The organism is Nocardia sp. NPDC006630 (assembly GCF_040611495.1).
In the GTDB taxonomy this organism is placed as follows: Bacteria; Actinomycetota; Actinomycetes; order Mycobacteriales; family Mycobacteriaceae; genus Nocardia.
Genome location: NZ_JBEXOK010000010.1, coordinates 396,830 through 454,019, shown reverse-complemented (window position 1 = coordinate 454,019; position 57,190 = coordinate 396,830). Strand labels below are relative to the sequence as shown.

At 66.1% G+C, this 57,190-nt stretch carries 54 protein-coding genes (2 of these 54 cut by a window edge); 33 read left to right on the top strand and 21 right to left on the bottom strand.

Features of this window, described 5'->3' with window-relative positions:
- The 11 genes from ABZX86_RS30515 to ABZX86_RS30465 form a co-directional block, all read left to right on the top strand.
- Positions 1-240, top strand: the 3' portion of a protein-coding gene (locus tag ABZX86_RS30515) for a nuclear transport factor 2 family protein (RefSeq protein ID WP_355128277.1). The gene continues 48 nt to the left of window position 1, outside the view; only the last 240 of its 288 coding nucleotides appear in the window; its start codon lies beyond the left edge, outside the window; its stop codon occupies positions 238-240.
- Between the two features lie 265 nt (positions 241-505).
- The gene (locus ABZX86_RS30510) at positions 506-1,381 is read left to right on the top strand and encodes an ABC transporter permease (protein WP_355128320.1); all 876 of its coding nucleotides are present in this window, start codon (positions 506-508) and stop codon (positions 1,379-1,381) included.
- The gene (locus tag ABZX86_RS30505) at positions 1,381-2,235 is read left to right on the top strand and encodes an ABC transporter permease (RefSeq protein ID WP_355128275.1); all 855 of its coding nucleotides are present in this window, start codon (positions 1,381-1,383) and stop codon (positions 2,233-2,235) included. Before ABZX86_RS30510 ends, ABZX86_RS30505 begins: the two co-directional genes overlap by 1 nt.
- Before the next feature lie 3 nt (positions 2,236-2,238).
- Complete coding sequence (locus ABZX86_RS30500) at positions 2,239-3,555, top strand: MCE family protein (RefSeq protein WP_355128273.1); 1,317 nt, start codon at positions 2,239-2,241, stop codon at positions 3,553-3,555.
- On the top strand, positions 3,552-4,589 hold the full coding sequence (locus tag ABZX86_RS30495) for an MCE family protein (RefSeq protein WP_355128271.1): 1,038 nt from the start codon (positions 3,552-3,554) through the stop codon (positions 4,587-4,589). The genes ABZX86_RS30500 and ABZX86_RS30495 overlap by 4 nt, the downstream gene beginning before the upstream one ends.
- A gap of 7 nt (positions 4,590-4,596) precedes the next feature.
- A complete protein-coding gene (locus tag ABZX86_RS30490) occupies positions 4,597-5,649 on the top strand; it encodes an MCE family protein (protein WP_355128268.1) in 1,053 nt (350 codons plus the stop codon).
- The gene (locus tag ABZX86_RS30485) at positions 5,586-6,761 is read left to right on the top strand and encodes an MlaD family protein (RefSeq protein ID WP_355128266.1); all 1,176 of its coding nucleotides are present in this window, start codon (positions 5,586-5,588) and stop codon (positions 6,759-6,761) included. Before ABZX86_RS30490 ends, ABZX86_RS30485 begins: the two co-directional genes overlap by 64 nt.
- Positions 6,762-6,773: 12 nt before the next feature.
- Positions 6,774-7,892: an MlaD family protein gene (locus tag ABZX86_RS30480; protein WP_355128264.1), complete on the top strand. Its 1,119-nt coding sequence runs from the start codon at positions 6,774-6,776 to the stop codon at positions 7,890-7,892.
- Entirely contained in the window at positions 7,889-9,163 is a 1,275-nt protein-coding gene (locus ABZX86_RS30475) for an MlaD family protein (RefSeq protein ID WP_355128262.1), read from the top strand. Before ABZX86_RS30480 ends, ABZX86_RS30475 begins: the two co-directional genes overlap by 4 nt.
- Before the next feature lie 46 nt (positions 9,164-9,209).
- Positions 9,210-9,914: a hypothetical protein gene (locus ABZX86_RS30470; RefSeq protein WP_355128260.1), complete on the top strand. Its 705-nt coding sequence runs from the start codon at positions 9,210-9,212 to the stop codon at positions 9,912-9,914.
- Between the two features lie 67 nt (positions 9,915-9,981).
- Positions 9,982-11,184 carry a cytochrome P450 gene (locus ABZX86_RS30465; protein ID WP_355128258.1) on the top strand — a complete coding sequence of 401 codons (1,203 nt, stop codon included), beginning with the start codon at positions 9,982-9,984 and terminating at the stop codon, positions 11,182-11,184.
- A gap of 230 nt (positions 11,185-11,414) precedes the next feature.
- On the opposite strand, the gene ABZX86_RS30460 is transcribed toward ABZX86_RS30465, so the two are convergent.
- The gene (locus ABZX86_RS30460) at positions 11,415-12,290 is read right to left on the bottom strand and encodes a xanthine dehydrogenase family protein subunit M (RefSeq protein ID WP_355128256.1); all 876 of its coding nucleotides are present in this window, start codon (positions 12,288-12,290) and stop codon (positions 11,415-11,417) included.
- 280 nt (positions 12,291-12,570) lie between these two features.
- Between ABZX86_RS30460 and ABZX86_RS30455 the strand changes: the two genes are divergently transcribed.
- Both ABZX86_RS30455 and ABZX86_RS30450 read left to right on the top strand, forming a co-directional pair.
- The gene (locus ABZX86_RS30455) at positions 12,571-13,407 is read left to right on the top strand and encodes a mycofactocin-coupled SDR family oxidoreductase (protein WP_355128254.1); all 837 of its coding nucleotides are present in this window, start codon (positions 12,571-12,573) and stop codon (positions 13,405-13,407) included.
- A gap of 9 nt (positions 13,408-13,416) precedes the next feature.
- A complete protein-coding gene (locus tag ABZX86_RS30450) occupies positions 13,417-14,397 on the top strand; it encodes an NAD-dependent epimerase/dehydratase family protein (protein WP_355128252.1) in 981 nt (326 codons plus the stop codon).
- A 174-nt stretch (positions 14,398-14,571) separates the two neighbouring features.
- On the opposite strand, the gene ABZX86_RS30445 is transcribed toward ABZX86_RS30450, so the two are convergent.
- Together ABZX86_RS30445 and ABZX86_RS30440 are read right to left on the bottom strand one after the other, a co-directional pair.
- Positions 14,572-16,188 (bottom strand): MFS transporter, encoded by a 1,617-nt coding sequence (locus tag ABZX86_RS30445; protein ID WP_355128250.1) that lies wholly within the window; start codon positions 16,186-16,188, stop codon positions 14,572-14,574.
- Between the two features lie 136 nt (positions 16,189-16,324).
- Positions 16,325-16,504 carry a hypothetical protein gene (locus ABZX86_RS30440; protein WP_355128248.1) on the bottom strand — a complete coding sequence of 60 codons (180 nt, stop codon included), beginning with the start codon at positions 16,502-16,504 and terminating at the stop codon, positions 16,325-16,327.
- Here ABZX86_RS30440 and ABZX86_RS30435 point away from each other — a divergent pair.
- From ABZX86_RS30435 to ABZX86_RS30405, 7 genes are all read left to right on the top strand, one after another.
- Complete coding sequence (locus tag ABZX86_RS30435; RefSeq protein ID WP_355128246.1) at positions 16,491-16,826, top strand: hypothetical protein; 336 nt, start codon at positions 16,491-16,493, stop codon at positions 16,824-16,826. The two genes, ABZX86_RS30440 and ABZX86_RS30435, sit on opposite strands and share 14 nt — an antisense overlap.
- A 135-nt stretch (positions 16,827-16,961) precedes the next feature.
- Positions 16,962-17,156: a ferredoxin gene (locus ABZX86_RS30430; protein ID WP_355128318.1), complete on the top strand. Its 195-nt coding sequence runs from the start codon at positions 16,962-16,964 to the stop codon at positions 17,154-17,156.
- Positions 17,157-17,168: 12 nt separating this feature from the next.
- Positions 17,169-18,125, top strand: coding sequence for an enoyl-CoA hydratase/isomerase family protein (locus ABZX86_RS30425; RefSeq protein WP_355128244.1), 957 nt, complete (start codon positions 17,169-17,171; stop codon positions 18,123-18,125).
- A 3-nt stretch (positions 18,126-18,128) separates the two neighbouring features.
- On the top strand, positions 18,129-20,570 hold the full coding sequence (locus tag ABZX86_RS30420) for a CoA transferase (protein WP_355128242.1): 2,442 nt from the start codon (positions 18,129-18,131) through the stop codon (positions 20,568-20,570).
- Positions 20,570-22,231 carry an FAD-binding protein gene (locus ABZX86_RS30415; protein WP_355128316.1) on the top strand — a complete coding sequence of 554 codons (1,662 nt, stop codon included), beginning with the start codon at positions 20,570-20,572 and terminating at the stop codon, positions 22,229-22,231. Before ABZX86_RS30420 ends, ABZX86_RS30415 begins: the two co-directional genes overlap by 1 nt.
- 21 nt (positions 22,232-22,252) lie before the next feature.
- Positions 22,253-24,061 carry an AMP-binding protein gene (locus ABZX86_RS30410; protein WP_355128240.1) on the top strand — a complete coding sequence of 603 codons (1,809 nt, stop codon included), beginning with the start codon at positions 22,253-22,255 and terminating at the stop codon, positions 24,059-24,061.
- Between the two features lie 21 nt (positions 24,062-24,082).
- Positions 24,083-25,330 (top strand): FAD/NAD(P)-binding oxidoreductase, encoded by a 1,248-nt coding sequence (locus tag ABZX86_RS30405; RefSeq protein ID WP_355128238.1) that lies wholly within the window; start codon positions 24,083-24,085, stop codon positions 25,328-25,330.
- A 240-nt stretch (positions 25,331-25,570) separates the two neighbouring features.
- Here the strand turns inward: ABZX86_RS30405 and ABZX86_RS30400 are convergent, their stop codons facing one another.
- Positions 25,571-25,948, bottom strand: a complete 378-nt coding sequence (locus ABZX86_RS30400) for a hypothetical protein (RefSeq protein ID WP_355128236.1) — start codon at positions 25,946-25,948, stop codon at positions 25,571-25,573.
- A 17-nt stretch (positions 25,949-25,965) separates the two neighbouring features.
- On the bottom strand, positions 25,966-27,576 hold the full coding sequence (locus tag ABZX86_RS30395) for an FAD-binding protein (protein ID WP_355128234.1): 1,611 nt from the start codon (positions 27,574-27,576) through the stop codon (positions 25,966-25,968).
- Positions 27,577-27,801: 225 nt separating this feature from the next.
- Between ABZX86_RS30395 and ABZX86_RS30390 the strand changes: the two genes are divergently transcribed.
- Genes ABZX86_RS30390 through ABZX86_RS30375 form a run of 4 tightly spaced genes read left to right on the top strand, consistent with a single transcriptional unit; the run spans position 27,802 to position 31,643 of the window.
- A complete protein-coding gene (locus tag ABZX86_RS30390; protein ID WP_355128232.1) occupies positions 27,802-28,797 on the top strand; it encodes a VOC family protein in 996 nt (331 codons plus the stop codon).
- A 2-nt stretch (positions 28,798-28,799) separates the two neighbouring features.
- A complete protein-coding gene (locus ABZX86_RS30385) occupies positions 28,800-29,699 on the top strand; it encodes an alpha/beta fold hydrolase (protein WP_355128230.1) in 900 nt (299 codons plus the stop codon).
- Positions 29,696-30,877, top strand: a complete 1,182-nt coding sequence (locus ABZX86_RS30380) for a hydroxylase (protein WP_355128228.1) — start codon at positions 29,696-29,698, stop codon at positions 30,875-30,877. The genes ABZX86_RS30385 and ABZX86_RS30380 overlap by 4 nt, the downstream gene beginning before the upstream one ends.
- 28 nt (positions 30,878-30,905) lie before the next feature.
- On the top strand, positions 30,906-31,643 hold the full coding sequence (locus ABZX86_RS30375) for a hypothetical protein (RefSeq protein ID WP_355128226.1): 738 nt from the start codon (positions 30,906-30,908) through the stop codon (positions 31,641-31,643).
- A gap of 84 nt (positions 31,644-31,727) precedes the next feature.
- Here the strand turns inward: ABZX86_RS30375 and ABZX86_RS30370 are convergent, their stop codons facing one another.
- From ABZX86_RS30370 to ABZX86_RS30355, 4 genes are read right to left on the bottom strand one after another with little or no spacing between them, the layout of a single operon-like run.
- The gene (locus tag ABZX86_RS30370; RefSeq protein ID WP_355128224.1) at positions 31,728-32,495 is read right to left on the bottom strand and encodes an SDR family NAD(P)-dependent oxidoreductase; all 768 of its coding nucleotides are present in this window, start codon (positions 32,493-32,495) and stop codon (positions 31,728-31,730) included.
- Positions 32,496-32,536: 41 nt separating this feature from the next.
- Complete coding sequence (locus ABZX86_RS30365) at positions 32,537-34,012, bottom strand: aldehyde dehydrogenase family protein (RefSeq protein WP_355128222.1); 1,476 nt, start codon at positions 34,010-34,012, stop codon at positions 32,537-32,539.
- Positions 34,009-35,070: an LLM class flavin-dependent oxidoreductase gene (locus ABZX86_RS30360; RefSeq protein WP_355128220.1), complete on the bottom strand. Its 1,062-nt coding sequence runs from the start codon at positions 35,068-35,070 to the stop codon at positions 34,009-34,011. Before ABZX86_RS30360 ends, ABZX86_RS30365 begins: the two co-directional genes overlap by 4 nt.
- 60 nt (positions 35,071-35,130) lie before the next feature.
- On the bottom strand, positions 35,131-35,904 hold the full coding sequence (locus ABZX86_RS30355) for an enoyl-CoA hydratase/isomerase family protein (RefSeq protein WP_355128218.1): 774 nt from the start codon (positions 35,902-35,904) through the stop codon (positions 35,131-35,133).
- 182 nt (positions 35,905-36,086) lie between these two features.
- On the opposite strand from ABZX86_RS30355, the gene ABZX86_RS30350 reads away from it, so the two are divergent.
- The 5 genes from ABZX86_RS30350 to ABZX86_RS30330 are packed head-to-tail and all read left to right on the top strand — an operon-like array spanning position 36,087 to position 42,463.
- Positions 36,087-37,319 carry a CoA transferase gene (locus tag ABZX86_RS30350; protein ID WP_355128216.1) on the top strand — a complete coding sequence of 411 codons (1,233 nt, stop codon included), beginning with the start codon at positions 36,087-36,089 and terminating at the stop codon, positions 37,317-37,319.
- Between the two features lie 13 nt (positions 37,320-37,332).
- Positions 37,333-38,532 (top strand): cytochrome P450, encoded by a 1,200-nt coding sequence (locus ABZX86_RS30345; protein ID WP_355128214.1) that lies wholly within the window; start codon positions 37,333-37,335, stop codon positions 38,530-38,532.
- Positions 38,533-38,539: 7 nt separating this feature from the next.
- A complete protein-coding gene (locus ABZX86_RS30340; protein WP_355128212.1) occupies positions 38,540-39,652 on the top strand; it encodes an acyl-CoA dehydrogenase family protein in 1,113 nt (370 codons plus the stop codon).
- Positions 39,649-41,163 (top strand): class I adenylate-forming enzyme family protein, encoded by a 1,515-nt coding sequence (locus ABZX86_RS30335; RefSeq protein WP_355128210.1) that lies wholly within the window; start codon positions 39,649-39,651, stop codon positions 41,161-41,163. The genes ABZX86_RS30340 and ABZX86_RS30335 overlap by 4 nt, the downstream gene beginning before the upstream one ends.
- A 49-nt stretch (positions 41,164-41,212) precedes the next feature.
- Complete coding sequence (locus tag ABZX86_RS30330; protein ID WP_355128208.1) at positions 41,213-42,463, top strand: MaoC family dehydratase N-terminal domain-containing protein; 1,251 nt, start codon at positions 41,213-41,215, stop codon at positions 42,461-42,463.
- Positions 42,464-42,477: 14 nt separating this feature from the next.
- Here the strand turns inward: ABZX86_RS30330 and ABZX86_RS30325 are convergent, their stop codons facing one another.
- Together ABZX86_RS30325 and ABZX86_RS30320 are read right to left on the bottom strand one after the other, a co-directional pair.
- Complete coding sequence (locus ABZX86_RS30325; protein WP_355128314.1) at positions 42,478-43,893, bottom strand: FCD domain-containing protein; 1,416 nt, start codon at positions 43,891-43,893, stop codon at positions 42,478-42,480.
- A 253-nt stretch (positions 43,894-44,146) separates the two neighbouring features.
- On the bottom strand, positions 44,147-45,817 hold the full coding sequence (locus ABZX86_RS30320; RefSeq protein ID WP_355128206.1) for an OB-fold domain-containing protein: 1,671 nt from the start codon (positions 45,815-45,817) through the stop codon (positions 44,147-44,149).
- 289 nt (positions 45,818-46,106) lie between these two features.
- Here ABZX86_RS30320 and ABZX86_RS30315 point away from each other — a divergent pair, with 289 nt between their 5' ends.
- Positions 46,107-46,946 carry an NAD(P)-binding domain-containing protein gene (locus tag ABZX86_RS30315; RefSeq protein WP_355128203.1) on the top strand — a complete coding sequence of 280 codons (840 nt, stop codon included), beginning with the start codon at positions 46,107-46,109 and terminating at the stop codon, positions 46,944-46,946.
- Positions 46,943-47,131 carry a ferredoxin gene (locus tag ABZX86_RS30310; RefSeq protein ID WP_355128201.1) on the top strand — a complete coding sequence of 63 codons (189 nt, stop codon included), beginning with the start codon at positions 46,943-46,945 and terminating at the stop codon, positions 47,129-47,131. Before ABZX86_RS30315 ends, ABZX86_RS30310 begins: the two co-directional genes overlap by 4 nt.
- 68 nt (positions 47,132-47,199) lie before the next feature.
- On the opposite strand, the gene ABZX86_RS30305 is transcribed toward ABZX86_RS30310, so the two are convergent.
- Genes ABZX86_RS30305 through mftA form a run of 8 tightly spaced genes read right to left on the bottom strand, consistent with a single transcriptional unit; the run spans position 47,200 to position 53,367 of the window.
- Entirely contained in the window at positions 47,200-47,700 is a 501-nt protein-coding gene (locus tag ABZX86_RS30305) for a DoxX family protein (RefSeq protein ID WP_355128199.1), read from the bottom strand.
- Positions 47,676-48,365 carry a mycofactocin biosynthesis peptidyl-dipeptidase MftE gene (gene mftE / locus ABZX86_RS30300; RefSeq protein ID WP_355128197.1) on the bottom strand — a complete coding sequence of 230 codons (690 nt, stop codon included), beginning with the start codon at positions 48,363-48,365 and terminating at the stop codon, positions 47,676-47,678. Before mftE ends, ABZX86_RS30305 begins: the two co-directional genes overlap by 25 nt.
- Positions 48,362-49,765: a mycofactocin biosynthesis glycosyltransferase MftF gene (gene mftF / locus ABZX86_RS30295; protein ID WP_355128195.1), complete on the bottom strand. Its 1,404-nt coding sequence runs from the start codon at positions 49,763-49,765 to the stop codon at positions 48,362-48,364. The genes mftE and mftF overlap by 4 nt, the downstream gene beginning before the upstream one ends.
- A complete protein-coding gene (locus ABZX86_RS30290) occupies positions 49,762-50,553 on the bottom strand; it encodes a mycofactocin-coupled SDR family oxidoreductase (protein WP_355128193.1) in 792 nt (263 codons plus the stop codon). The genes mftF and ABZX86_RS30290 overlap by 4 nt, the downstream gene beginning before the upstream one ends.
- Complete coding sequence (gene mftD / locus ABZX86_RS30285) at positions 50,553-51,725, bottom strand: pre-mycofactocin synthase MftD (RefSeq protein ID WP_355128191.1); 1,173 nt, start codon at positions 51,723-51,725, stop codon at positions 50,553-50,555. Before mftD ends, ABZX86_RS30290 begins: the two co-directional genes overlap by 1 nt.
- A gap of 28 nt (positions 51,726-51,753) precedes the next feature.
- The gene (gene mftC / locus ABZX86_RS30280) at positions 51,754-52,935 is read right to left on the bottom strand and encodes a mycofactocin radical SAM maturase (RefSeq protein ID WP_355128189.1); all 1,182 of its coding nucleotides are present in this window, start codon (positions 52,933-52,935) and stop codon (positions 51,754-51,756) included.
- Positions 52,936-52,937: 2 nt separating this feature from the next.
- Positions 52,938-53,270 (bottom strand): mycofactocin biosynthesis chaperone MftB, encoded by a 333-nt coding sequence (gene mftB / locus ABZX86_RS30275; RefSeq protein ID WP_355128187.1) that lies wholly within the window; start codon positions 53,268-53,270, stop codon positions 52,938-52,940.
- The gene (gene mftA / locus ABZX86_RS30270; RefSeq protein ID WP_355128185.1) at positions 53,260-53,367 is read right to left on the bottom strand and encodes a mycofactocin precursor MftA; all 108 of its coding nucleotides are present in this window, start codon (positions 53,365-53,367) and stop codon (positions 53,260-53,262) included. Before mftA ends, mftB begins: the two co-directional genes overlap by 11 nt.
- A gap of 191 nt (positions 53,368-53,558) precedes the next feature.
- Between mftA and ABZX86_RS30265 the strand changes: the two genes are divergently transcribed.
- Positions 53,559-54,461, top strand: coding sequence for an IclR family transcriptional regulator (locus tag ABZX86_RS30265; protein ID WP_355128183.1), 903 nt, complete (start codon positions 53,559-53,561; stop codon positions 54,459-54,461).
- Positions 54,462-54,738: 277 nt separating this feature from the next.
- Positions 54,739-55,278, top strand: a complete 540-nt coding sequence (locus tag ABZX86_RS30260; RefSeq protein ID WP_355128181.1) for a flavin reductase family protein — start codon at positions 54,739-54,741, stop codon at positions 55,276-55,278.
- 16 nt (positions 55,279-55,294) lie between these two features.
- On the opposite strand, the gene hsaA is transcribed toward ABZX86_RS30260, so the two are convergent.
- Positions 55,295-56,455 carry a 3-hydroxy-9,10-secoandrosta-1,3,5(10)-triene-9,17-dione monooxygenase oxygenase subunit gene (hsaA, locus tag ABZX86_RS30255; protein WP_355128178.1) on the bottom strand — a complete coding sequence of 387 codons (1,161 nt, stop codon included), beginning with the start codon at positions 56,453-56,455 and terminating at the stop codon, positions 55,295-55,297.
- A 415-nt stretch (positions 56,456-56,870) separates the two neighbouring features.
- A protein-coding gene (locus tag ABZX86_RS30250; RefSeq protein WP_355128176.1) for an acyl-CoA dehydrogenase family protein crosses the window boundary here: on the bottom strand, positions 56,871-57,190 show its end. 1,501 nt of this gene lie beyond the right edge of the window; 320 of the gene's 1,821 nt are visible here — the last part of the coding sequence; its start codon lies off the right edge, out of view — the gene reads right to left on this strand; its stop codon occupies positions 56,871-56,873.

Genomic DNA, 57,190 nt, shown 5'->3' with positions numbered 1-57,190 from the left:
AAGGCCCGCTACTGCCTGGCCATCGACACGAAGGACTGGGAAGCTCTCGCCGGGCTGATGGCGCCGGACATCGTTATGGATGTCGGTGACGGCAACGCGGGCATACCCGTCCTCACCGGGCGGGACAACGTCGTCGGTGCGATTCGCACCTGGCTGACCGGTGCGACCACCGCCCATCAGGTCCACACCCCGCTGGTCGATCTCGACGGCGACGAGGCCCGCGTCGTCTGGGCCATGTAGGACCGGGTCGAGTGGGGAAACGGCTCGTCACTGACCGGATACGGGCACTACCGCGAACGCTGGGTGCATGGCGGCGGCTCGTGGAAACTCGCCTCACTGAAGCTGACCCGGCTGATTACCGAGCAGTCCGGAACCGGACGGTGATCGAGGCGCACACACAGCGACCGCCGCTCTTTCCGCTGAGTGGGAGAGCGGGCATCGGGTGCGTACTCAGCGGCTGTGATGTTGGCATGCACCGAGCGGCACAGGAGAGGACGACGTGACAGTGGAGGTCCACACCCACCCCGGTGTATCCGCGGACGAGATCGCCGACCCGTCCGCGGTCCGTGAGATCCAGCTGTGGCTGCGCGGGTATCTGCGGCGTCATCCGGTCGCCTCCCTGTCGACACTCGGCGCGCAGGTGGTGCTGGGCATCCGGGCCATCCAGTACCTGTTCGTCGATATCGTCAAGGGCCAGTTCCCTTTTCGGGAATTCGTGCAGCAGGCCGTCTTCATGGCGAAGACCGCCTATGTACCCACAATCGCCGTGGCGATCCCGATCAGCGCGACGATGTCGATCCAATTCGGGCTGATCGCAGGGCAGGTCGGAGCGACCTCGCTGGCCGGCGCCGCGGGAGGACTGGCGGTGATCCGGCAGGCCGCGCCGATGGTGACCGCCATTCTGCTCGCCGCGGCCGTCGGATCCGCCATCTGCTCGGACCTGGGCGCGCGGACTATTCGCGAAGAGATCGATGCGATGGAGGTCATGGGCGTTTCGCCGTTGCGAGCGCTGGTGGTGCCCCGATTGGTCGCGGCCATCGTGGTCGCGCTCGGGCTGACCGGGCTGAGCTCGTTCGTGGGCTTCGTCGCGGGCTACCTGTTCAACGTTTATGTCCAAGGCGGCACTCCCGGAAGCTATTTGGCGACCTTCTCCTCCTTCGCCAGGGTCGGCGACCTCTTCCTCGCCATGGTGAAGGCGGTCGTATTCGCCGTCATCGTCGCCGTTGTCGCGTGCGAGAAGGGCTTGAGCACCAAGGGCGGCCCGGGTGGTGTGGCGAACTCCGTCAATGCCGCGGTCGTCTCCTCCATCATCATGCTCATGCTGGTGAATGCGGGATTCACCGAGCTGTACACGATTCTCTTCCCGAGGACGACCCTCTGATGGCGTCGCGCTACCTCCCCCCGGGAGTCCGCCCCGTCATGGTTGCCGGGACCGCAGTGCTGGTTCCCGTCATGCGGCTGGGGCATATGGCCACCTTCTTCGCACGGGTCCTGAGCGGTATTCCGGTGGTGCTGCGGCACTATCGTGCCGAGTTCCTGAAGATCCTGTCGAATGTGACGTGGGGCAACGGATCCATCGTTGTCGGTGGCGGGACGGGGCAGGTAGTTCTCGTGCTCGGCGGTGCCGCGGGAGCCATTGTCGGCATCGAGGCGTTCAGCGCGCTGAAACTCTTGGGAATGGCGCCGGCCACCGGAATCATCGCCTCGACGGCCGTGACCCGTGAACTGGCTCCCATTATGGCGTCCATTGCCTTTGCTGCACAGGCGGGTTGCCGCTTCACCGCGCAATTGGGATCCATGCGGATCGCGGAGGAGATCGACGCTCTCGACGCGATCGCGATTCGGCCCATACCGTATCTGGTCACGACGAGGATGCTGGCCTCGATCGTGGCAATGGTTCCGCTGTACCTGGCCTGTCTGGCGATCAGCTACCTGACTGTCGAAGTCATCGTCGGTGTGTCCGGCGGGCAATCGCCGGGCACCTACGAACACTATTTCCGCCTGGTGCTCAGCGGCACCGACATCGTTTATTCGTTGTTGAAAGCGGTCATCTTCGTGGTGCTCACCACGACGATCCAGACCTACTTCGGTTTCTACGCCTCGGGCGGCCCGCAGGGTGTCGGGGTGGCGGCGGGGCGTGCGATGCGCGCGAGCATCACCGCAATGATCTTCGTGAATCTGCTGATGACGATGGCTCTGTGGGGCTTCGACGCCGGCGCGAGAATCAGTGGGTAGCGCATGACGATTTCATTCGAATCCGACGGCAAGGTCCTGTCCAACCGATGGCTGCTGCTACGGGGATTCGCCTTCCTGCTGGTCCTCGGGGTGGCCGCAGGCTTGATGATCGCCAAATCACAGGGCGTGTTCCGGGACGCGGTCCGGGTCACGGCCGTTCTCGCCGATGTCGGTGATGGTCTGCCGGCAAAATCGGATGTGAAGTATCAGGGCATTCTGGTCGGTCAGGTCGAGGGCGTGACGCCGGCGACCGACGGCGGCTCGAACGAGGTGCAGATCGACCTGAAACCCGAATACATCCGGCAGATTCCGGCGACGGTGACCGCGCGTGTAGTGCCCAGCAATGTGTTCGCGGTGCCCTCGGTCCAATTGGTCTACCACCAGGGCCCGGCCGCGCCGCTGGCCGCAGGTGCGCACATTCCGCAGGATCGCAGCCTGGAGACGGTCCGCTTGCAGACTTCCTTGACCGCGTTGAGCCGAATCGCCGCTGCCGCAGGGCGTTCCGGATCGGATCCGACGGTCGGGATCCTGGCCGCTGTCGAACGCGCCACCAGTGGTCACGGTGACGAGGCGGTGCGTGCAGGTGCGGAATTGACCCGGATCTCCCAAGCACTGAATGCGGAAATGGCTCCCGACGGGACTGCTTCCACAATCGACGCACTGTCGGATGCGCTTGCCGGACTACGGTCTTCGGCGCCTGATCTGCTGAGTGCGGTGCACAACGCGGTGGGCCCGCTGCGCGCGGTGGCAGCGGGTAAGGACCAGTTGGCCGCCTTGCTGGCGGGCAGTCTGGGAACCTCGGGAACGGTCGCGACGGCGCTGGAGAACAAGACCACGACGATCACCGACATGACCGCCAAACTGTCCCCGGCGCTCGGCACGATCGCCGAGGGGAGTCGCAACTTCGTCCAGATGACCACCTCGCAGACCCGGTTGGCCTGGTCATTCGTCAGATTGTGGAATGTCCAGGACCAGAACATCACCGCCAAGGTGGTCATGGAGCTGACACCGCATCGGCAATACACCCGCGCCGATTGTCCGCGATACGGCAACCTGGAAGGCCCGAGCTGTCAAACGGCTCCGGTCGGCGGACCCGCCATAGTCGGGCCGAATGCTGTGGCGCCGGTGAGTGATACCACTCCGATCGGCGGCAATGTCGGCTCGGTCGGCAGCCCGCAGGAGCAGCAGCAGATCGCCTCGATCCTGGGTGGGACGCCCAGCGCCGCGACCGACCTCCTTTTCGGTCCGCTGCTGCGGGGTAATGATGTGCGGCTCGACCCGGCTCCGGATATCCCCGTATCGACAGGAGAACCACGATGAGCTATCGCAAGCCGTTGCTGGGCCTGATCTTGTTCCTGGTGGTCTCGATCGCGCTGACCTGGACCATGTTTGTCACCCTGTCCCACAGCATCAGCGGGGAAACCGACACGTACTCAGCGGTTTTCACCGATGCGTCCGGACTGCATGCCCGTGACGACGTGCGCATGGCCGGAGTGCGAGTCGGCCGGGTGCAGGCCGTCGAACTCGACGGTGTCCATGCCAAGGTGACCTTCGAGATCCAGCGCGGGCAGGTGCTGTACGGCAATACCGCGGCATCGGTGACCTATCAGAACCTCATCGGGCAGCGCTATCTCGGACTGTCGCTGCGGGACTTCGGCGATCCGAAGGCTTTGCCACCGGGCGGTCAGATTCCGCTCGAGCACACCGAGCCGTCGTTCGATATCTCCAAGCTGCTCAATGGATTCGAGCCGCTCTTCAGCATGCTCGACCCGAAGCAGATCGACAATATCAGCGCGGCGGTGGTTCGGGCGCTCCAGGGCGACGACGGTGCGATTACTACGCTGATCTCTGAAACATCTTCGCTCGCACAGGCATTCGCGGGGCCGGATCAGATCCTGGGCCAGGTGATCGACAATCTCGGTGCGGTGCTGACCGATCTGTCGAAGCAGAGCGGCAACCTGCAAACGGTGCTACAGCAGACACGCAGGATCTTCGATGCGCTGGCCGAACACCGGGACACGCTGTTTCAGCAGGTCGATTCGATCTCCACCGTGCTGGGGCGGGCCGCCGAGGTGGTGCGTGGCGCGAGCCCATCGATCACCGCGTTCGTCAATCGCCAGCCGGGGTTCGCCCAGCACTTCATCGACAACCGGGGAAAGTTCGAATACATCGGCTTCAACCTTCCCTACCTGCTGAAGGGATTGTCCCGCGTGACCGACAACGGCGCCTACGTCGACGCGTATGCCTGCAATGTGCAGGTGAGCATGATCCCCGGACTCGATCCGGCGATGGCCGCGATTCTGGGGCTGAGCACGCCCGGCGGCAAAGCCGAGAACTCGGCGATCTGCAGGTGAGGCGGCGATGATGAGACGACTGAACAGGGCGTGGCAGCGGCTGCACGAGCGTCGGCTCGAAGAACGCAGCAGATTGCGCATCGGGGTGAGTGCGGTTGTTGTGCTCACGGTTGCGGTCACAGTGACGGTATTCATTCACTCTCTGCATCTGGGCACGGAGACCTATCGAGCGGAGTTCGCGCAGGCGGCGGGGGTCGGCGCGGGCGACGCCGTTACCCTTGCCGGCATCGAGGTCGGTACCGTGACCGGGACCCGGCTGGCCGGGGACCGCGTGGTGGTGACCATGAAACTGCGGCACGGCCTGCCATTGGGAGCGGACACCGGGGCCGCGATCAAACTGACCACCCTGCTGGGGTCGCGGTATATCGAACTCCGGCCCGCCGGATCGGGACACCTGCACGACGATTCGATCGCGTTGTCGCACACCGAAGTTCCGTACGATTTGCAGGCCGCGCTGCAGGGGGCGACAACGACCTTCGGCAGCATCGATGCCGATCGCATTGCGCAGACGATGGGCTCGCTGTCCGAGCAACTGCGGGGTACGCCGGCTCTGATGCCCGATGTACTGCGCAATATCCAGACTCTCGCGACGGTGATCGCCGACCGGCGCAGCCAGATCGGCTCGCTGTTGACAAGTACAGACCAGGTGACCACGGTATTGCGAAATCAGCAGTCGGATTTGGGGGCAATGGTCGCCCAGGGCCGGAACGTCCTGCAGCAGATCATCTCTCGGCAGCAGGCGATCGAAGGACTGGTGACAGCCGCGACCACGCTGATCCAAAACCTGAAACCGATTGTGGTGGACGACCAGCCGGAAATTCAGGACCTGCTCAGCAATCTGACCCAGATGACTCAGATGATGGCCGGACATGACGACCTGCTGCGCAATATCCTGCAGATTCTGCCGGTGCCGTGGCGATTGTTCGCGAATGCCAGTGGAACCGGACAGGATGTGGCGGCCAACGCGCCCGATGGCGCCTTCATAGATTCCTTCATGTGCGCGCTGAGCGGATACGCGAAACAAGTGAATGCGCAACCGTACCTTCAGGACTGCAAATGAGTAGCGCGGTCCGGCGAGTGAAACTGATGGCGATCGTCGTTCTCGGCTTCGTCGTCGCGGGATGTTCCGGTGGGCCGATCGGCGGGCTGACAGATGCCACGATCACGATTACCGGACAGTTCGCGAATGCGAACGGTCTGTACGTCGGCAATGCCGTGTCGGTCCTGGGCATGCGCGTCGGCAAGGTCGTGGATATCCAGGCGCGGGCGACCCATGTCGACGTAACGATGAAGATCGACAAATCGATCAAGATCCCGGCCGACGCCCTGGCAGTGACGGTGACCGATTCCATGCTGACCGACCGGCATGTGGAACTCACCCCGGTGTATCGCGGTGGTTCGATTCTCGCCGACCACACAACCCTGACCACTGATCGCACCCGAACGCCGGTGGAGTTCGACAGCCTGCTGGCGATGGCCGACAAGCTGTCCACCTCATTGGGTGGAAACGGTCAAGGGCAGGGGCCGGTCGCGGGTCTGCTCGATATCGGATCGCAGATTGTCACAGGAAACGGCAATAGTCTCCGCGATGCGATGACCGCCCTTTCGCGGGCGCTGCAACTCGGACCGGACAATGGGGCGGCGACTCGGGCGGCCGTGACGACCGTCGTCCAGAATCTCGACGCGCTGGCCTCGGCAGCCGCTCGAAATGACCAGGCCCTGCGTGAATTCGGCTCCGGCATAAGGATGTTGAGCGATATACTCGCCAACTTGAATCTGGGAACAGGAGATACCGGCGCAAAACTCAATCAGATCACGATCCAGATGACCGATCTGCTGGAGCGAAATCAAGACAAGCTGCGGGCGCTGTCCACGAATGCCGGAACCATCACCAAATCCATGGCCGATTACAACGGCAATCTGGCGGAGTTCCTCGATGTGTTCCCGTTGGTGACGGACAACGCATACAACGCCATCGACCAGAACATCGGCGCGCTGCGCGCCGGCATCGATCTGAACAAGTTTCTCCTGGACGGTCAGATGGTGAAAGAGGTATGCAATCTGCTCGGCGCGCAGGATCTCGGCTGCGCGACCGGAACGCTGCAGGACAAGGCGCCCGACTTCGGTCTGCGCCAGATGCTCGAACTCATTGCGAAAGCCCAACCCAAGTAGCGGGGTGAAGATATGACGAAATCCGGCCCGAACCGACTCCTCCGTGTGATCGCCGCGGTGACGGTGTCGACCGCTGCCTGCACGGCTACCGCGTGTTCGGTGAGCCTGGACAAACTGCCCTTGCCTGCGCCGGGTGTCGGCGGTGACAGCTATTCGCTGACGGCGACATTCACCAACGCACTGAACCTGCCGGCCAAGGCGAAGGTCCGGCTCGATGGCGCCGACGTCGGCGAGGTCGAATCGATGCGGGCGCAGAGCTATACCGCGGTCGTGGTTATGCGGATCGAATCCGGTGTTCGCCTCGCTGCGGGGACCACCGCGGAATTACGTTCGGCCACACCGCTGGGCGATGTCTTCGTCTCGCTCAACCCGCCTGCCCATCCCGATCCCACCGCCCCGGCATTGGGCGCCGGTGCGCAGCTACCGGTGCAGTCGACGTCCGCCGCGGCGACGATCGAGGAAATGCTCACCAGGGCTGCGCTTCTCGTTAATGGCGGGGCCGTCGGCAACCTCACGAAACTGGCCAACAGCCTCGGTGTTGCGGTCGGCGGGCGCGGTGATCGGCTGGGCGAAATGATCGAGCAGACAACACAATTGGTGAACAACCTGACGGCGCGCTCGGACCGGATCCGGACTGTGCTGGCCGCGACCGGTGACCTGAGTGCGACGCTGGCGGCGCAGCGGACGGACGTCAGCGATGCGGTGTCCGCGGCCGGTCCGGCGTTGCAGGTCATCGGCGAGAACACCCAGGGCATTATCGACCTGGTCGGGCAGCTCAATCGCATCACCGAGCAGATCGCCCGATATCCGTCGGTGCAGGGCACCAATGATCGCAGTCTGATCGCATCGGTCAATTTGCTGGCCGACGGCCTGAATGCCTCGGCGAACAATCCGAACGCCAATCTCGATGCGCTCATGGCGATCACGCCGCTCATCATGAAAGTCACGGATGCGTCGTCCGCGCACGTGAACGTCGATATCGCACGACTTGCGATCGGCGCGGTGCCGGATCCGAACAGTCCGGCCGACTCCGGCACCCGATTGCCGGACGGTTCGGACTGGAGCAATTTTGTCGGATCGCTGGCGTACATCCTCAATCGCCTGAGAGACAAGGTCGAGCCGGGACGATGAAGACCACCGCTATTCGAAATGTGCTGCTCGAATCGCCTGCGCGTGCGCTGGTGTACTCGGTGCGGCAGGCCACCCGCCACCGTTCGCTGACCTCCGGCCTCGGCCTGCTCCTGGTCCTGCTCCTGGGCGCCGGATATCTGCTGCTGGGCTCATTGCAGTTCAATCCGTTCCAGTCGCAGTACCGGGTGCGGGTCGAGCTGGCGCAATCGGGCGGGCTGCTGGCCGACCAGGACGTCACGATGCGCGGCGTTCCGGTAGGCCGGGTGCTGTCGGTCGATATCGACGGCGACAAGGTGATCGCGGTCGCCGCCATCCGGTCCGGCGTGCGGATCCCGCAGGCGGGGCAGGTGCGGGTCGCCTCGCTGTCGGCCGCCGGTGAGCAGTACCTGGATTTCGCGCCCTCCTCCGAGGCCGGACCGTATCTCGCCGACGGCGCGGTCGTCACGCAGGATCGCACCTCCACTCCGGTCACGCTGGCCACCATGCTCGGCAGCATGAGCGGCACGCTGGCACAGCTGGATCCGGCGCAGATCCAGGCGATAGTGCAGGAGCTCGGCGCGAGTGCGGCCGGTACCGAGAAGCTGTCCGCCCTTGTCGATGGCGGAACGTTCCTGCTTTCGACACTGGATTCGGTACTGCCGCAGACGGTTTCGCTGCTGCACAACGGCAAGGCGGTACTCACCACGCTGGGCCAGGTCGCTCCGGGGCTGCAGGAGACCGCCAGGAATCTGTCGCAGACGATGGCGGGTGTCGGGTCGATGACCGGCGGTTACCAGACCCTGATCGGCACTGCGCCGGGTGCGCTGTCCACGATCGACAAGATCATCGCGGACAACTCCCCGACCATGGTGCAGCTGCTCGGCAATCTGACCACCACATCGCAGATGGCCTATGTGCACGTGCCGGCGTTGCAGGAGTTCTTCTTTCCACAGCAGCGCGCCGGTTCGACACTGGACGCCATCACCTCCGCCATGCACGACGGAGGGGTGTGGGCCCTGGTGAGCCCCTACCCGAAATACGCCTGCGACTACGACCTGCCGCGTCTGCCGGGATCGGTTCCGGACAACCCCGAACCGTACCTGCACGCGCGATGTACAAATCCCGACCCGTCGGTCCTGGTCCGGGGTGCGGCGAATGCGCCGCGCCCGCCCGGCGACGACACCGCGACCACTCCGCCGGAGGTGAATCCGGCGCAGCGCGCGGATCCGACGCCGGTCGGCCCGAAGTCAGTTCCGCTGACCTACGGAGGTCCCTTCGTACCCGGCGGGTAGGCGCCCCGAGTTGCGGACGCACGAGATCGCGAACAGGAGAGTAGAGATGAGTGAAACCTCCGTGATAGTAGCGGACACGGTCGACGATTCAGACTTGCCCGACGCCGAGAATGCGGCGTCCGGCCGGGCCGGGGACGTGTCCGCCGCTGAAGCCGGCGAGCCGAAGGCCGCTGATGCTGTTGTGCCGAAGGGTGATTCGAAGTCACTGGCGGTCGAGGAGAAGACATCCGATACCGCCGAGCGCCCCGGAAAATCGGGGAGATCATGGCCCCGGTTGGTGCCGCGTCCGCTGGTCGGCATCCTGCTGCTGCTCCTCGTGGTGGCAACCGTGTTCGCGACGGTCTTCGGCTGGAAGCTCGAGACCCGCAACGATCGTCAAGCGAGTGGCGCGGCGGCGCTGGCCGCGGCCAGCGATTATGCGGTCGCCCTGACCAGCATCGACGCGACGCATCTCGACAGCAGCTTCGCGACCGCGATGAATGGGGCGACGGGTGAGTTCAAGGACACCTACAGCAAGTCCGCCGATCAGCTCAAACCGATGCTGCTGCAGGCCAATTCGGTCAGCAAGGGGCATGTCATCGCCGCGAGCGTGCAGTCCGCATCGGCGGATCATGCCGTGATCATGCTGTTCGTCGACGCCGAGATCACGAACACGACCAACCCGGCGCCCCGCGTCGACCGCAACCGCATCCTCATGACCATGGACCGCGTCGGCGGCCGGTGGCTGGCCAGCAAGGTCGAACTGCCCTAGGTGGCCGCGGACACGTCCGTCCGAACGGAAACGCAATGTTGAATTCAAGCAGAAGAGGTGAATCCCTATGACCGCCAGCGCGATCAGTGGCATCTACTACGACCCGTACGATATCCAGCTCAATGCCGATCCGTACCCGATGTTCAAGCGGATTCGCGAAGAAATGCCCCTGTATTACAACGAGCAGCACGACTTCTACGCGATGAGCCGCTGGGCGGATGTGAATGCGGGGTTGCTCGATACGGGCACTTACAGCTCTGCGCGCGGAGCGATTCTCGAGCTGATCAAGGCGGACATCGCGATACCGCCCGGGACTCTGATCTTCGAGGATCCGCCGGTCCACGACATACATCGAAAGCTGCTGTCCCGGATGTTCACCCCGCGTAAGATCCGTGAGCTCGAGGATAAGATCCGGCAGTTCTGCGCCCGCAGCCTGGATCCGCTGGTCGGCACCGGCCGGTTGGACTTCATAGCCGATATCGGCGCGCAGATGCCGATGCGCACGATCGGAATGCTGCTGGGCATCCCCGAGGAGGATCAGGAATCCATTCGCGATTTCGCGAACGATCAGATGCGGACCGAGGAGGGCAAGCCGATGAAGGCTGCCTCCGACGGCCTGGCCAGCGGTGAAATCTTTGCCGCGTATATCGATTGGCGTGCCGAGCACCCGTCGGACGACATCATGACCGAACTGCTCAATGTCGAATTCGAGGACGAGACCGGAACCGTTCGGCGACTGAGCCGCGCGGAGTTGCTGACATACGTGACCGTGGTCGCCGGCGCCGGCAACGAGACCACGACGAGGCTCATCGGCTGGGCGGGCAAGGTGCTTGCGGAGCATCCCGACCAGCGGCGTGAGCTGGTGGAGAACCCGCGGCTCATTCCGAACGCGGTAGAGGAGCTGCTTCGATTCGAAACACCCGCACCCCATATCGCGCGCTATACGACCCGGGACGTCGAGGTGCACGGCCGGACTGTTCCGGAGGGCAGCGTCATGATGATGCTCGTCGGCGCGGCCAACCGTGACCACCGCCAATTCGCACCCGACGGTGACGTTTTCGATATCCACCGCGACACCCGCCAGCACCTGACCTTCAGCGTGGGGACGCACTACTGCCTGGGGTCGGCACTGGCGCGCTTGGAAGGCCGGATCGCGCTGGAGGAGATCCTGGCGCGATTCCCCGAGTGGGAGGTCGACATGGCGAATGCCAAACTGTCGCCAACTTCGACCGTCCGCGGCTGGGAAACGTTGCCTGCCTTCACTTCCTGACCACACCGGATGGCGGGCAGGCCGTTCTGGACCTCGGGCCGCGAGGGATTCGCAGGGCCACATGCCCAATCGCATGTGGCCCTGTGTATGGGGAGTCCGGCCGCTGTGCCCGGCCCGGGCTTCAGCGAGATCCGATGCGGTACAACAGAGTCAATACGAATGCGGCGGCACGGGCAGCGATGGCGGCGACCGCGCGGAGTCGGGCCGGCCTGTCGACGTGGTCATCGCTGTCAGTCAATGCTTGCCTCCTGTACGGCGCGCCGCCAAGCGCGCTCCACCATCTCTGCTCCCATTCGGCGCCGATAAGCGGCGGACCCGTTCACGTCCGACGGGAGGGAATGCAGCCCAGCCGTCGCAGCCGCACCGACTGCCTCGGCCGCGACAGCGTGGATCGGCCGGCCGGTCGGCGCGGCTTGCAGCACCTGCGCCCGCATCGGTTGCGGGGTCAGGCCGAACAGCCCGACCGCACAGTGGTCGATTCGGGAATTCTCGTCCAGCCGGAGTGCGACAGTGGCTCCCGCCATCGCGAAATCGCCACTGCGCCGGGAGAATTCCTCGATGGCAAAGCCGCAATGACCGTGCCACACCGGGAAGGTGATGGCGGTGACGATTTCATCGATGTCCAGATCGGTGGCCCACATACCGGTGAAGAACTCCGAGGCGGGAATCGTGCGGCGCCCGCGCGGGGACAGCGTTTCGATTTGAGCGTCGAGAGTCAGCGCGACGGCCGGATATTCGGCGGCACCGTCAGCGTGCGCGATAGCTCCGCCGATAGTGCCCAGAGTGCGGATCTGAAGGTCTCCGATCAGCGGTGTCGCCTGCGCCAGCAAAGGAATCGCCCGGCGTACTTCCTCGGAAGCGCCGACCTCCGGGTGCGTCGTCAGCGCTCCGATGCGTACCGAATCCGTGCTCGCCGTGATGCCGCGCAGTTCGGATACGTGGCGCAGATCGATGAGGTGATCGAAGACGGCCAGCCGCAGGGCGAGCATCGGAACGAGGCTTTGGCCACCCCCGATGAGCTTGGCGGCATCGCCGAGATCGGCCAGCAGTGCGACGGCGTCCTCGGCGGTGGCCGGTGCGTGATATTCGAAGGCAGGCGGTGTCATTCGTCCCTCTGTTCGGCGCTGAAACAGTCGCTGCCGCAGCACTGACTGGGTCTGGTCGAGAACGTCACTGGGCCCGATCGAAATAGGTACTCGGGTTTGCCTGCCTCCGGCAATGGGTTCCGAGGACTGGGACTTCACCGGAACTGTCCGAGATCGGCTGCCGCGCTGTCGGTGGTTCGTTCCACTGAGCGGGATCGCGCTCGATAGCGCGTCGAACTGCCTAGCCTCGATCAAATGCGCAGTGCGCATCCCTGTGGCAGCACGATGAATTGAGGTAGGCATGCCCGGACGGGTAGAAGGAAAGGTCGCGTTCATCACCGGCGCCGCGCGCGGTCAAGGTCGCAGCCATGCGGTGCGGCTCGCGCAGGAGGGCGCCGACATCATCGCGGTGGATGTCTGCAAGCCGGTTAGTGGCACCGACCTGATCCCGGCCTCGACGCCGGAGGATCTGGCCGAGACCGCCGGCCTGGTGAAAGGCCTGGGCCGCCGTATCGTGACGGCTGAGATCGATGTCCGCGATTACGACGCGCTGCGATCCGTCGTGGACAGCGGCGTGGAGGAATTGGGCCGGCTCGATATCGTCGTCGCCAACGCCGGTATCGGCAACGGTGGCGCGACGCTGGACAAGACCAGCGAAGAAGACTGGCAGACGATGATCGACATCAATCTGAGCGGTGTCTGGAAGACGGCGAAAGCCGCTGTGCCACATTTGATCGCGGCGGGTGGCGGTTCGATCATCCTGACCAGCTCGGTGGGCGGGCTCAAAGCGTATCCGCACACCGGCCACTACGTCGCCGCCAAACACGGCGTGGTCGGTCTCATGCGCGCGTTCGCGGTCGAGCTGGGCCAGCATTCCATCCGGGTCAACTCGGTACACCCGACGAACGTGAATACGCCGATGTTCATGAACCAGGGGACCATGAAGATGTTCCGGCCGGATCTGGAGAATCCGACCGAGGAGGATTTCGCGCCGGTGGCGAAGTTCATGCATACGCTGCCCGTCGGGTGGGTGGAGCCGATCGATATCAGCCATGCGGTGCTCTTTCTGGCGTCGGACGAATCGCGGTATATGACCGGTGTTCCCTTGCCGATCGACGCGGGCAGCCTGCTGAAGTAAGCCGACTCGGTGAAACAATCGAAGAAGCTGGTCATCGGGGCCAGCGGGTTTCTGGGCAGTCATGTCACCCGCCGTCTTGTGACCGAGGGCGCGGATGTGCGAGTCATGTTGCGCCCCACCAGTTCGACGCAGGGCATCGACGACCTCGATGTCGAGCGCCGCTACGGCGATGTCTTCGACGACGCGGAGCTGCGTTCGGCGATGAAGGGATGCGACGTCGTCTATCACTGTGTGGTGGACGCGCGGATGTGGCTGCGCGATCCGGCGCCGCTGTTCCGGACCAATGTCGACGGTTTGCGGCATGTGCTCGACGCTGCCGCCGCGACCGGGCTGGAGAAGTTCGTATTCACCAGCACCACAGGAACATTGGCTATCGATGATCACCGGCCGGTCACCGAGGCGGACGTGCGTAACTGGGACGGTGGCGGCCCCTACATCGCGGCTCGTGTCGCTGCTGAGGATCTCGTGCTGCGCTACGCCGGTGAGAAATCCCTTCCGGCGGTTGCCATGTGCGTCTCCACCACTTATGGCCCCGGTGACTGGGGCCCGACACCGCACGGTTCGGTGATCGCGCGGGTCGCCGCCGGGCGATTCCCGTTCTATTTCGGATTCTCCTCGGAGGTGGTCGGCATCGAGGACGCGGCGCGTGCGATGGTCCTCGCCGGTGCCTGTGGGCGTGCGGGGGAGCGCTACATCGTTTCCGATCGATACCTGAGCAACCGTGAGGTCCACGAGATCGCCGCCGACGCAGCGGGAGTCCGTCGGCCTCGTATCGGGCTATCCCTTCCACTGCTCTACCGCGCCGCCCGCGGAAACGATGTCGCCGCTCGAATTCTGAACCGCGACTTGCCGTTTGCGACAGTCGGGCTGCGCATGGCCGATCTGATGTCCCCGCTCGACCACAGCAAGGCAGAGCGCGAACTGGGCTGGAAGCCTGAACCGGTAGCGGATTCGATCCGCCGCGCGGCAGAGTTCTTCACCCAGCACTGAGGCACCGGCTACCAGCCAATCCCCATACCCGATTCGAGTATGGGGATTGTTTCGTCCCACGACACGAGCCTCCCGCGGATGCCGAGGGGGGAGCAGGCACATCCGCGGGAGGCATTGGGTCCGCCGGCACCCGTGGGGTTAGGGAGCAGTGCCGACGGAAACTTGGGTGTGAGGTCAGTGCGGTTGGATCGCGCCGCCCCGAGCCGGTGTCCGGCCGTGGCGCAGGAGTAATGCCAGGATGAGTGCGATCACCGTGGCGCCCAGGATGAGCCAGAAACTCAGCTTGTAGCCGTGATCGGCGAACACCTGTGGAATCACCTGGACCGCGTGATGGCCCATGACGTCGATATTCGCCTTGACCGGGTTGTTGTTGAGCAGCGCCGTGACCATCGCTAGGGAGACCGCGGTGCCGATATTGATGGTGACACCGAGCATGCCGGTGCTGATGCCCTGCTGTTCCTCCGGCACCGCGTCCACCACGAGATTGGCTGCGGCGGCATAGAAGAAGCCGAAACCGATGCCGGACAGCCCGTAGAGGATCGCGTCGGTGGTCCAGCTGAAGGAGAACACGATGTACCCGAGCGCGGAGATCACCAGGACGGCGAATCCGATGATCGCCGGGATGCGGGCACCGTAGCGGTGCGCCAGCCAGCCGCCGATGGGTCCGAAGATCACTGCGACGAGTCCGGCCCAGAGGCCGATGTGCAGCGCGTACTGCAGCATGGTGAAGCCGTTGCCGTAGGTATAGCCGGGATCGAAGGCCACCTTGACCATATCGGCCGGCAGCGTGGCTCCGGTCATCTGATGGGCTTGGTCTACGACGCCCTGCGTGACCTGCGCATGGAGCGTGTCGGCATTGGGGGTCTGCGTCATGTACCCCAGTGCCAGGGGCTGCACCGCGATGATGCCGACACCGAAGAACGACATCAGCAGCACCACACTGACTTTGGGGTTCAGCAGCAGCCGCATGTCGATCATCGGGCGGCTCACTCGGGTCTCGACCACGAAGAACAGCGCCAGCAGCACGAGCCCGCCGACCAGCCAGGCGACGCTGGTCATGCGGCCCCAGCCCCAGGTCTGGCCGTTGTCCAGATAGAGCAGTGTCAGCAGAACTCCGACAGAAAGCAGCACCGCACCGAGGGGATCGATGCGATCGTGGACGCGCAATTTCGATTCCGGGACGATCATGATGACCAGCACTGTCATCACCGCGGTGAACGCGCCGAGGGCCCAGAACATGGAACGCCAGCTGAAGTGGTCGAGCAGCAGACCGCCGAACACCGGTGCGATCGCGGCGGCGATACCGATTCCGGCGCCGACGAAGCCGAGCGTGACCGCCACGTATCGGCGCGGCATCAGATCCCGGATCAGGCCGAAGGCGATGAACTGGGTGGCGACCGCGAAGGCCTGTAGCACGCGGCCGAACAGGAACAATGCCCAGTTGCTGGTGACCGCGTCGATCAGCGAGCCGGCGACGAACAGCGCGCCGCACGCCACGAACAACAGTTTCTTGCCCCAGATATCGCTCATCTTGCCCAGTAGCGGCGTCGCGGAGGCGCCGACCAGACCGATCAGGATGACGATCCAGTTGATATTGGCGCCGACGCCGGGGAAGCTGTCGCTCATCTGCCGCAGTGCGGGGGTGATCATCGTGTACTGCACGGGAACGACTTCGGTCTCCAGCACGATCAGTGCGAGCACCGTGAAGATGCGAAGTTTCGAGGCGTGCTCGAGCCGACCGGTATCGACGACGTCGAGTTCGTCCGGAGGTGGGGTGGCGGTGGTGGACATTGCTTACTCCAGGGGAAACATCGGAGGTGCGGGCGCTGCGAGTGTGGTGGCTGTCACGCTGCGCCCGTGGGTTGTTTCCACTGAGCGGAAGACTGGATCTGCGAGGGAGCGCCGGGGGTTTCGATACGCCCATGACTCAATCGATTCTGCACAGACTGTTCGGCGCCGCTGCGGCCGTGGCACTCGTGTCGGCGGCAGCCGCCGGCTGTTCCAGCTCGAGCGGCGACTCCGCGAAAAGCACCACGACGGTGGCTGCCGCCACGCAGACCACCACCGCGCCGTCGGCTACCGACAGTCCGGCAGTGAAGGAGATCACCGACGCGTTCGTGAACTTCTTCGACGCCAGAACCCCGGCTGAGACGAAAGTCGGTCTCCTCGAGAACGGTTCGGCGTTGTCCCCGGCGATCGTGCAGCAGTCCGGCAGCTCGATGGCCTCCGGATCCGCCGCGACGGTGTCGAGCGTGTCTCTCGATGACGCGACGCATGCGTCGGTCGTCTACACGATCTTGATGAACGGCGCCCCGGCGCTGCCGAACCAGAGTGGCAAGGCGATCAGCATCGACGGGCACTGGAAGGTCGCCGTGGCGACGTATTGCAGCCTGCTGAAAATGCAGGGTCCAGTTCCGGCCGCTTGCTGATCGTGGCCCGCATTTCTACTGAGTGAGACACGAGCCTGGGAGCCCCGCGCTCTCAATAGCATCGGTCCAGCGTCCAGTAAGGCGTACGCAGTGGTGAACGAATCAGCCCGCGAGCGAGGATGGCGAGAAGCGCCGATGAAAGTCGTTGTGGAACAAGACAAGTGCGTCTCATCCGGTCAATGCGCACTGCAGGGCGCCGGTGTATTCGATCAGCGTGATGAGGACGGCGTCGTCGTGCTACTGGAGGAATATCCTGCCGCCGACAAGGCCGGTGCTGTGCATCAGGCGGCTGCGGGGTGCCCTGCCAAGGCAATTCATATCGAGCAATGACGGGACCATCGAATGACTGACTCGAGTCCTTCCGCCGAGGAGATCATCCTCTACGAGAAGGATCCCAAAACGAAGATCGCCACGATCACGCTCAACCGGCCCGACCACCTCAATGCGCCGACGATCGCGGCTCGGGTCCGGTACGCCGATCTTCTGCATCGCGCGAGTGTCGACGACGACGTCAAGGTACTGGTGATCCGCGGGGTGGGTGATGATCTGGGCACCGGCGCGGATCTGCCGGAATTCATGGCGGCGCACACCAATCCGGATCAGGGGCCGAAGCTCGCCGAATTCCGGATCGGCGCCGATGAGGTGACCTATCCACCCGCGGGCTCGTTCCGGCACGGTGCGACGATAAGTTCGTGGTATGCCAACCCGCACTCCGGGATTCGCAGCCTCCAGGATTTCAAGAAGATCAGCATTCTGGAGGTGAAGGGCTATTGCTACGGGTGGCACTTCTATCAGGCCGCCGATGCCGATCTGGTGATCTCTTCCGACGACGCGCTGTTCGGGCATCCGGCTTTCCGCTATGTCGGATGGGCGCCGCGAATGTGGTGGTGGGCACAGACGATGGGCATTCGCAAGTTTCAGGAGATGGTGTTCACCGGAAGGGCTTTCACCGCCGCGGAGATGTACGACTGCAATTTCCTCAACAGTGTCGTCCCCCGGGATGAGCTGGAGGCGGAAGTAGCCAAGTACGCGCTGGCCTGTGCCAATAATCGTCCGACGGACACCGTGTTCATGCAGAAGACCTTCTTCGAGTTCATGAAGCAGTTCCAGGGTGAATACCTGGGCAGCATGATCAGCGGTCTTTTCGAGACCGTCGGCGGTTACGCGGCGCCGGACACCGAGGACATGATGTTCGACCAGGCCATGGATCGCGGCATCAACAACGCGGTCAAGGACAACGACACCAAATTTCCCCCGGAATGGCGGCTGAGTAAGCGCGCCCGAGAGCGTAAGGACTAGTTCGTGGAACCGCTCGATGGCTATGTGATCGCCGACTTCTCCAGTGGCATCGCGGGAGCCTACTGCACGAAGTTGCTGGCAGACGCCGGCGCCGAGGTTATCAAAGTCGAAGCGCCGGAAGGTGATCGACTGCGGAACTGGTCGGCGTCGAACACCGATATCCCGCCCGGCGCCGACGGTGCGCTGTTCGGGTTCCTGGCGGGTTCGAAGCGCAGTGTTGTCGCCGATATCGGCAGTGCCGGAGCGGACGACGCCGGGGAGATCGATTTCCTGAACGAGCTGCTCGCCGGAGCGGACGCGGTGGTCTGGAGTCGCGGCTCGCGCGTCACGGAACATCCGCTGTTCGCACCGGAGGCGATTCTCCGGCGCCATCCCCATCTGACTGTCACCACGATCACCCCCTTCGGACTGAGCGGTCCCTGGCAATCACTCCCGGCGACGGAGTTCACCTTGCAGGCGTGGTCGGGCGGGATAATCGGACTCGGCCGCGGTGCGCCCGACCGTGCTCCGGTCTTTGTCGGGGGGCAGGTCGGTGAATGGCTCGCCGGGGCGTACGCGGCCGCCGGCACCCTGGCATCGCGCTCGCGCACCGTTCGCACCGGCGTGGGCGAGCTGGTTGATCTGTCCATGCTCGAGACCCAGATACTCACTCTCACTTACTATTCCGTCGCCTTTCACGAGTCGCTGGGCCGGTTGATGCGGCCCGGTCGAGGGCTGATGGTGCCGGGGGTGGCCACCGCGAAGGACGGCCTGGTCGCCGTTGGATGCGGTACCGCACAGCAGTGGTTCGACCTCTGCGCGATGGTCGGCCACCCCGAATGGATCGACGAGAGTGCGCCCTTCTCGATCAGCGGGAAGGCCGCTGATCTCGCGAGCGAGATCAGCCCGTGGTTCGCCGCGCACACCGTCGATGAAATCCGGGATGTGGCAACGGCATTCAGAATTCCCAACTCCCTGGTCGTAAACGGGGAGGATATCGCCGGGACGGAGCACTACGCGGCGCGTGGATCGTTCGTGCCGAACCCCCGGGAGGGTTATACCCAACCAGGTCCGCCGTACCGCCTGGGGACGGAACCGCCGCGGACTCCGGCGCCCGCGCCCCGGTTGGATGAGCACCGCGAGCGGTATCGCACCGCGGCGCACCGCGCGCCGAAACTCGAGTCTGCCGGCACCCCGGACGAACTGCCCCTGAGTGGTGTGCGCGTGCTGGATATGACCGCCTTCTGGGCGGGACCTTCCTGTGCGCACCTGCTCGCGATGCTGGGCGCGGAGGTGATCCACCTCGAATCGACGACCCGGCCCGACGGCGCCCGGATGATCGCCGGTGTTCCGATCACCGAGGATCAGTGGTGGGAGCGTTCGCCGATCTTCTCCAGCCTGAACACCAACAAGAAGAGTGTGACAGTGGACTTCCGCAGCGACAGCGGAATCGAGGTGCTGCACCGGCTCATCCGGCACTGCGATGTCGTCATCGAGAATTACACGCCGAGGGTACTCGAGCAGATCGGGCTGGACTACGGAAAGGTACGGGCCCTGCGCGAGGACGTGATCATGGTCCGGATGCCGGGATTCGGGCTCGACGGACCGTGGCGCGACAACCCCGCCTTCGCCTACATCATCGAGGACGCCTCCGGAATCACCTGGCTGACCGGACATCCCGATCAGAACCCGGTCGAGCCCTACTGCTTCGGCGACTCGAACGCGGGTCTGCACGCGGTCAACGCGGTACTGCTGGCACTGGAGAACCGGCGGCGCACCGGCGCGGGAATGCTGGTCGAGGCCGCGATGGCGGACGCCGCGACGAACGTCGCCGCCGAACAGGTTATCGAGTATTCGGCATACGGGAAACTCCTTATGCGAGAGGGTAATCGGGGCCCCGCAGCGGCACCGCAAAACCTTTACCGCACAACCGATGCCGACGAATACGGCGGCAATGATTCCTGGGTCGCGGTGGCGGTAGCCGACGATGAGCAATGGCTCGGCCTCCGAGAGGCGATCGGCCGGCCGGAGTGGGCGATGGAGCCGGAGCTGACCACCGCCCGCGGCCGCCGGCTGCATCACGATCTCATCGACAAGTATCTCGGCGCGTGGTGCGCCCAGCGCGGCGCGGGTGAGGTCGTCGAAATCCTCTGGGGTGCCGGGGTTCCGGTGGCCAAGGTGATGCAACCGCATCGTGTCGCGGAACTGCCGCAGCTGGAGTCGCGCGCCTTCTATGAATACGTCGAGCATCCGGTCAATCCGACGGTCCGGCACAGCACGGTGCCCTTCACGCTGTCGAACGGTCCCGAGCGCTGGCACCTGCGCCACGCGCCCCTGCTCGGGGAGCACAACCGAGAGGTGCTGACAGAACTCGGATTCACCGAATCCGAGATTGCGGCACTGGAATCCGACGGCATCATCGGGCACGCGCCGGCGATGCGCAATTCGACTGGGAGACAGCGGTGATGGACGGCTGGGACTACACGACCGACTTTCTGGTCGTCGGGAGCGGCGCCGGAATGGTGGGTGCACTGCGAGCCCACGCCCTCGGTAAACAGGTACTCGTCGTGGAGAAGTCGGACCTGCTCGGCGGATCCACCTGTATGTCGGGTGGCGTACTGTGGCTGCCCAACAATCCGCTCATGCAACGTGAGGGTGTATCGGACTCCCTCTGTGCTGCGCTCGAATACTTCGACACCGTTGTCGGGGACGCGGGCCCGGCCTCGTCGATGGCGCGCAGACTGGCGTACATCAATTCGGGTGCCGAAATGGTCGACTTCCTCGAATCCGAAGGCCTGCAGTTCCAACGGTGTGAGGGCTACAGCGACTATTACGCCGGCGTCCGGGGCTGTACGGGCGGCTCGGCGCGGGGGCGATCGATCGAGCCGAAGATCTTCGACAAGAAGAAGCTCGGCAGCTGGCGGGACAGGATTCGTCCGGGCTTCTCCGGCGACATGGTGATCTATACCGCCGAGGCGGCGCCGATGTCGTTGATGCGGACACGAATAGGCATGGGGGTCGTCGCCAGAGTCGGATTCCGCACAGTCTTCGGGCGTTTGCGCGGGCAGAAGCTGGTAGCCAACGGCGCCGCCCTTATCGCCCGGCTGCTGCAGGTACTGCTGCGTCGGGAAGTGCCGATCTGGTGTGAGTCCGCGCTGACCGACCTCGTAGTGGAGAACGGCCGGGTTGCCGGAGCGGTGATCCGCCGTGGGGATCTGGATATACGAGTGCGTGCGCGCGACGGAATTCTTTTGGCCGCAGGAGGATTCGCTCGAAACGAGACGATGCGCAAGGAGTACTCCGGCGAGCGGCCCACCGGTACCGAGTGGACCTCGGCCAATCCGGGCGACACCGGGGAGGTCATGCGCGCGGCGATGGCGCTGGGCGCCGCCACCGACATGCTGGACGAGGCATGGTGGATGCCCTCGTGGATCATGCCCGACGGCACGCCCGGAATGTGCCTGTCGGAGCGGTGCAAACCGGGATCGCTGATCGTCGACGGCCACGGTGAGCGGTACTTCAACGAAGCGTGCTCGTATCAGGAGGCCGGGCAGGAGATGTATGCCCGCCACAGCGCGGACGGTACGGCCGTACCGTCCTGGTTGATCCTCGATTCCCGGCATCGGTCGCACTATCCCTTCGGGATGGCGCCCGCGGGCTGGACACCGCGTGCGCTGATCGCCAGTGGGGTGCTGAAGCGTGCCAACTCGCTGGAAGAGCTTGCGCGCCACTGCGATATACCCACAGGCTCGCTGCTGGCGACCATCGAGCGTTTCAACCATTTCGCCGAAACCGGTGTCGACGAGGACTTCCACCGCGGTGAAGGCGATCACGAGCGACGCTACGGCGACAGCACGCACACTCCGAATCCGAGCCTCGGCCCTCTGGAGAAGGGGCCGTTCTATGCGGCGGCCCTGTACCCGGGAGATATCGGTACCAGCGGCGGACTGCTCTGCGACGAACACTCCCGGGTACTGAACACCGAGGGGAAGCCGATCAGCGGTTTGTATGCCACGGGCAACTGCACCGCATCCGTCATGGGCCGCAAGTACCTCGGCGCCGGGGCGAGCATTGCCGCCTCGGCGGTGTTCGGGTACGTGGCGGCCGAACACGCCTCTGGAAGTTGATGAGTCTTGCATCTGTCATCGATGGTCGAAATGATCGAGTCGGGATTCGCCGACCGAACACTGCTGGGCGCGGCCGAACGCCGGGTGAACGGCGCCGAGCTCGGCGCACTGGCCAAGCGCGGAGCGGCGACGCTGCGTGCGTCTCCCTCCGTGGTGTACGCGGGGGAGAACCATCCGCTGCTGCCGGTGGCGCTCTTCGCCGCGGCCTGTGCGGGAGTTCCGTTCGTACCGGTGAACTACCGGTTGGAGGACGCGCAGTTGAATGCGCTGATCGAGCGGCAGCCCGGTGCCTTCATACTGGCGGACGCGGCGACCGCGCCCCGGCTGCCCGCTGGTGCGGTCGTCTTCGACGACTGGCTGGCCGGGCTCCCCGCCGAGGTGCCCGCCGCGGAGCCGTTGTTCGACGATGAGCAGGTCGCGGTTCTGCTGTACACCAGCGGCACCACGGCGGCACCGAAATCGGCGCTGCTGCGGCACCGCCACCTAATGGCCTACTTGCTCGGCACGGTCGAATTCGGCGGTGCCACAGCGGAAGAGGCGGTGCTGGTATCGGTGCCGCCCTATCACGTCGCCGGCGTGGCGAATATGCTCTCGAACCTGTTCGCCGGACGCCGGATCGTGTATCTGCGCGCCTTCGACCCGTCAGCATGGCTCGATACGGTCCGCGCGGAAGCTGTCACCAATGCGATGTTGGTGCCGACAATGCTGGCGCGGATCGTGGATGTGGCGGCTGAGCGGGGGCCCGTCGCGGCGGACGTCGCGACCTTGCGATCGCTGTCCTACGGCGGTGCGAAGATCTCGGAACGGGTGGTGCGCGAGGCGCTGGCGCGGTTCCCCGCGGTCGGATTCGTCAATGCCTACGGGCTGACCGAAACCGCGTCCACGATTGCCGTGCTCGGACCCGAAGATCACAGGGCCGCATTGGTTTCCGACGATCCGATGATCCGCGCCCGGCTGGCCTCGGCCGGGCAGGTGCTGCCGGCGGTCGAACTCGAGATCCGCGACGACGACGATCGGGTGCTGCCGGCGGGGAAATCCGGCATCGTCTTCGTGCGCGGCGAGCAGATCTCCGGGGAGTACTCGACCGGCAGTCTGCTCGACGAGAACGGCTGGTTCTGCACCCGGGACCGTGGCCATGTCGACGCCGAGGGATATCTGTATCTCGAGGGCCGAGCCGACGACACGATCATTCGCGGCGGCGAGAACATCGCTCCGGCGGAGATCGAGGAGGTGCTGCTGTCACATCCGGCGGTTGCCGAGGCGTGCGTGGTCGGCCCGCCCAGCGAGGAATGGGGACAGACCCTGGCTGCGGCCGTGGTCCTGCGGGCAGGCGCGGTCGTGACCGGGGACGAACTACGCGAGCTCGTACGCGCGCGGCTGCGCGGCTCGAAGACCCCGGAAACGGTCGTCTTCCGGGACTCTCTTCCCCACACCGACACCGGAAAGCTGTTGCGCAGGAACGTACTCGCGGACCTGACCGCACAAGAAGCCGGTCAGCGAACGATTCAGGAGGAACCCATGACTGTGACCCTCACACCCGGTGCACGCGTCTTCAGTGCGGTCGATTCGACAGAGCTGATCGTCGTCAGAGCTCCGGCCGGGCCCGTCGAGCTGACGATCGGCGGCGCGCCCGCGGTGCTCGCCGCCACGGAGAAGAACGCCTCGGCTCTGACTGCGGCTGTCGACGGCGGCAGCGCGATCGGCAAGCGCTACACGAATTCGGCCGGAACCGTCGAATTACTGTGCACCAGACCAGGTTCCGGACTTCCCGCCATCGCGGGCGAGGACCTGGTGCTCAAGCAGGCCAAGCCGCTCCCGGCCTCGGACTGAGCGCACATGACGATGGAGAGGATGACCGATGATCGCTGCGACAGGGTGCGAGACGAACGTCCGATCGTGATCGCCGGCGCCGGCCTTGCCGGTTTGCGAACGGCCGAGGAGCTGCGTGCCGCCGGGTACGAAGGGGGATTGGTGCTCGTCGGTGACGAGTTCCGATTGCCGTACGACCGGCCGCCGCTGTCGAAACAGTTCGTGCGCGGTGAAATCGACGACACCACTCTGCGGCCGTCGGAATTCTTCACCGAGCACGATATCCGCTTGCGGTTGGACGCGGCGGCGACCGCTGTGGACACCGTCACGCGGCGAGTTCGCCTTGCCGACGGTTCCGAGCTCGACTACTCCCAACTCGTGATCGCTACCGGACTGCGCCCCAGGCGAATCGCCACGATCGATGGAATACCCGGGGTGCACGTGCTGCGCAGTCACAACGACGCGGTCGCGGTGCGGGCCCGGCTTGCCGCCGCCGAGCGGGCATTGATCGTCGGTGCCGGCTTTATCGGCTGCGAACTCGCGGCCAGCCTGCGGAGCCGGGGTATGGGTGTGGTGGTCGTAGAGCCGGCACCCACTCCACTCGCGGCGGCGCTGGGACCATGGGTCGGCGAATTGGTCGCGCGGCTGCATCGTGCCGAAGGGGTGGAATTGCACTGCGGGGTCGGGGTAGATGCGGTGATCACCGAGGGCGGTGCCGTGCGTGGTGCCCGGCTCACGGATGGCAGCCGGGTGCAGGCGGATCTGGTCGTAGTCGGTATCGGATCGGTGCCGGCCACCGGGTGGCTCGAGGGATCGGGCGTTCCGCTCGCCGAATCCGGTGCCGGCGGAGGAGTACTGGCCGACGAAGTGGGGCGGACCGCGGTCGACGGCGTCTGGGCAGTCGGTGATGTCGCGGCGTGGTGGCATCCGCACCGCGGACACCGCCGAGTGGAGCATTGGACCAATGCCGGCGAACAGGCGCGGATTCTCGCGCGCGCATTGCTCGGGGTCGAGTCTTCGGCGGCGGCCGAGGTCCCGTATGTGTGGAGTGATCAGTACGGCTTGCGGATTCAGGTGCTGGGGACCCCGACAGCCGCCGACACGGTCCGAATCGTCGAGGATGACGGGCGCAGGTTCCTCGCTCACTACCTTGCCGACGGTGTATTGACAGCTGTCGTCGGTGCGGGCATGGCCGGCAAGGTGATGAAGGCGAGGGCGCGGCTGGTGCAGTCGGCGGCGCTTGTCAAGGTGTCCGGGGACCCAGGCATTCCGACCAGTACTCGTGCCTGATCCGATCCCACAGGTGTGAGAGTTTCGGGAACCGCTCACGCATCTGGGCCAGATCGGGTGCGTCAGCGGAAACCGGTGCGGATATCAGAGGACTTTGCTCGGAAGGGTTGCGTACCAGCAGTATTCGGATGCAGTGGTGGTCGATCTGCCATTCCGACCACCAGTCGTCCACATCGGTGCGGAGGCGGCGCGTCGTGCGTGCCGACTCTCGATCGGCATCCATGCCGTCCTGGGGGAGGGTCACGATGGTGTGCTGACCCACGCGGTCGGATCGGCGGCGATCAGGCGCCGTTCGACCAGAACCCCTGCGCCGGAGAGAATCATCGGCAGCGCGGCCGAACTCTGCAGCGCGGCGCCGAGGGTGCCGTTGCGGATCCGATGGGCTTGGGCGCCGTAGCGCCCGAATACCAGCGCCACCGGCGTCGTGGCCGCCCGGCGGCCGGTTCCCGGTCGCTGCGGGGGTTCCGGAAAACACCACTGCCAGAACCCGATTACCGTCGCGAAACGCAGTTCGAGGTAATCGGGCCGGGCCGGGCAGCGTTGCACGCTCTGGAGCGTGGCCGTCAGGAACGATCGTTCCGACAGGGTTGTTTCGATCGGGGCGGAGACTTGCGTCATTGCCGGCTCCTGATGTGCTAATCGGTGGGTGGTGCCTCGGCCAGGTCGAGGGCGGCGAGATAGGCGAAGACGAGACTCGATCCGATGGGCGTTCCCGCACCGGGGTACGCCCCGCCGGACATGGCCGCCATGGTGTTTCCGGTCGCGTAGAGACCCTCGATCGTCGTACCGTCCGGGCGCTGCACGCGGGCGTGGTCGTCGGTGACGAGGCCGCCCTTGGTTCCGATATCGGAGAGCACGATGGTGGCGGCGTAGTAGGGCGGAGTGTCGATCGGGATGAGCAGCGGGTTGGGCAGGTCGGCAGGCAGCGGGACGATGTAGTTCTGCCGGGGATGCGCGGGATAGCCGACGATAAAGCTGAGCATCCGGTCCCAGGGCGTCTCGCCGCGGTGGAAGCGTTCGTCCACACCAGTTTTCGCGTAGCCGTTGAACTCCTCGACCGACTTGCGCAGCGCCTGGGGCGGTACTCCGATCAGTTCGGCCAATTCCTCGAGCGTCTCGGCCTTGCGCAACGCACCGGAGGAGAACCATTCCGGTTGCACCGCTCCGGCGGGGTCGCTGCCCATGCCGTCCCGTTCGAGCTGGTGGTGGTCGAACACCCAGTGATTGCGGGTGTGCGAGACGCCGGTGGTGAGTTCGGCCCGGACCATGGCGTGGCCCGCGCGATCGTAGGGCTGCGCCTCGTTCGTGAAGCGCTCGCCGTCGGCATTGACATAGATGCCGCCGCGAGTGCCGCTGTGGAAGACGGGACGGCCCTCGGGCCAGACCAGGCCGGGGATGTACCACGCCTCGTCCATCAGATCGGTCGCCGCGCCGGCGGCTCGGCCGGCCAGGATCGCGTCGCCGGTGTTCTCGGGTGCACCGTTGGACCATTCGCCGGTCAGCGGAACCGGTGAATACTGCTCACGCATCTCGCGATTGTGTTCGAACCCGCCTGCAGCCAGGAGAACGCCACGAGTGGCATGGAAGGTGCGTTGAATGCCGTCCTTCACCGCCACCACGCCGGTGACCCGGCCGTCGGAAACCACGAGCTCTGTCATCGCGGTTTCGAGCCGATAGGAACCATTACCGGTGTCCAGCAATGCTTTCAGCGCTCGGCCGATGAGTGCTCGGCCGCCGCTGAACGTCGGGCCCTCCAGATCTCCCCAGCGTTCTTCGGGTATCGACCGGCGGATCAGCTCGGCCAGTTCGCCGAGCTCGGCGATGGGGATCTCCGGTGGGAACACCGAGTGTCCGGTGGGGCTGGCGCCGGGACTCGCGGCGAAATATTCCGGCACCGGCATATGGATGAACTCACCGAAGATCGGGTTCTGTTCGAGTTCGTCGATGAGGCGCGGTGCGGTCCGCAGATAGGCGTCCTGCAGTGGCTCGCGCGAACTGTCGGCGACGACATCGCGCAGATAGGTGCGGGTGGCGTCCGCATCGTCCTCGAAGCCCGCGCGCCGAATCGGGGCGCTGCCCGGAAACCACAGTCCCGCACCGGAATACGCGGTGGTCCCGCCCAGCAGTGCGGTCTTTTCGAGGACGACCGTGCGTAGTCCGCGCGCCGCGGCAGCGTAGGCGCCGATCAGGCCGCCCCCTCCGGAGCCGACGATAACGACGTCGAAGGTTTCCTCGTCAGCGGGCATTGTTCTCTCCTCGTATCGCTGGGTCGATCGAGTGTCCGGCCGTCGGCGGCGGGCCGATTCCGGGTTTCCGCTCAGCGGGACGACGAGGGTCGGCGCCGGGGACTGCTCCGTGCGGACCCGCCCGGAACGAGGGCATCCCAGTGTGCGGAAACTCCGCCTTGCGGTGCCCGGTCGCTCCGCAAACTGGCGAATCAGAACGATATTTCGACTCGAAGGAGAGTTCGCATGGCTGATTCGCACGACTACGATCCGGGCCCGCAGATTGCCCATGCCGGTGGTCTGAATCTGGGGACCCCCGATCTGCAGCGGTCGATCTGGTTCTTCCGGGACTTGCTCGGGATGGAAGTCGTCGCCGAATCGGACGATGTCGCCTACCTGCGCGGGTATCAGGAATTGGTGCACCACTCGCTGGTGCTCACCCGGCAGGACGAGGCGCGGGTGAACAGCTACAGCTTCCGGGTCAAGCGGCCGCAGGATGTCGAGCTGTTCCACAAGCAGCTCACCGCGGCGGAGATCGAGGCGGTGGAACTGCCCGCCGACCACGAATCCGGCCGCGGCACCGCCATCCGCTTCCTGGTGCCGGGCAGCGAGCACCCCTTCGAGCTGTACCACGACATCGAAAAGCCGCTCGCACCAGAGGAATTGCGGTCCAAGCTGCTCAGTAACAGTTCGCGTCGGCGCGGTTTCGGCGTGCGACGCCTGGATCATATGAACATCCAGTGCAGTCCGAGCACGGTGAACCAGGCCGAGGGCTGGTTGCGGGAGGCGCTGGGATTCAAGCGCCGGGAGTTCGTGATGATCCCGCAGGCTCCGGAGACCGTGATGGCGTCGTGGTTGTCGGTGACCTCGCAGGTGCACGATCTCGCGATCGGCATCAATGCGGAGGAGGCCAACGGCCGGTTCCATCACGTGGCCTTCAATATCGAGAATTACCACGACATTCTGCGGGCGGCCGACGAAGTCCGGGATCTCGATATCGAATTCGGTTGTGGCCCGGGTAAACACGGCATCGGGCAGGCCATGTATCTGTACCTGCACGACCCGGGCTCCGGTCACCGAATCGAGCTGTACTCCGGCGGCTACCTCATCTTCGATCCGGACTGGGAACCGCTGGAGTGGAAGATCCCCGAACTGATGTGGGGGCAGCGGTGGTACGGCGAGGCCCTCGATGTCGGTCCCGGTGGCGAGTTCCTGTCGACCACGCCCTCGGCGGGGCTGTAGCCGTGACCGCGGTGCAGTCCACGCCGATCGCCCCGACGTACGAGTCGACCCGTGTGACAGCGGAAATCGACGGATCGGCCGTCGCGTACCACGAGGCGGGGGAGGGCGAACCGCTGATCCTGCTGCACGGTTCCGGGATCGGCGTCAGCGCCTGGGCGAACTTCCGCCACAACCTGCCGGTATTCGCCGGACGGTTCCGGACGGTCATGCCAGACCTGCCGGGCTTCGGCGGCACCCGGCTGCCCGCACTCGATGAGATGTACTTCGTGGCAGCGGCGCGCCAGACCGCCCGGCTGATGGACCACCTCGGGATCGAATCGGCGAGTTTCATTGGAAACTCCATGGGTGGTTCGGTCGCGGCGGAACTGGCGGCGCTGTTCCCGAAGCGGGTGCGGCGGATGATCACCATGGGTCCGGCCGGATTGTCTGCTCCGACCTTCGCGCCCGAACCCAGCGAGGGTTTCCTGCGGCTGTTCGAATTTCTGGGCGACCCCAGCCGCGAGCGCGCGATCGCGTGGATGCGGCTGATGGTGTCCGACCAGAGCCTGATCACCGACGAGCTCGTCGACGAGCGGATGCGCGCTGCGACAGCCGATGGCGCATTGCAGAGTGTACGAACGATATTCGGCTCGCTGCGCGATCCGAAACTGCTCGCGACCTACACACCGCTGTGGACTCGGGCCGCGACGTTCACCACCCCCACGCTGATGCTGTGGGGCCGCGACGATCGCATGCTCCCTTATGACTGGGCACATTTCGCGAATCGGATGCTGCCCGAGATCGAACTGCACACCTTCGCCCACTGCGGTCACTGGGTTCAGGTCGAGCGCAAGGCCGAATTCGAGCGCATTTCCCTCGAATTCCTCACCCGTGAACCGGCAGTACCGCAGGAGAAATCATGACGCACGAAGTAGTGACCCGTATCGAGGAACTCGGCCCGGAGTTCGCCGCGCTCGCGGCGGAGAACGAGCGAATCGGCAAGCTCAGTGACAAGACCGCCGAACTGCTGCGTACCGCCGGCGTGATGCGGTTGTTGCAGCCCAAGGAGTTCGGCGGATATTGCGCGCATCCGCGCGATTTCGTCGAGGCGGTGATGGCGGTCGCACGGCACGACGGCGCCGCCGGCTGGGTGTGCGGTGTGGTCGGCGTCCATCCGTGGGAGCTGGCCCAGATGGATCCCCGTGCCGCACAGGAGGTCTGGGGCGAGAATCCCGACACGTGGATGGCCTCGCCCTATATGCCCGGCGGACTCGCCGAACCGGCGGACGGCGGCTACGTCCTCAGTGGACGGTGGCCGTTCTCCTCGGGCGTGGAGCACTGCGATTGGAACTTCCTGGGCGCACTCGTCGGAAACGGCAAGGGGCAGCCGGCGCAGCCGCCGAAGGTCCTGCATGTCCTGGTACCGCGCGCGGATTGTCCTGTGCAGCAAGACACCTGGGATGTCATGGGTCTGGAGGGCACCGGCAGCAAGGACGTGGTCGTCCAGCAGGCGTTCATTCCCGAATACCGCACCATCGACCAGGCGGACGTGCAGGCCGGCGCGGCGGCGGAGCGAGTCGGACTGACGGACACTCTCTACAAGCTGCCCTTCATGGTGATGTTCCCGCTGGGAATCACCGCGGCGGTCATCGGGATCTGCGAGGGTGCGCTGGCCGTGCACCTGAGTCAGCAGCGTGATCGGGTCGCGGTGACGGGCGTACAGATCAAGGACGATCCGTACGTTCTCAGCGCCGCCGGCGAAGCGGCCTCGGAGATTCAGGCGTCCCGGGTGCAACTGATCGACGGCGTCAGCAGGCTGTTCGACAAGGTGGCCGCCGGCGAGGAACTGACCCTCGAAGACCGATCCGCGGTGCGGCGCAATCAGGTTCGCTGCGCATGGCGTGCGGTGTCGGCGGTGGACGAGATCTTCGCGCGCTCCGGCGGCAACGCCATCCGGCGCAGCAACCCGGTGCAGCGATTCTGGCGGGACGCCCACGCCGGCCTCTCGCACATGATTCACGTTCCCGGGGTGGCCTATCACGCCAACGCGATTGTCGCCATGGGACTCGAACTGCCGCAGTCCATGCAGGTGATGGTGTGACCGGCCGAGCGATCGAAGGAGATCGGACATGGATAAATTCCTCGAACTGAGGCTGCAGCGCATCAGCGTATGGTGCGGCGTGCTGCTGGTGGTGGCGTTCTTCGTCGCCTTCGCCATCGCGGGGCTCTCGCCGCCCTGGAGTCCGACGATGACACCCGGCGATATCGTCGACCATCTGAAGGAGCACCGGACCGGGATCCTGCTGTGCACCACCATCATGGTGCTAGCTGTACCGTTCGAGTATCCGTTCGTCGTGGCCACGAGCATGCAGCTGCGCCGGATCGAAGGCGGGTGGGGCATTCTGTCGATGGTTCAGCTGCTGACCGGTGTGGTCGCCCCGATCGGATTCTTCTTTCCGCTGGCCATTCTGTCCGCGGCCGCGTATCGACCGGAAATCCATTCCCCCGATGTGCTTTCGGCGCTGACCGACATGTTCTGGCTGATGCTGGTCGGCAATGCCTGCATCTACGTGCTGCAGGTCTGGACGATCGGTTACGCGGCGATCATCGACAAGCGGGCGAATCCGATCTTCCCCCGCTGGTATGCGTATCTGAGTTTCGTGCAGGGCGTTCTGCTCATTCCGGGCGCGTTCGTCTATCTCGCACACAGTGGACCGCTGGCCTGGAACGGGCTGCTGGCCTTCATGATTCCGTCGATGGTGTACCTCGTCTGGAAGATCGCCACGCCGGTCGTCCTCTTCCGCGCGATCAAATCCGAGGCCGCCGAGGTCGCCCCGGGCGAGCACGCCGAACGTATGGCGTCCTGACCCATGACCGACTGCGGGCAGCCGTACGACTTCCGGTCGTACGGCTGCTGCTCGTCGTATGTCGAAGCGGCGATGACCGCTTTCTTACCGGGGCCCGAATCGCTGGCCGGCATCCAGGCGCAGGCACTGACCGTTGAGCATCGGGTTGTCGACGATGGCGAGGGCCAGTTTCGCGTATTCCTCGGGGCGTCCGAGACGTTGGGGAAAGGCTGCGTCCCGCACGAGGGCGGCTCGGGTCTCCTCCGAGATCTTGCCGGTCGCCCCGGTGTCGAAGAGGCTGGGGGCGATGGCCAGGACTCGAATGCCGAAGGAGCCGAGGTCGCGGGCCATGGTCAGGCTCATGCCGGCGATGGCTGCTTTCGCGGCGGAGTAGGCGACCTGTCCGATCTGGCCTTCGAAGGCGGCGATGGACGAGGTGTTGATGATGACGCCGCGTTCGCCGGTGTCCGGATCCTCGGGTTCGTTGCGGCTCATGTGTTCTGCCGCAAGCCGATTGATATTGAAGGTGGCGACGGTATTGAGGTCGAGAATTCGCCGGAACGTCTCGAGATCGTGGGGGCCCTTGTTGCCGAGCGTGCGCCGCACACTGCCGCCGCCCGCCGTGGTGATCGAGATGTGCAGGCCGCCGAGGGAATCCACCGCAGTGGCCAGCGCGCGTTCGGTTCCGTCGAAGTCCATGATGTCGACCGGATGGAAGGAGCCACCGATCGCGGCGGCCACCTCCGCACCGGCCGATTCGGGGCGATCGAGCACAGCGACGACGGCGCCGCGGGCTGCGAGCAGTTCCGCGCTGGCCCGGCCCATTCCGGACGCACCGCCGAACACCACGGTCTTCTTCCCTTTGATCTCCATCGAATTCCTTTCGGGTCAGCCGTAACAAGCACACGGTCTGTTCAGCGCGCTGCCCAGGCGACGGTCTTGGACTGCAAGTACTCGTCGAGGCCGAATTCGCCCCACTCCCTGCCGATTCCGCTCTGCTTGTAGCCACCGAACGGCACGCGCGGCGTCACCCCTGCGCCACCGCCGTTGATTGCGACGGTGCCGGTGCGAATCCGGGCGGCCAGGTCGTAGGCGGCCACCGTATCGGCGCTCCACACCGCGCCGGACAGTCCATAGGGGGTGGCATTGGCAATGCGGATCGCCTCGTCGTCGGTGCGGTAGGGGATGACCACACCCACCGGCCCGAAGAATTCGGTCTGCGCGATGGTCATCGACGGGTCGACTCCGGTGAAGAGAGTCGGTTCCACGAAGTAGCCCCGATCAGTGCCGGCGGGCCGCCCGCCTCCGCAGGCGATGCGCGCACCCTCGTCCTGGCCGACGCGAATGAGCTTCTCCACCTTGTCCCGCTGCGCCGCACTGATGAGCGGTCCCATCGTGGTGCTTTCCTGTGCCGGATCGCCGACCCGGACCTCGGACAGCCGAGCCAGCAGCCGCTCCACCACCTCGTCGTGGACGGATTCGTGCACGATCGTGCTGGTCAGCAGCGAACACCCCTGTCCCGCATGCGTTGTGATGCCGACGAAGGCGGACCGCACCGCACCGTCCAGATCGCCGTCGGCGCGCACGATACTGGCGGACTTGCCGCCGAGTTCGAGAATCACTTTCTTCATCGAGGCCGCCGCCTGGACGTAGACCATCCGGCCGACGGTGTCCGAGCCGGTGAAGCTGACCAGGTCCACCATGGGATTGGTGGTCAGCTCGACACCGGCCTCGATATCGCCGGTGACGATGTTCAGCACGCCCGGCGGCAACCCGGCGGCATCGGCGAAATCGCCGATCAGAAGGGACTCGAGGGGGGTGTTGGGTGCCGGTTTCAGGACAACGGTGCAGCCGGCGGCCAGCGCGGGAATCAGCTTCATCATGCTGAGGAAGAACGGGAAGTTGTAGGCCGCGATCAGACTGCACACCCCGTACGGTTCGCGACGCACAACTCCTTGGGAGATACCCAGCCCCGGCGTGATCGTGGGTTCCAGTGGCTGCTGCCAGCCGAACGCGGGCAGTACGCGCTCGGCCATATCACGCAGATGGGCAATGGGCACCCGGGTCTGCAGCGTCTCCGCCAGCGGTCGCACCGAACCCGCCTCGGCCATATTGACCGCGACCAGTTCGGGGAGTCGTCGCTCCATCTCCGCCGCCATCCGCAGCAGTATCGCGGCCCGCTCACCCGGGGTGAACCGGGGCCACGGGCCGTCGTCGAAAGCCTTGCGCGCCACGGTGATCGCGCGGCGCACATCCGCGAGCGAAGCCTGCGGGACGTGTGCGATTGTCTGCTCGGTCGCGGGATTGCGCACCGTGAGGACGGTGTCGGTCTCACCGTCGGTGCGGCGTCCGTCGATATAGAGCTGACCGGAGAACGAATACTCCGTCATGGTGTATCTCCTGAATACGGTGTGGTGATGCGTTGGGCCGGAACGGGAGTCGGCTCGGCCGCGGGTGCCGAGCCGATCAGGTCGAGACTGGCCCGGGTGTAGGCGGCACGACGGTGATGGCCCACCAGGAACGACGGCGGAGCGAAGAAGCCGATGTCCCGGGGGAGCGATCCGGCTCTGCGCGCGAGGGTCGCGCGGGCGTCGGAGGTAGTGCCGCACACCGCGATCTCAGCGAGCATCTCATCGGTGACGGCCGCGCCCATGCCGTCGGTATCACCGGCCCGGAATGCCGCACGCAGCCTGGCAACGGGCTCCTCCCAGCCGTGGTGCGCGACGAACGGGTCGTAGGTCTTGACCGTCAGATAGAAAGCGATCATTCGCCTGGCGTCGGCGATGGCGTGTTCGGGCGCGGCGTCGTCGACCGCGGTGATGATCCAGCCGTATTCGAGAGGGCGTTCGACCCGCGCGACCGCGCTGGCGCCGCGCTGGACAGCGGGTCGCACGACATCGTCCCACCAGGAAGGGGTGAACAAACCATGTCCGACCACGCCATCGGCCACCCTGCCCGCGGTGGCGGCCATCCGAGTATTGAAGCCCGCGAGCAGAATCGGGATATCGAGGCGGCCGAGCACCGGGGCCCGGACATCGGCGTCGATGGTGTAGAAATCGCCGGAGTAGCGGACCCGCTCGCCGTTCTCCGCGTGCAGCCAGGCCCGAACGGCCGCGACGGTCTCGGCGATGCGGTCCACAGGTTGCCGCGCGTCCGCGCCGAACCAGTCGCGGTTGATCCGGAACGCCCCGCTGCCGAGCCCCAGGAACACCCGGCCAGGCGCTCTCGAATGCAGCTGGCGCAGTGCGGTGGCATGCGCATACGGAGTGCGGGCGAAGGCGTAGGCGATGGCAGGGCCCGCCAGCGCGTGCTCGGTGCCGGCGACGATCTCGGCCGTGGTGAGATAAGCATCGCGATCGACGAAATCGCCTGCGCAGAAGGCGCTTACGCCGGCCTGCTCGGCCTCACGTCCGACCTCGGCGCCGGGCCATGGCATACCGAACCGCATATATTCTCCTTGCCGGGCGAATTCTCTTCTCGGGCACAGTGGTTGAGCTCGGCGCGTAGTTCAGCGCAGTCGCCAGATCCGGCGTGGCACATCGGATCGATCGACCTCGGCCTTGCCGATCGGATTGCCGAGCTGGGTGTAGGACAGTGCGGTGCGCAGCGCCTGAGTGCGCGTCGCGTCCAGTGACTCCCAGATCGCGCGGACGGTGCCCTGGATGGCGGCAGCGGGCTTCGCGGCGATGATGCGGGCGATCTGGTCCGCGCGCTCCCAGAGCTGTTCGCGCGGAACGACTTCGCTGACGAGTCCGATCTGCAGCGCACGCTCCGCGGAGAGGCGTTCGTCCAGGCCGAGCAGCGCGATACGCAGCACCTCGCCGAGCGGAATGCGGTGCGCGAGCCCGATCGGCTCCACCGCACCGGTCAGCCCGTAACTGACGTGCGGATCGAAGAAGGTGGCCTCCGCCGAGCAGATGATCACGTCGGCCTCGTTGAGCCAGTAGAACGCACCACCGGCGGCCATCCCCTGTACGGCGCACACCAGCGGTTTCCATACCCGATTGAGCTTCGGCGAGAGTTGCTCGCCGGGATCGGTCTGCGACCACACATTGGAGTGCCGATCGATGCCCTGCTTGACGTCCATTCCGGTGGAGAAGGCTCGGTCGCCCGCGGCGCGCAGGACGACGACGCGCACATCGTCGTCATCCTTGACCGTCTGCCAGATGAGCGCGAAGTCCTCGAGCATGTCCTGGTTGAAGCTGTTCATGGCTTCGGGCCGGTTCAGGGTGACGGTCGCGACGTGGTCGCTGACCTCGTACAGCACGGACTTCGAGAACATTCTCGGGATGCTCTCGAACTCCCCGCGTCCACCGCGCCGCGATCCCGGTGAATGGGCGAGCCGGCCGCCTCCGGGTAGACCCCGGTGTGCGGGACGCGGGTGATCCCACCGAGTGGGCTGCCTGCCGCGGGCGGCCGCCCGGCGGGTGATCCTTCGAGCAATCAGCGGAGAGGAGTGCCTGGATGCACAGACCGATGGAGGGTGTGCGAGTACTCGAAGTCGCCCAGTTCACCTTTGTTCCGGCGGCCGGCGCCGTGCTCGCCGACTGGGGCGCCGATGTGATCAAGATCGAGCATGCGGAGCGCGGCGACGCCCAGCGCGGTCTGGTCCGTGTACTCGGCTATGAGGCCGCCAGTGCGGGCTCATCCTTCTACCCCATTATGGAGGGGCCCAATCGGGGAAAGCGCAGTGTGGGTTTGGCATTGGAGAACCCGGCCGCGCGGGGGGCGCTCGAGGAATTGATTCGCCGCAGCGACGTCTTTCTGACCAACCTGCTGCCGGAGTCGCGGGCGCGGCTGCGTATCGAGGTCGAGGATGTGCGGGCCATCAATCCGGACATCATCTATGTCCGCGGCAGCGGTTTCGGCCTGCGTGGTGCGGAATCGGATAAGGGTGGGTACGACAGCACCGCGTTCTGGGCTCGCGGCGGTAGCGCCGTGGGTGTCACTCAGCCGGGTTCGGAACGTATGTCGCGCATGCCCTCCGGCGCGTACGGCGATTCGATCGGCGGTATGACCATCGCCGGCGGGATCGCGGCCGCCCTCTACTCTCGCGCGACGACGGGAGAACCGTCGATCGTCGATGTCTCCCTGCTCGGCGTCGGCGCCTGGGCCACGCAGTTCACCGTCAACCTGGCGCTGCTGACCGGTGGACCGCTGCCGGTGCAGACCCCGCCCCGGTACGGCTCGGCCACCAACCCGTTGATCGGCGCCTACCGCACCGCCGACGGGCGCTGGCTCGAGCTTTCCATGCTGCAGCCCGGCCGGTACTGGCCGGAATTCTGCCGGCTGGCCGGTCGTGGCGAATTGGCGGACGACGAGCGGTTCGATACCACCGAGAAACTGATGGCGAATGCGGCGCCGGCGGCCGCGATCGTCGCGGAAATAATTGCGGCCCGGCCCTTTTCCGACTGGGTCGAGATCCTCGGAAAGGGCGAAGGCCAGTGGGCCGCGGCGCAGAACGCCTGGGAGGTCGGCCAGGATCCGTCGTTGCGAGCCAACGGTCTCATCGCGTCGGTCCTCGACGCCGACGGCGTGCGGCGCGAACTGGTCGCGAACCCGGTGCAATTCGACGAAACGCCGGTAACCCTCACGCGCGGACCGCAATTCGCCGAACACACCGACGAGGTGATGGCAGAACTCGGCATTACCGGTGACGCGCTGCTGCGCCTCAAGCTCGACGGTGCGGTGACATGAGAAAGGAAATGTGGTGAATACGACCCTCGAATCGCAGGGCGACTACAACGGTGTGCCCGCCTACTACTTCGACAATCGGATGCCCGGTCCGCTGCTGAGCCACCAGGAGCGCTGGGATGAGCTTTCCCGCGCCCACCCCGCGTTCAGGAATACTCTGGCGCAGGGGCATTGGGTGGTCACGGACGGCCAGTCGGTGCAGGAGGCGCTGCAGGACTGGCGGACGTTCTCCAGCACCTCGGTGACGGTCCTCAATCCGGAACCGAACTTCCTGTGGATTCCGGAGATGCTGGATCCGCCCCTGCACACCAAATGGCGGCGGCTGCTGGGCGAGGAGTTCGGACCGAAATCGATCGCCGCGCGGGAATCGGAGATTCGTGCGATCGCAGTCGAATTCATCGATCGGCTGCTCCCGGCAGGCGGTGCGGATGTGCTCGACGAGTTCGCGCGCCGGTTCCCGACCCTCATCTTCATGCGGCTGATGGGCTTGCCTGAGGAGGATCTGGAGCAGTTCCTGGAGTGGGTACACGAAATGCTGCACCTCTCCCACACCGAAGATCCGGATCATCGGCGGCAGATGGCCGCGATGACGGCCGCATTGGCCTACTTCCAACAGCAGATCGCCGAGCGGCGCGAATCGCCCCGCGCGGACCTGCTCTCGCGAATGATGCAGTGGCGCATCGACGGTGAAACCCTCAGTGACTACGATATGCACGCCTTCTGCATCCTCATGTTCCAGGCGGGCTTCGACACCGTGCCCATCGGCCTGGGCTGGATGCTCTACCACTTCGCGAGTCATCCGGAGCAGCGCGCGGCCCTCGTCGCCGACCCGGCTCTCATCCCGAATGGCGTCGAAGAGGTCCTGCGCGTCTATTCGTTCGTCGTGCCCGCACGAAAGGCGATGCGGGACACCGAGATCGGCGGTTGCCCGGTGAAATCCGGCGAGATGGTGATGTTGCCGCTCGCGGTGTGCAACCGGGATGCGGACCGGTTCGACAATCCGGAGGAGATCGATCTGGATCGTGCCACGAACAATCACATCGCCTTCGGTTCGGGCCCGCACCGCTGCCTGGGATCACACCTGGCCCGGCTGGAGCTGAACATCGCGATGGAGGAGTGGCACAGGCGAATTCCGGACTACCGGATCGCGCCGGGGCAGACGCTCGAACAGACCGGCAATATGTACGGTCTGGTCTCTCTGCGTCTCGAGTGGTGAATCCGGCGTGACCTTCACCTTCACCGAGGAGCAGGAGGAGTTGCGTATCGTGGTGCGCCGCTTGCTCGCCCAGATGTCGCCGAGTCCGGTGCTGCGCCGAGCCATGGATTCCGAGTGGGGATACGACCCGGCGCTGTGGCGGCGGATGGCCGTCGAACTCGGAGTGCACGGGCTCGGCATTCCCGAGAGGTTCGGCGGCTGCGGCGGCGGCCCGATCGAATTGGGCATCGTGCTCGAGGAAATGGGGCGCGCGCTGGTGCCGTCACCGTACTTCTCGGCGGTGGCACTGTCCGGTCAGGCCCTGGTCGCCAGCGGCGACGACGCGCTGTGTGCCCGCTGGCTGCCGGCCATCGCCGACGGTTCGCTGATCGCCACGCTGGCGCTGGCGGAGGCGAGCGGTGGATGGCGGCTCGCGGATGTCTCGACCGAGGCGGCACGGACGGATGCGGGCTGGACGGTGTCCGGAACGAAGATGTTCGTCATCGACGGGGAGGCGGCCGATCTGCTGCTCGTGATCGCGCGCGCCGAGTCCGGGCCGGGCCTGTTCGCGGTGGCGGGCGATGCGCCCGGTGTCGTCCGTACTCGCCTCGAAACGCTGGATCCGACAAGGCGATTGGCGCGCGTCGACCTCGAGGGTGCGCCGGTGCAACCGGTCGGCACCGTCGGCGACACCGCATACCTGCGCACCGTCGTGGATCTCGCGACCGTGGCATTGGCCGCCGAACAGGTCGGCGGGGCGCAGGCCTGCTTGGACGCTGCGGTGCAGTACGCGAAGACCAGGTGGCAGTTCGGCCGCCCCATCGGGTCCTTCCAGGCCATCAAGCACAAATGTGCGAACCTGCTGCTCGATGTCGAAGCCGCCCGGTCGGCCGTCTATCACGCGACCGCCGTGGCCGCCGGGGAACCCGATGGTCTGTCGGTGGCCGCCGCGCTGGCCGCGGTGTGGGCGTCGACCGCGTTCACGCACGCGGCCAAGGAGAACATCCAGATTCACGGCGGCCTCGGTTACACCTGGGAACACGACGCGCACCTGTATCTCAAGCGCGCGAAATCATCGGAACATCTGTTCGGCAGTCCCGCCATGCACCGGTCCCTCTTGGCCGATCTGGTGGGCATATGACGAAGGCTGACCACGTGGGAATTCACGATCGCCTGACCCGGCTGCTCGCGGAAGCGCCCGCTGACGCCGAAGCTATCGAGTACCAGCAGATCTGGTGGAGCTGGGGAGAGGTCCGGGCCACGGCTCGGGCGGTGACCGACGCGCTGGAATCGGCCGGGCTCGGCCCCGGATCCCGCATCGGCGTCGTCTTGGAGAACCGCCCCGAGCACGTCGCGGTGGTCGCCGTGCTCATCGCGTCGCAGCGATGTGTGGTTCCGCTCAGCCCCCTGCAGCCGGCAGCGCGCCTGGCCGCCGACATCGAAGCCGGCGACCTGCCCGCAGTCGTATGCGGAGCCGAGATACTTGGCCGCGAAAGGGTTTTCGATGCGGCCGCGGCTGCGGGCGTGGTCCTGGAACTGGGCGTCGACGGCTCGGTGCGACGAGCGGGAGGTGCGGTGACCGCCGCCGCTGTCCGGTCCGATCCCGGCGTCGCGGTGGAAATGCTCACCTCGGGGACGACCGGTGCGCCGAAGCGGGTCCGGCTGCGGGCATCGCAACTGGACCACGCCCTGGCGGCCGGCGGACAGACGGCGAAGCGGGACGGGTCGCTCTCGCGCTCGGCATCACTGGTGTCCGCACCGCTGGTGCACATCGGTGGCCTGTGGCGCGCCCTGGCCTGCCTCGCCACCGGGCGCCGGATGATCCTGATGCCGAAGTTCGAGCTCGAACCCTGGGTCAGCGCGGTGGAGCGGCATCGATTGCGAGCCGCCAGTCTGGTGCCCGCGGCGTTGCGTACGGTACTCGATGCCGACGTGCCGAAGGCGCGGCTGGCCAGCCTGCAGGTGGTCACCTCCGGGACGGCGCCGTGTCCGAAAGAGCTGGCGGACAGCTTTTTTCGCACCTACGGCATCCCGGTGCTGATGACCTACGGCGCCACCGAATTCGCGGGTGCGGTGGCCGGCTGGACACTGCCGCTGCATCAGCGGTGGTGGGATCTGAAGGCGGGCAGCGCCGGACGCGCCTTCGCCGGTGTGGCGCTGCGGGTGACCGGTGAGAACGGGCTCGAAGTGCGCTCCGACACGCTCGGAAGGCTCGAGGTGCGCACCGCGCAAACGGCCCAGGGCTCCGGATCCTGGGTCCGGACAAGCGATCTGGCGCGGATCGATGTCGACGGATTCGTTTGGATCGAAGGGCGCGCCGATGACGCCGTCATCCGCGGCGGCTTCAAGGTGCAGCCGGAGACCGTCAAACGGGTGCTGGAGCTGCACGCGGCGGTCCGGGAGGCGGCGGTGGCCGGACTGCCCGACGCTCGCCTCGGGCAGGTGCCCGTGGCCGCGGTCGAAATCGAACCGGGGCAGCCGGCTCCCGGCAGCGCCGAACTTCTCGCACTGTGCCGGGCGCACCTGCTGCCCTACGAAGTACCCGTGCACATCGCGATTCTCGGTGAACTGCCACGCACACCGTCGAGCAAGGTGAGCCGGACGGAACTGCTGGACCTTATTCGCGCCGGTTTCGCGGATCGTACGGCGTGAGCCGCGGTCAGCGGACAAACCGTCCCGGCGCCGACACTCAGGAGGACCCATGACGACCAGTGCAGAGCGCGGTCGGGCAGAGCATTTCGGTGTACTGACCGATGCGGCCGTCGAACGAGCGCGCAGCCGCCTGGGCATTCCCATCCCGCAGCGCAACCCGCCGCACAACTACGAGGTGACGTGGGATGGCGTGCGGCACTTCGCATTCGGCTACGGTGACGACAACCCGATGTACTGCGATCCCGAGTACGCCGGGGGCACCCGCTGGAAATCGCTGATCGCGCCGCCGACCTTCCTCTACACAATGGGCGAGGACGCGGCGCCTGCGCCGGATCCGGACACCAAGGCATTGCTCAAGGGTGATCCCTTCGCCGGGCTCGGTTCCTATCAGGCGGTCATGGAATACGAATGGTGGCGGCCGCTGCGGCTCGGGGACCGGTGCCGAGTGTTGCAAACGCAGGTCGGTGTCCAGATCAAGCCGAGCAGTTTCGGCGGCCGGACCGCACATGTCACGCAGGACTACGTCTATGCCAACGGAGCCGGCGAGTTGCACGCGGTCCGGCGCGGGACGTGGATCAATGCGGAACGGCACACCTCGAAGGGCCGAGCCAAGGAGCAGATCGAACCGCGCCCCTATACGGCCGGACAACTCACCGAGATAGATGCCGCCTATGCCGCAGAGACCCGCCGCGGGCCGGAACCTCGGTACTGGGAGGACGTGACAGTGGGGGAAGTGTTGCAGCCCAGGGTGAAAGGACCGCTGACCACCACCGACGTGGTGGTCTGGCATCTGGGCTGGGGGATGCAACTCACCCCGCCTGGCGCATTCAAGATCGCCGCTCGGACTCGGCGCAAGGCGCCCGGCCTCTACCCGCCCAACGAGTTGAACATCCCGGACACAGTGCAGCGCCTGCACTGGGAGCCGGAGCGGGCGCGGGCGCTGGGTCTGCCCAATCCCTATGACTACGGCGGGATGCGGGAGACCTGGCTGTGTCATCTGCTCACCGACTGGATGGGTGATGAGGGCTGGTTGTGGCGGCTGCGTTGCGAACATCGCCGGTTCAACTATCGCGGTGACACCACCTGGGTGCGCGGCATCGTGGTCGACAAACGAAAGGTGGACGGTCGCAACGAGATCCACCTCGAGGTCCGATGCGAGAATCAGCGTGGCGAGGTCACCACCCCGGGTACCGCGGTGGTGCTGCTCCCGTCCCGGAGCGAGGCGGTGCGGCTGCCTGCACCGCCCGCGCCGGATCTCGACGGCATGGTCGTGCACGAGCTGGCGCGATTCGCGGTGTGATCGGTGGCGGCGGTTCAGTGCCACCACGGCATGAGGGCGTCGAGATGGCGGCGCATCCGGTGCCGGGCAACGCCCACATCGCCCTGCCGGATGGCATCGAGGATGAGGCCGTGCACATTCTCGACCTCGCCGGCCGCCTGATCGCCGGGCAACCCGGGATCCTCACCGGTCGCGTGGCGGCGGAAGAGCTCGATAATGATCGAGAGGAAAAGCGACAGCACCGGATTGCCCGCCAGCGCCGCGAGTTCGAGGTGGAACCTGTCGGCCTTGCGTGAGTCGCCCGCCGGACCTTCCGTGGGCCATCGCACGGCGTCGCCGAGGCCATCGGTGGCCTCGGCGCCGTCTTCGGCGAGCCGGGCGATGACGCTGTCGACGATTCCCAGCTCGACGGCATTGCGGGCGACCCGGAAGTCGTCGGCGGTGACGCCCTGGTACTCCAGTAGCAGCGCCATCGTATCGACGCTGGCCTGAGGTTCCGGTTCGGCCACGACGAGCCCGCCACCGGGACCGCGGCGCATCCGGGCCACCGAGTGGTACTCGAGCAAGCGGACCGCCTCGCGCAGCACGGCACGGCTGACGCCGTATCGGGCCAGCAGTTCGGTCTCCGAACCCAGCACCGCTCCCACGTGCCAGCCGTTGGCCGCGATGTCGTCGCGGATGCGGCTCGCGAGCACCTCCGCGAATTTGGCTCGCGGTTGTCCGGCTGTGTCGGGATCGATCACGGCGCCGGTGATCGGTATGTCGGCGCGGCTCACCTGGCTGTCGCCTACCCAGGCCGCCAAAGATTCCAGATGTGCGGTGAGGGCGACCTGGGCGCGGGCACTGTCGCCGGCGATCACGGCCTCGGCGATCGCGCGATGGGCGTCGTGCGAATGATGTTTCGCGCCATCGACTTCGGCGTCGGAAATGGTGCGGGACATGAACGCGTACCGGGTCGTGAGGCGGGCGAGCACATCGATGAACAAGTGCAGCACCGGATTTCCGGACAATCGGCCGAGCAGGGTGTGGACCGGATCATTGGGCCAGATCCCCGGATCGGTGAGGTGGTCGTACTCCTCGTCGAGGGCGGATCGTAGTGTGCCGATGCCCTCCTCGGTGATCAGGTCGGCGGCCAGGCCCGCGGCGATCGGCTCCAGTAGCAGGCGCGCCCGGATCAGATCGGCGACACTGGTGCCCCGGTACTCGAGGTAGATCACCATGGCCCAGGCGGCCGGCCCGGCATCGGGCGCGCTGATGATCAGACCGCCGTTCGGGCCCCGCCGCATGCGGGCGACCTGGTGATGTTCGAGCAGTCGCACGGCTTCGCGCAAGACCGACCGGCTCACCCCGAACTGCTCGCGCAGCTCGTCCTCGGAGCCCAGGGATGCACCGACGGGCCAGCCGCGGCGGATCACGATCTCCTCGATCCGGCGCGCTATCTGGGCGGCCATCTTGCCCGATGCGGGAGTGTGGTCAGCATCGGCGCGCTCACCGTCTGCGGATTCGGTCGCGACGGCGGTCGACATTGCGCGCTCCTTTGGATGAGTGGGGATTTCGAGCTTAGTCGGGCACTACTACCGGTATCGGTGAGACATGCGGAAGACCGGCCCTGTCGACGAACTCGCCGCCGGGGGCCGGGCCATCCGGCAGACTCTCGGAGGCAGGTGGGATTGCGCGAAACCTGGTTGCTGCCAAGGACTTCGCCTATGGGGCGCGCAACAGCATTGCCCCGGATGGGATTCCCCCGCCTGCGGTGACGACTGCGACGCGGGCGTTGCGGACCTGACGGTCGCCCGCGTCGTGACGCAATTGCATGATGGCTTCACGCACGAAGCCGTAGCCGTGCAGGCGGCCCGCCGAGAGCTGCCCGCCGTGCGGGTTGAGCGGAAGTTCGCCGTCCAGGGCGATGGTCTTGCCACCTGCGAGGTAGTCGGTCGCCTCGCCCGCTCCGCAGAAACCGAGGCCCTCCAGCCAGGACAGGGCGTTGAAGGTGAATCCGTCGTAGAGCAGCGCGACGTCGACGTCGGCGGGGGAGAGGTCGGTGCGGGTCCACAAGTGCGCGGACGGGCCCAGGGATTGCGGCAGGTGGGTGAGGGTGCCCTGATCCCAGCTGAGTCGTTCGAGAACCGCGGTGCCGACCGACTCGACCAGGATCGGCGGACGCGGCCGGTCCAGACAGGTCTCGATCGCCGAGACGATCACCGCCACCGCGCCGTCGCACGGGACATCGCAGTCGTACAGTCCGAACGGGGTGGTCACCATCCGAGCGTCGAAGTAGTCGTCGAGGGTGAGCGGGTCGCGGTAGATCGCCTCCGGATTTCGCATGGCTCCGGCCCGTGCGGTCACGGCAATGGCGCCCAAGGCATCTCGCCCCACCCCGTATCGGTGCATGTAGTGCGAGGCGTTGCAGGCGATCCACTGCGCGGCCGATACCGCGCCGAACGGTGCGCGCCACTCCAGCATGCCTGCGGCCCGGCCGCTCTCGGCCTGCCATCGCCCGGATCGCACCAGCGAGCTGTACGAGGATTCCCAGACCGTGCGGAAGCACAGCACGTGCCGGCACAGCCCGGCCGCCACCGCGAGCATGGCAGCGGTCAGCGAGCCGATCTGCCCCGGCACCTCTCGTCCGCCGTTCACCCAGGTGGGGCGCAGCTGCAAGGCCTCAGTGAGGGCGGTGATGCCCCCTTCGCCGAGCCCGCCCGGGGCCCCCGCACCGGGATAGGTCGAGAGTCCGTCGATCTCGTCCAGCTCCAGCCCCGCATCGGCGACCGCGGCCAGGCAGGCGTCGACGGTGAGTGAGATCGGATCGATCATGAGTCTGCGCCCGACCTGCGACTGCCCGACGCCGGTCAGCGCCACGCGGTCTTCGTACTTTCGGTGAGATACCATGGGGCGCAGCATGGTTCGGATGTCCTGTGGTTCGGGCAGTGCTGCGGGACCGGCAGCCAGCTCCTCGTCCGGATCGGGTTCGAACAGAGGTATGAACACATCCTCGTGCGGTTCGAATCGCACCCGCACCCGCATCCCGACGTGCACCAGCTCCGGTGCGCAGCCGACGATATTGGTGGTCAACCGGGCCCGGTCGTCCTCGGCGAGCGTCACCACCGCCACGACATAGGGCGGCGGGAAGTCGGGCAGCCAGGCCTGATGATTCACGCTGCAGCCGACCACGACGGCCTTTCCGGATGTCGGGGCCAGCGATACCGCGCGGCTGCGGCAGGACGGGCATATCGGCATCGGCGGGTGGAAGTACCGCTCGCACTCGTCACACCGGGAGATCCGGAGCACGCCGTCGGCGCCGGATTTCCAGAAAGCGGCGGTGGAGAGCGTCGGTTGCGGCAGTGGTCGGACAGGGACGGGCTGGTCCATGGTCATCCTCGATCCTCCGATCTCAGCAGCGTCGCAGCGCGGCCGGGGAACCCATGAATAGTATCCTCAATAGCCGTCATGTCTGCGATATCGTGGACAGTGTGCCAAATTAAGGTCACTAATTGCCTTGTGGAGGGTTTGGTGGATGAACCTCTGGCCGGGCGAAAATCGTGGCCGCACAGGACTTTCCACTGGGTGGGAAGCGCCGGATGGGCTTTCCGCGGTAGTGGTACCGGTAGTGGGTGTCTCGCGGGTCGAGACGTGACTTCATATCCACGCAGGTGAACGGAGATCGATGACAGCCCTGACTGTCGGATTCATCGGGGCCGGGCGGATCGGCGAACCGATGGTGGAACGTCTACTGGCGGCCGGGCACCGGGTGCGGCTGTATGCCCGCCGTCCGGAGGTTCGAAACCGGCTGGCGGCGCTCGGCGCGGAGCCCGTGGCTCTGGTGCGGGATATCGCCGCCGCCGACATCGTGGTCAGCTGCCTCTTCGGCGATGATCAGATTTCCGCCGTGCTTCCCGAGGTCGTCGCAGCGATGCCCGAGGGTGCGATACTGCTGTCCCATACGACCGGGACACCCGATGCGCTCGATGGGCTGGACCGGTTCGCGCCGAACGGGCGAGGCGCGACCATTGTCGAAGCCTCGTTCAGCGGCACCCCGGAGGCGGTCCGCGCGGGCGAACTCGTAGTGTTCCTCGGAGGGGCACCGGGCGATATCGCGACTGCGCGCCGGGTGGTCGGCTGCTATGCCGGAACCGTGATCGCCACCGGTGGGCGTGGTTCGGCGCTACGGGTGAAATTGCTCAACAACCTGCTGTTCGCCGCCGTATCGCAGCTGACTCTGCAGAGCCTCGCCGCCGGGCGCGGGCTGGGAATCGAGGAGGGCGTGCTGCTGGAGGTGCTGTCGATCAGCAGCGGCGGCAGCACGGCGGGCCGTTACATCGCGGCCCGGGGCGGCTCCGAATCCTTTACCGCCGCGGTCGCCCCATTCCTGCGCAAGGACGTCGCCGCCTGCCGGGACGCGCTGGGCGCGACGGACGCCGATATCGGCACCCTGCTCGCGGCCGCCTGCACCGGGCCGATCGACCTAGGAGCTGTCCCCACCCTCGAAAAAGGAGTCGTGCCATGAGAATCACGATCGATACCGCGAAATGTTCCGGGCACGCCCGCTGCTGGGCCACCGCCTCCGAGGTGTTCGACCTCGATGACAACGGCTATGCCCTGCCGCTCGATGCGGACGTGCCGAAAGCTCTCGAGAATGCCGCCCGGGCGGGCGCGCAGGCCTGCCCGGAGGGAGCCATCACCGTGGAATGACCCACCTGTGCGCGCAGTGCCCCAGCTGAATCCAGCTGGGGCACTGCGCATTGCGTTGTAGGACGGTCTCAGGACGGCGCGGGCTGCGGTCGCCAGAACACCGCGAGCAGGGTGGCTGTCGCCGCCGCGGCGCCGCCGATCGCGATGCCGCCGCCCGCCCAACCGGTGACCGCACTTCCGGCCGCGTGATCGAGGGACAGTCGGCCCGGACCGAGCAGGGCCAGCGCCAGTGCCAGCACCGCGAGTGTGAGGACGTATTCGTAGCCCTCGCGGAAGACGAAGAATCCGTTGCGGCGGTGTGCGAGCAGTCCGGCCACGAGCATCACGGAGATGACCGCCGCACAGGCCAACGGTGTGAACAGGCCGAACAGCAGCAGTGCGCCCGCCCCGATTTCGGTGACAACGCTCAGCCACGCCTGCAGTGTGCCGTTGCGCAGCCCCAAGCCACCGAACCACCCGGCGGTACCCGCGATCCTGCCGCCCCCGAGCCAGTGGTTGATACCGTGCGCGATCATGATCACGCCGAGGATCAGGCGTAGCAGCGTCAGGGCAGTGTCAGTGACATCCATGTATTCACCTCTCGGACAAGGGATTCGGTCCAGTTCTGCAGGAGCAGCTCACCCGCGCCGGCGACCGCGGTGGTGGGGTCGCCCAATACGCCGTTGGGACTGACGGCCGCCACGCCATGCCATCGCATCTGGTCGATGAGCCCGCCGAGCGGGGCAGTGTTGCCGGGCCGGGCATGTTCCAGGGCCACGGTCTCCGGCCGCAGGCGCAGCATCACCGAGGTTTCGGTATGCCCGGCGTGGCTGTCCCGGGCCGGTCCTGACGGTGACCAGGCCAGGACATTGCGGCCCTCCGCGCGCAGGATTCCCACCGCCGTGTCCAGCGGCAGGATATTGCCGCCGTGTCCGTTGACGAAGACGACGCCGGTGAAGCGGTCGGCGGAACGCGCGAGTTCGACGAGCAGAAATTCCAGCGCGTCCTGTCCGATGGACAGCGTGCCCGGGAAGTCGGCGTGTTCGCCGCTGGAACCGTACGGAACAGGCGGGGCCGCAATGATATCGGGGAGGCGTGCGGTCAGCCGGTGGCACAGTTCGGTGGCGACGACCGTATCGGTGCCCAGCGGCAGATGCGGGCCGTGCTGTTCGGTGGCGCCGAGCGGCACGGCGAGGATCAGGTGGTGCATCCGGTCCGCGAGTTCGGGTGACCGGAGATCGGCAAGCTCGTTCACAGCGTGGGCTCCTCGAGGATCCGGTGGAAGCGGGGGAGCAGTGGTGTGAGGCAGCGGTGTCCGAGGCAACCGGTCCAGACTCCGAGGCCATAGGCGACCTCATCGGCGAATCGCACTGCCACACTGCTGTTTTCGGACATGCACTCGATCGCCGCCGCGGCCCAGGCAAGGCCCAGCAGTGCGCGGCCCCGGCGTGAGCACAGCGCGAAGGGCCACCAGACCCGGCGCACGGTGTCGGCGAGTTGCCGGACCAGCGCGAGTCTCCCGGTGGCCGCGACGACGACCGCATCGTGGAGCGGCACGTTCCGGTCCCGCAAGCTCCGTACCGTGCGCAAGCTCGGGCTCGTGGCCGGAAGTGCAACTGCCACAGCGAATCCGGCGACACCGATCGTATACCGGGCCAATGTGCCGGGACCGAGGCGGGCGCGATCCAGCGTGACCACGGCGGGAAGCGCTGCGAGGAGCGCGAGTACAAAGTTGCCCGCCGAGGGGGCCGGTAATCGGGTGGCATGGAGCAGGTTCGGATGGCGGCGGGCGAGCGCGGCGGCGGATGTGCCGTAGCCGAAACGCTGGCGCAGAAAGGCGCGGAAGCTGTCGCGTGGTTCGTGGCGAACCGTCGAAAGAGGTTGGTAGCGTACCGAATATCCGGCGGTTACCAACCGCCAGACCAGATCGACGTCCTCGCCGTAGCGCAGGGTCTCATCGAAACCGCCGACGACCTCGAGCGCGTCGGCGCGGACGATCAGGGCCGCGCCGGGGACATAGCGGACGCGTCCGTCGGGCCGCACCGAGGCCGGCTCCGCTCCCATATCGAGTGCGGACCGCAGCATTTCGTACGGTCCGACCGGACCGGTGGCGAGCGAACGGACGCGGGGGGCCACCGCGGCGACGGCCGGGTCGTCGAACAGCGGTAGCAGGTGATCGAGCCAGCCCGGGTCGGGCAGCACATCGGAGTCGAGAAAAGCCAGTAGCGGCGTAGTGGCGCATTTCCGGCCGGAGTTTCTCGCCGCGGCGGGACCGCGCGGACAGCGGTGCCGCACTGTGGCATTCGGCAGCGGAGCACCGGATCCGTCGTCGACGACGATCCGATGCTCGATGCCGATCGTGGATGCGAGCAGCCGCGCCAGGCCCTCCTGGTTGTCCCGTACCGGGACAATCAGCGTCACAAGGGAATTAGTGGCCGCACCGGGCTCGGCCGCGGGATGAACGATCCCGGCGTCGAGCAGGCGCCTGGCGAAGGACCGGGGGGCGGTCTCGTCGGCGACAGGCGTGCCGGCGATCCAGTCGTCGAGTAGTCGCGCGCCGGTCACGCCGAGCCGTAGCAGGCGTACGGGTGCTCCGCCGAGCAGGACCCGGCCGTCGCCGTAGCGGCGAACCCCGGTATCCAATTGCAGCCTCATGGCCGGAAGCCTCCGTCGGCATGAACGACAGTGCCTGTGATGCAGGCGGTTTCGGGGGAGCACAGCCATGCCGCGACCGCGGCGACCTCGTCGGGCTCGAGGATGCGGTCCAGCAGTTGATGATCGGCGAACGCCTCGACGGTATCGAGTCCGTACAGGCGCGCGGTCTCGGTGAGCATGTCGGTGCGCGTGGAACCGGGAGATACGGCGACCGCGGTGACTCCCGTGCCGCGCAGATCGTGCGCCAGCGCGCTGATCAATCCGACGACAGCGTGTTTGGCCGCGACATACCCCGCCAGATGCCGGACGCCGCAGTGGCCCGCCGCGGAGGCGAGCGCGACGAAGCGGCCGGTTCGCGGCTCGGGGCGGCGCAGGAGTGCCGGCACGGCGGCCCGGGCGAGATTGGCTACCCCGTGCACCCCGACATCGAACATCGGAGCCCACTCCCGAGTCGTGGTCTCCCAGAGCGGGCGACCACCCCCGGTGAGCACCGCCGCCGCCGCGACGGCGGCATCGAGGCGGCCGAACCGCTCCTCGGCAAGACGAACGGCACCGGACAGTGCGACGAGGTCGCGGACATCGGCGAAGGTGGCGATGACACGCCCGTCGTACGGCTCGGCCACCGCACGCAATTGACTCGCCGTGGCCAGCGGGTACGGCACGTCCGGGTCGTTCGCGTGGGTGTCGACCGCGACAACGCGCCAGCCTGCACCGGCGAGACGGTGCACTGTCTCGGCACCGATACCGCGGGCGGCTCCGGTGACGACCGCAACGGGAGCATCGTCCATCACAGCCCCCGGGTGAATCCGTCCGGAACGATCACGTCATCGGGGCCGAGTTCGTGAATCGATGCGTGGCCGAGTCCGTAGAGCGTCGAGTCGATGCCTTGGCGAAGGACCTCCAGGACGTTGTGCACCCCGTTTTCGCCGCCGGCGGCCAGGCCCCACAAATAGGGCCGGCCGATCATGACCGCACGTGCGCCGAGCGCGAGTGCCTTGACCACGTCGCTGCCGCGGCGGATGCCTCCGTCGAGCAGCACCTCCACCTGTCCGTCAACGGTTTTCACGAGACTCGGCAGCAGCCGGATGGTCGCGGGCGTGGAGTCGAGATTGTTGCCGCCGTGATTGGACACCGAAATCGCGGTGGCGCCGATATCGATCGCGCGCTTGGCGTCGTCGGGGTGCGAGACGCCTTTGACGAGGAACGGCCCCTCCCACCGGGAACGCAACCAGGCCAGATCGTGCCAGGTGGGCGGGGGAGTACCGATCCATTGGCCGTATGCGCCGAAGAAGGTCGGCGCCTGCGCGCCGCGCGGAACCAGGTTCGGGGTGGTGAGGTCCGGTAACTTGCCCGAGCGCGCGAAGCGCCACAGCCAACCGGGCCGGGTCAGCACCTGCGGTGCGAAGGTCAGCGCGGTCCGGAGGTCGATGCGTTCGGGTAGTGCAGGACTGCCCCAGTCCCGCGCGGTGGCGAAAACCCAGTCCAGGGTGACGATCACACCCTTGGCGCCGGCCTCGCGCGCGCGGTCGAGTCGCGCCAGCATCTCGTCCTTGTCGCCGAGCCAGTACACCTGGAAGAAGGTCTTGTCATTGGCGGCGACCACGTCCTCGATCGGGCGGGAGGCGAAGGAGGACAGGCCGATCGCGGTTCCCGACCGCGCGGCACCACGGGCGACGCCCACCTCGCCGACCGGGTCGACCGCCTGCACACCGGTGGGCGAGCAGATCACCGGCAGCGAAACCTCCTGCCCGAGCACGGTGGTGGACATGTCCCGGGTGGCGGGCAGGTCGGCGATGTGCGGCCGGAAGCCGAGTTCGGCGAAGGCGGCGGCATTGTCATCGAGGCTCACCCCGGCTTCGGAACCCGCCAGCAGCGCCAGATACACCGACTTCGGCAGACGTTTCTCGGCGCGCCGTTGCGCCTCGGCTATGGATTCGAACCAGGTGCGGGTACTTGCCATCGTGCGAAAGTCCTTGTCTGATAAGGCTCTACCGCAGTGCGGCGAGTGGGCTGGTGTCGCAGGCGCGGTACGGAACGGCCGGCCGTGCCGAGGGCATGCCGAGTGTCACGGCCGATCTCCGGCCGCCGGTGCGGGAGTGGTCCTTGTCGGGGTGCGGGCGCGCGTCACCTGCCGAGGCGAGGGCGAGTTCGGCGTTGCCGCGCACACATTCGGGATCGGGCCCGTCGAGCGGCAGCCCGGTGAAGAATTTCGCGGCCATGCAGCCGCCGCGGCAGGAGTCGTATTCGCTACAGGACGTACACGCGCCTCCGGTCTGGGGAGAGCGCAGCCGAGTGAACAGTTCCGAAGTGCGCCACACTGTTTCGAAGCCGCCCGGCCCGCGGACATTCCCGGCCAGGAACTGGTCGTGAATGGCGAACGGGCAGGCGTACACGTCACCGACCGGATCGATGAGGCATACCACGCGGCCGGCGCCGCACAGATTCAATCCGGGCAGGGATTCGGGACCGAGGGCGTTCAGATGGAAGAAGGAGTCGCCCGTCAGCACCGTGTCCCCGTGGGCGAGCAGCCAGTGGTAGATGCGCCGCTGCTGCTCGGCGGTCGGGTGTAGCTCCGACCACACATCCGCGCCGCGCCCGGACGGGCGCAGCCGGGTGATCCGCAACTGCGCGCCGAAACCGTCTGCGATGGCCTTGAATTCGTCCAACTGATCGACATTTTCCCGGGTCATCACCACGGAGATCTTGAAACCGGACAGGCCGGCGTCCGCGAGGTTCGACATCGCCCGATACGCCGCGTCGAACGACCCCGGCCCTCGTACGGAATCGTTGACCGCCGCGGTCGCGCCGTCCAGCGAGACCTGTACATCGACGTAGTCGGTGCCGGCCAGCTGTCGTGCGCGTTCCGGCGTGATTCGAATTCCGTTGGTGGAGAACTTGACTCCCACGCCCTGGTCGACGGCATAGGTCAGCAGCTGCCAGAAGTCCGCGCGCACGGTGGGTTCGCCGCCGCCGATATTGACGTAGAACACCTGCATGCGCCGCAGTTCATCGATCACGCCCAGGCACTCGGCGGTGCTCAACTCCCGCGGATCGCGGCGCCCCGACGAGGACAGGCAGTGGGTGCACGCCAAATTGCAGGCGTAGGTCAGCTCCCACGTCAGGCAGATCGGCGAGCTGAGTCCGTTCTCGAAATGTTCGACGAGCTTCATGGTCAGTCCTGTGCTCTCTGCGGGGTTCGGGACCGGATGACGCCGGATTCACACAGTCCGGCGAGTGCACGCAGATAGCGGCCGTGCTCGACGCGGGGTACCCCGGCCGCCGCGAGGGCGGCGGTCGCATCGGCGTGGTGCTCGAGTTCGCGGACCACGGTCACCAGGAGCTGGGTCTTGAGGAACGACAACCGGCGGGAGTCGTAGTCGTAGGCCAGTGCGCCGAACGGCTCGGGTCGCAAAGCCACCGATCTCGCCAGTGCGTACGGCAGTGACTGGTCGAAAAGATGTGCCCCGGAATGCTTCTCGCCCCGGGTGGCAGCGCTAGTAGACACCGCACATGCCGTCTATCGATACCTCTTCGACGAGGAGGTCCTCTTCGACGATCGCGGCATCGTCCGAGCCGGTTGCGGGCTGATCGGCGGGGTCCATGTGAACTCCTTAAAGAGGATACTGAATGTGGTATCCGTCAGCATAGCTAGACGTGGTCGTTCGCGAAAGTATGAGGTTGATGTCCATAATCGACGGGCGCTATGTGCAGAATCTGAGGATTCGGCTGGATTGAGGATGCTCTATATGTATGATCGCGCTCAGGTTCAAGCTCCGACGAAGGAGGCCGGTCAATGGAATCAGTGGTGAATGACAGCGCCGTCGCCACCGCCGAACGGCACGAGTTGCCACCCTCGATGGTCGAACGAATGACACTGATCATGGATTCGTTCGGCGCTCCGCAGATTCGGCTCACGCTCGAGGATGTCGCCGGGCGCACCAATCTGCCGCGCTCGACAACCCATCGCATCCTGGAACAGCTGGTACATCTGCGCTGGCTCGAACGCAATGGCCGTGAGTACGGCCTCGGCCCACGGGCGCTGGGACTCGGCGGCCGGGAGGTCGGCCACGGCGCATTGCGGACGGCGGCGTTTCCACTGCTGCATGCGCTGTCCCTGCGCACCGAAATGGTGGTGCACCTGGCGGTATTGGATGGGGCCGATACCTACTATCTCGACAAGTTCGGCGGGCGGGCCGCGGTCCAGGTGCCGTCCGTTGTCGGGGGTCGCGTGCCCGCGCACTGTACGGCCTCCGGAAAGAGCATGCTGGCGTGGCTGTCGCCCGAGGAAGTCGACGGGCTGTACCGCAACGCCCCCGCGCAGCGGACCATGCGGAGCATCGGTGCGCTGGACATGCTGCATCAGGAGCTGATCCGCATCAGGGCCCGCAGCGGGCTGGCCTTCGACTGCGGGGAATGCTTCCCCAATATCGCCTGTGTCGGCGCGGCGATCCGCGTCCCCCAGGGACCGCTGGGCGGCATTTCTCTCGTCGGAGACCTGCGCGCCCCGCTCGAGCGGCTGGCCCCCATGGTCGCCAACACCGCGCACGCGATATCCGAGAAACTGATGGGCGGCGCCGCGCGCAAGCACGCGCCTCGGTTCGAGCCCGGCGTAATGAGTGACACGCCGCAGAACGCCGCATTGAGTGCGACGCTGGGGCGCATCGTCGCACTGGGCGAGCGTGGTGTGTGGTTCTGAGAACCGGTATCGCAGCACTGCACACCTCGCGTTCCGGAACCTTGCCGATGCTCGATAACCCCGTCAGTGTGGCCGGTGCGTCCGCACGGATACCGGCCGTTTCCGCTGAGCGGGAAGACGCCTCGGCGCGGCGAGGCGGAAAGTGAAGTGTGGCACCGATACTCGGGTGCTCCCGGTGTGCGGAAGCCGTAGCGTGCGGCACCGATTCCTTACCTAACGTAGGTCTCCCAACGGCCCGACGGTGCGATCCCTCGGCAGAGACCACGTGAGGACCCAGATGAGTGCTCTTCCGGAACCGGCGGCGATGGAGGCCATGCGCTTCCGTGCGGTACTCGGTCACTTTCCGACCAGCGTTGTCGCGATCACCACGACCACGCCGGACCGGTGCCCGCACGGGCTGATCGTCGGAACCTTCATGTCGGTCTCGCTCGAGCCGCCACTGGTGTCGTTTCTGGTGAACCGGTCCTCCTCGACGCTGTCGAAGATCCAGCAGGCCGGCACCTTCTGCGCCAACGCACTCGCGGGGAATCAGGAACCGGTGTCGCGCCGACTGGCGAGCCGAGGCCCGGACCGCTTCGACGGCTTGTCCTGGGCCCCTTCCCCGCTCGGAAATCCGGTACTGGACGGCATTGTGGCGTGGGTCGACTGCCGGCTCACCCAGGTTGTCGAGATCGGCGATCACTACCTTGTCGTCGGCCAGGTCAGCGAGCTGAGTATCGAATCGGTGCGTACACCGCTGCTGTTCTTCCGGGGCGGATACGGCGACTATCTGGCCAGCGCGACACTGCTGATGGATCGTCTGGTCGGGTGGTGGTGACGCGCCACCGTCGGCCTCAGACCAGCATGTCGTCGACGGGCAGGCCGAACGTGCCGTTCCCGTGCAATGTCAGCGCGGTCCCGACGTCATTGGATGCGTGAATGGCGGCGATGTGCGCGTCGCGCCAGGCTCTTTCGATCGGATTGCGCCCGCGCAGCACCACGCCACCGGTCGCCGCGAACACCAGGTCGATCGAGTGCAACGCACGTTCCGCGCCACACGCCTGATCACGGCGGGCCCGCAACCGCAGTTCGATCGGGATCTCCTCGCGCCGTCCCGCACACTCGAAGAGGTCACGCAGGCTCCGATCCATCTGGAGCACAGCGGCATCGATCTCCGCACTGGCGCGTGCGGCCGCGGTCGGCTGATCGGTCGTAATGGTGCCGCCACCGAAACTGAGCCGATTGCGTTCTCGCATGCGCGTCACGAAGACATCGAGACAGCCCTGCGCCATACCGACCACGGGCGAGCTGATGGCGTAGTTGTACATGGTGCCGTACGGCATTCGATACAGCGGACCGGAATTCACCTTCCGGCCGGGAGTCTGCCGCGTCGCGATATCGGAGAACCGCAGTATTCGATGCTCCGGGACGAAGATCCGCTCCGCGTGCAGGTCGTCGCTGCCGATGCCCCGCAATCCCGCTGTGTCCCAGACCTTTTCGACCCGGTAGTCGGCCCGCGGCACCAACCCGCTGACCATATCCACCGGCTGGCCGTTCTCGGCCACGATGGTGCCGCCGAGCAGTGCCCACGTCGCGTGTGAACACCCGCTGGCGAACCTCCAGTGGCCGCTGAGTTCGTAGCCCCCGGCAACCGGGGTGAATCGGCCGACCGGTGTGTAGGACGAGCAGATCAATGCGTCGGGATCGTCCGACCACACGTCGTGCTGCGCGACGTCGTCGAAGAGCGCTGTATGCCAGGGACTCAATCCGAGCACCGACGTCACCCATCCGGTCGAACCGCAGGCAGCGGCGACTGCGCGGACGGCAGCGTAGAAGTCGAGCGGATTGGCCTCGAAACCGTCATGCGATTTCGGCTGCAGCAGGCGGAATACGCCGGTGCCGATCAGATCGGTGATCGTCTGCTCCGAGATCTCGCCGGTCTGGTCGACCAGCGCGGCACGTTCGGCCAGGATGGGTGACAGTGCTTCGACCGCTGCGGCTACGTCTGTATTCATGCCGGGTTCTCTCGAATCCTCCCGGACGCGCCTATCGCTCGAACGCTCCGATGGACTGCCGTGCCGAGAATCGTGGTGAGCCAGCGACTGCGACATGGTCTCGACCTTCCCCAGGGTGGTCGTCAGTGTGCTGAGGTGTTTGGCACGAGCCGCCCTGTATTCAGAAAGAGTATTCTGATTCGCCAAAATTTGTCGAACTTTGCGAGCGGGCCGTTGATGTCGTCGCTAGAGGCTGGGTGTCGGCCGTAGTCGAGTATAGCTCCGCCGAAAAGTGTGGTAGAAGAGATTCCGGCGGAGCTGAGCGCACTTCGACGCGGTGCGGAAGGCCGGGCGGCGAACATGGCAAGCCGGGTTCACCTACTCGGCCGGTGGATAACTCAGGATCCTATATATCACTAGGAGCTCATGATCTGCGCTACTGGGGCTCGGTGGCCGTACCGGTGAAGGTCGTGTCGTCCCAGTCGGCGTAGTTCTGCCATGCCCTGATGTAGTCCGGGGAGAAGATCGGCCCCGGTAGTTCGGGTATGTCGAAGGCGGCGACCATGATCGGCAGGTGGGCGGTCAGCAGCGAGTGGTGGTGGCGTAGTTCCGCGGATACCTTTGCCGCGAGGTGCCGCGTCATATGGCGGTGCTCGGTGTACCAGGCGCCGTGCCGGTAGATGCGTTCGAGCGAGTACACCGCGGCGGCGGACACAGCCAGTTCTCGGGCGGCTGGATCGTCGGTGGCCAGCCCCT

Coding starts and splice junctions, on each gene's coding strand:
- ABZX86_RS30490 (WP_355128268.1), top strand. CDS start 4,597: ATGATGAGACGACTGAACAGGGCGTGGCAGCGGCTGCACGAGCGTCGG.
- ABZX86_RS30410 (WP_355128240.1), top strand. CDS start 22,253: ATGGTCGAAATGATCGAGTCGGGATTCGCCGACCGAACACTGCTGGGC.
- ABZX86_RS30430 (WP_355128318.1), top strand. CDS start 16,962: ATGAAAGTCGTTGTGGAACAAGACAAGTGCGTCTCATCCGGTCAATGC.
- mftF (WP_355128195.1), bottom strand. CDS start 49,765: ATGAGGCTGCAATTGGATACCGGGGTTCGCCGCTACGGCGACGGCCGG.
- ABZX86_RS30365 (WP_355128222.1), bottom strand. CDS start 34,012: ATGACGGAGTATTCGTTCTCCGGTCAGCTCTATATCGACGGACGCCGC.
- ABZX86_RS30360 (WP_355128220.1), bottom strand. CDS start 35,070: ATGCGGTTCGGTATGCCATGGCCCGGCGCCGAGGTCGGACGTGAGGCC.
- ABZX86_RS30315 (WP_355128203.1), top strand. CDS start 46,107: ATGACAGCCCTGACTGTCGGATTCATCGGGGCCGGGCGGATCGGCGAA.
- ABZX86_RS30465 (WP_355128258.1), top strand. CDS start 9,982: ATGACCGCCAGCGCGATCAGTGGCATCTACTACGACCCGTACGATATC.
- ABZX86_RS30355 (WP_355128218.1), bottom strand. CDS start 35,904: ATGTTCTCGAAGTCCGTGCTGTACGAGGTCAGCGACCACGTCGCGACC.
- ABZX86_RS30500 (WP_355128273.1), top strand. CDS start 2,239: ATGACGATTTCATTCGAATCCGACGGCAAGGTCCTGTCCAACCGATGG.
- mftA (WP_355128185.1), bottom strand. CDS start 53,367: ATGGACCCCGCCGATCAGCCCGCAACCGGCTCGGACGATGCCGCGATC.
- ABZX86_RS30480 (WP_355128264.1), top strand. CDS start 6,774: ATGACGAAATCCGGCCCGAACCGACTCCTCCGTGTGATCGCCGCGGTG.
- ABZX86_RS30350 (WP_355128216.1), top strand. CDS start 36,087: ATGCACAGACCGATGGAGGGTGTGCGAGTACTCGAAGTCGCCCAGTTC.
- ABZX86_RS30390 (WP_355128232.1), top strand. CDS start 27,802: ATGGCTGATTCGCACGACTACGATCCGGGCCCGCAGATTGCCCATGCC.
- ABZX86_RS30320 (WP_355128206.1), bottom strand. CDS start 45,817: ATGACCATGGACCAGCCCGTCCCTGTCCGACCACTGCCGCAACCGACG.
- ABZX86_RS30325 (WP_355128314.1), bottom strand. CDS start 43,893: ATGGCCGCCCAGATAGCGCGCCGGATCGAGGAGATCGTGATCCGCCGC.
- ABZX86_RS30260 (WP_355128181.1), top strand. CDS start 54,739: ATGAGTGCTCTTCCGGAACCGGCGGCGATGGAGGCCATGCGCTTCCGT.
- ABZX86_RS30335 (WP_355128210.1), top strand. CDS start 39,649: ATGACGAAGGCTGACCACGTGGGAATTCACGATCGCCTGACCCGGCTG.
- ABZX86_RS30405 (WP_355128238.1), top strand. CDS start 24,083: ATGACCGATGATCGCTGCGACAGGGTGCGAGACGAACGTCCGATCGTG.
- ABZX86_RS30310 (WP_355128201.1), top strand. CDS start 46,943: ATGAGAATCACGATCGATACCGCGAAATGTTCCGGGCACGCCCGCTGC.
- ABZX86_RS30395 (WP_355128234.1), bottom strand. CDS start 27,576: ATGCCCGCTGACGAGGAAACCTTCGACGTCGTTATCGTCGGCTCCGGA.
- ABZX86_RS30375 (WP_355128226.1), top strand. CDS start 30,906: ATGGATAAATTCCTCGAACTGAGGCTGCAGCGCATCAGCGTATGGTGC.
- ABZX86_RS30305 (WP_355128199.1), bottom strand. CDS start 47,700: ATGGATGTCACTGACACTGCCCTGACGCTGCTACGCCTGATCCTCGGC.
- ABZX86_RS30380 (WP_355128228.1), top strand. CDS start 29,696: ATGACGCACGAAGTAGTGACCCGTATCGAGGAACTCGGCCCGGAGTTC.
- ABZX86_RS30460 (WP_355128256.1), bottom strand. CDS start 12,290: ATGACACCGCCTGCCTTCGAATATCACGCACCGGCCACCGCCGAGGAC.
- ABZX86_RS30505 (WP_355128275.1), top strand. CDS start 1,381: ATGGCGTCGCGCTACCTCCCCCCGGGAGTCCGCCCCGTCATGGTTGCC.
- ABZX86_RS30370 (WP_355128224.1), bottom strand. CDS start 32,495: ATGGAGATCAAAGGGAAGAAGACCGTGGTGTTCGGCGGTGCGTCCGGA.
- ABZX86_RS30455 (WP_355128254.1), top strand. CDS start 12,571: ATGCCCGGACGGGTAGAAGGAAAGGTCGCGTTCATCACCGGCGCCGCG.
- mftD (WP_355128191.1), bottom strand. CDS start 51,725: ATGGCAAGTACCCGCACCTGGTTCGAATCCATAGCCGAGGCGCAACGG.
- ABZX86_RS30400 (WP_355128236.1), bottom strand. CDS start 25,948: ATGACGCAAGTCTCCGCCCCGATCGAAACAACCCTGTCGGAACGATCG.
- ABZX86_RS30425 (WP_355128244.1), top strand. CDS start 17,169: ATGACTGACTCGAGTCCTTCCGCCGAGGAGATCATCCTCTACGAGAAG.
- ABZX86_RS30330 (WP_355128208.1), top strand. CDS start 41,213: ATGACGACCAGTGCAGAGCGCGGTCGGGCAGAGCATTTCGGTGTACTG.
- mftC (WP_355128189.1), bottom strand. CDS start 52,935: ATGAAGCTCGTCGAACATTTCGAGAACGGACTCAGCTCGCCGATCTGC.
- ABZX86_RS30290 (WP_355128193.1), bottom strand. CDS start 50,553: ATGGACGATGCTCCCGTTGCGGTCGTCACCGGAGCCGCCCGCGGTATC.
- ABZX86_RS30415 (WP_355128316.1), top strand. CDS start 20,570: ATGGACGGCTGGGACTACACGACCGACTTTCTGGTCGTCGGGAGCGGC.
- ABZX86_RS30475 (WP_355128262.1), top strand. CDS start 7,889: ATGAAGACCACCGCTATTCGAAATGTGCTGCTCGAATCGCCTGCGCGT.
- ABZX86_RS30470 (WP_355128260.1), top strand. CDS start 9,210: ATGAGTGAAACCTCCGTGATAGTAGCGGACACGGTCGACGATTCAGAC.
- hsaA (WP_355128178.1), bottom strand. CDS start 56,455: ATGAATACAGACGTAGCCGCAGCGGTCGAAGCACTGTCACCCATCCTG.
- ABZX86_RS30495 (WP_355128271.1), top strand. CDS start 3,552: ATGAGCTATCGCAAGCCGTTGCTGGGCCTGATCTTGTTCCTGGTGGTC.
- ABZX86_RS30265 (WP_355128183.1), top strand. CDS start 53,559: ATGGAATCAGTGGTGAATGACAGCGCCGTCGCCACCGCCGAACGGCAC.
- ABZX86_RS30445 (WP_355128250.1), bottom strand. CDS start 16,188: ATGTCCACCACCGCCACCCCACCTCCGGACGAACTCGACGTCGTCGAT.